The sequence below is a fragment of the Lelliottia jeotgali genome, from assembly GCF_977070485.1.
On the sequence record NZ_CDRVFO010000002.1, the window covers coordinates 279,456 to 336,567 of the forward strand.

Annotated in this window: 50 protein-coding genes (2 of these 50 only partly in view); 28 read left to right on the top strand and 22 right to left on the bottom strand. The window is 63.2% G+C overall.

The annotated features are described in order from the left end of the window. The 5 genes from ACW4TB_RS03765 to ACW4TB_RS03785 all read left to right on the top strand — a co-directional run. Positions 1-391: the 3' portion of a glutathione S-transferase family protein gene (locus ACW4TB_RS03765; protein WP_254467662.1), read on the top strand. 239 nt of this gene lie to the left of the window's left edge; only the last 391 of its 630 coding nucleotides appear in the window; its start codon lies beyond the left edge, outside the window; its stop codon occupies positions 389-391. 241 nt (positions 392-632) lie between these two features. Then, positions 633-1,898, top strand: coding sequence for a cytosine permease (gene codB, locus ACW4TB_RS03770; protein ID WP_012314097.1), 1,266 nt, complete (start codon positions 633-635; stop codon positions 1,896-1,898). Beyond that, complete coding sequence (locus ACW4TB_RS03775; protein WP_279933685.1) at positions 1,895-3,112, top strand: PucR family transcriptional regulator; 1,218 nt, start codon at positions 1,895-1,897, stop codon at positions 3,110-3,112. The genes codB and ACW4TB_RS03775 overlap by 4 nt, the downstream gene beginning before the upstream one ends. A gap of 4 nt (positions 3,113-3,116) precedes the next feature. Further along, entirely contained in the window at positions 3,117-4,358 is a 1,242-nt protein-coding gene (codA, locus tag ACW4TB_RS03780) for a cytosine deaminase (RefSeq protein WP_012314099.1), read from the top strand. Positions 4,359-4,456: 98 nt separating this feature from the next. Beyond that, entirely contained in the window at positions 4,457-5,191 is a 735-nt protein-coding gene (locus ACW4TB_RS03785) for a hypothetical protein (RefSeq protein WP_279933686.1), read from the top strand. 16 nt (positions 5,192-5,207) lie between these two features. On the opposite strand, the gene ACW4TB_RS03790 is transcribed toward ACW4TB_RS03785, so the two are convergent. After that, positions 5,208-5,750 (bottom strand): WYL domain-containing protein, encoded by a 543-nt coding sequence (locus tag ACW4TB_RS03790; protein WP_279933687.1) that lies wholly within the window; start codon positions 5,748-5,750, stop codon positions 5,208-5,210. A gap of 282 nt (positions 5,751-6,032) precedes the next feature. Next, a complete protein-coding gene (locus tag ACW4TB_RS03795; RefSeq protein WP_012314102.1) occupies positions 6,033-7,457 on the bottom strand; it encodes an aminotransferase-like domain-containing protein in 1,425 nt (474 codons plus the stop codon). A 325-nt stretch (positions 7,458-7,782) separates the two neighbouring features. Between ACW4TB_RS03795 and ACW4TB_RS03800 the strand changes: the two genes are divergently transcribed. Together ACW4TB_RS03800 and tam are read left to right on the top strand one after the other, a co-directional pair. Beyond that, a complete protein-coding gene (locus ACW4TB_RS03800) occupies positions 7,783-9,192 on the top strand; it encodes an amino acid permease (protein WP_012314103.1) in 1,410 nt (469 codons plus the stop codon). Positions 9,193-9,478: 286 nt separating this feature from the next. Further along, positions 9,479-10,255 carry a trans-aconitate 2-methyltransferase gene (tam, locus tag ACW4TB_RS03805; RefSeq protein WP_012314105.1) on the top strand — a complete coding sequence of 259 codons (777 nt, stop codon included), beginning with the start codon at positions 9,479-9,481 and terminating at the stop codon, positions 10,253-10,255. On the opposite strand, the gene ACW4TB_RS03810 is transcribed toward tam, so the two are convergent. After that, complete coding sequence (locus ACW4TB_RS03810) at positions 10,245-10,619, bottom strand: DUF2784 domain-containing protein (protein WP_279933688.1); 375 nt, start codon at positions 10,617-10,619, stop codon at positions 10,245-10,247. The genes tam and ACW4TB_RS03810 overlap by 11 nt on opposite strands. 101 nt (positions 10,620-10,720) lie before the next feature. Next, positions 10,721-11,590, bottom strand: coding sequence for a LysR substrate-binding domain-containing protein (locus tag ACW4TB_RS03815; protein ID WP_241805859.1), 870 nt, complete (start codon positions 11,588-11,590; stop codon positions 10,721-10,723). 240 nt (positions 11,591-11,830) lie between these two features. On the opposite strand from ACW4TB_RS03815, the gene ACW4TB_RS03820 reads away from it, so the two are divergent. From ACW4TB_RS03820 to ACW4TB_RS03840, 5 genes are all read left to right on the top strand, one after another. Further along, on the top strand, positions 11,831-13,147 hold the full coding sequence (locus ACW4TB_RS03820; RefSeq protein WP_279933689.1) for an MFS transporter: 1,317 nt from the start codon (positions 11,831-11,833) through the stop codon (positions 13,145-13,147). A 14-nt stretch (positions 13,148-13,161) separates the two neighbouring features. Next, a complete protein-coding gene (locus ACW4TB_RS03825) occupies positions 13,162-14,553 on the top strand; it encodes an FAD-dependent oxidoreductase (RefSeq protein ID WP_254467669.1) in 1,392 nt (463 codons plus the stop codon). Positions 14,554-14,648: 95 nt separating this feature from the next. Then, positions 14,649-15,359, top strand: coding sequence for a YebC/PmpR family DNA-binding transcriptional regulator (locus tag ACW4TB_RS03830; RefSeq protein WP_455828229.1), 711 nt, complete (start codon positions 14,649-14,651; stop codon positions 15,357-15,359). 136 nt (positions 15,360-15,495) lie between these two features. Beyond that, positions 15,496-16,440, top strand: coding sequence for a LysR family transcriptional regulator (locus ACW4TB_RS03835; protein ID WP_012314111.1), 945 nt, complete (start codon positions 15,496-15,498; stop codon positions 16,438-16,440). Positions 16,441-16,641: 201 nt separating this feature from the next. Continuing rightward, on the top strand, positions 16,642-18,054 hold the full coding sequence (locus tag ACW4TB_RS03840) for a DOPA decarboxylase (protein WP_012314112.1): 1,413 nt from the start codon (positions 16,642-16,644) through the stop codon (positions 18,052-18,054). 35 nt (positions 18,055-18,089) lie between these two features. Here the strand turns inward: ACW4TB_RS03840 and ACW4TB_RS03845 are convergent, their stop codons facing one another. After that, the gene (locus tag ACW4TB_RS03845) at positions 18,090-19,463 is read right to left on the bottom strand and encodes an MFS transporter (RefSeq protein WP_012314113.1); all 1,374 of its coding nucleotides are present in this window, start codon (positions 19,461-19,463) and stop codon (positions 18,090-18,092) included. 493 nt (positions 19,464-19,956) lie between these two features. Between ACW4TB_RS03845 and quiC the strand changes: the two genes are divergently transcribed. Together quiC and ACW4TB_RS03855 are read left to right on the top strand one after the other, a co-directional pair. Then, entirely contained in the window at positions 19,957-21,864 is a 1,908-nt protein-coding gene (gene quiC / locus ACW4TB_RS03850; protein ID WP_279932881.1) for a 3-dehydroshikimate dehydratase QuiC, read from the top strand. Between the two features lie 172 nt (positions 21,865-22,036). Continuing rightward, complete coding sequence (locus ACW4TB_RS03855) at positions 22,037-22,708, top strand: TetR/AcrR family transcriptional regulator (RefSeq protein ID WP_012314115.1); 672 nt, start codon at positions 22,037-22,039, stop codon at positions 22,706-22,708. 7 nt (positions 22,709-22,715) lie between these two features. Here ACW4TB_RS03855 and ACW4TB_RS03860 read toward each other — a convergent pair whose 3' ends face one another. Next, positions 22,716-23,849: a GlxA family transcriptional regulator gene (locus ACW4TB_RS03860; protein ID WP_455842886.1), complete on the bottom strand. Its 1,134-nt coding sequence runs from the start codon at positions 23,847-23,849 to the stop codon at positions 22,716-22,718. 13 nt (positions 23,850-23,862) lie between these two features. Here ACW4TB_RS03860 and ACW4TB_RS03865 point away from each other — a divergent pair, with 13 nt between their 5' ends. The 4 genes from ACW4TB_RS03865 to ACW4TB_RS03880 all read left to right on the top strand — a co-directional run bounded on the left by ACW4TB_RS03865 (position 23,863) and on the right by ACW4TB_RS03880 (position 27,459). Then, on the top strand, positions 23,863-24,342 hold the full coding sequence (locus ACW4TB_RS03865) for a hypothetical protein (protein ID WP_012314117.1): 480 nt from the start codon (positions 23,863-23,865) through the stop codon (positions 24,340-24,342). 53 nt (positions 24,343-24,395) lie between these two features. Next, positions 24,396-24,608 carry a PLDc N-terminal domain-containing protein gene (locus ACW4TB_RS03870; RefSeq protein WP_012314118.1) on the top strand — a complete coding sequence of 71 codons (213 nt, stop codon included), beginning with the start codon at positions 24,396-24,398 and terminating at the stop codon, positions 24,606-24,608. Positions 24,609-24,728: 120 nt separating this feature from the next. Then, on the top strand, positions 24,729-25,223 hold the full coding sequence (locus tag ACW4TB_RS03875) for a GNAT family N-acetyltransferase (protein WP_254467671.1): 495 nt from the start codon (positions 24,729-24,731) through the stop codon (positions 25,221-25,223). A gap of 136 nt (positions 25,224-25,359) precedes the next feature. After that, the gene (locus ACW4TB_RS03880) at positions 25,360-27,459 is read left to right on the top strand and encodes a sensor domain-containing protein (protein WP_279932886.1); all 2,100 of its coding nucleotides are present in this window, start codon (positions 25,360-25,362) and stop codon (positions 27,457-27,459) included. A 26-nt stretch (positions 27,460-27,485) separates the two neighbouring features. Here ACW4TB_RS03880 and ACW4TB_RS03885 read toward each other — a convergent pair whose 3' ends face one another. Continuing rightward, a complete protein-coding gene (locus ACW4TB_RS03885) occupies positions 27,486-28,310 on the bottom strand; it encodes an aldo/keto reductase (RefSeq protein WP_012314121.1) in 825 nt (274 codons plus the stop codon). A 228-nt stretch (positions 28,311-28,538) separates the two neighbouring features. On the opposite strand from ACW4TB_RS03885, the gene ACW4TB_RS03890 reads away from it, so the two are divergent. Then, the gene (locus ACW4TB_RS03890; protein WP_012314122.1) at positions 28,539-29,417 is read left to right on the top strand and encodes a DMT family transporter; all 879 of its coding nucleotides are present in this window, start codon (positions 28,539-28,541) and stop codon (positions 29,415-29,417) included. Positions 29,418-29,435: 18 nt separating this feature from the next. Here the strand turns inward: ACW4TB_RS03890 and ACW4TB_RS03895 are convergent, their stop codons facing one another. Then, positions 29,436-30,338 (bottom strand): LysR family transcriptional regulator, encoded by a 903-nt coding sequence (locus tag ACW4TB_RS03895; RefSeq protein WP_012314123.1) that lies wholly within the window; start codon positions 30,336-30,338, stop codon positions 29,436-29,438. 381 nt (positions 30,339-30,719) lie between these two features. Between ACW4TB_RS03895 and katG the strand changes: the two genes are divergently transcribed. The 3 genes from katG to ACW4TB_RS03910 all read left to right on the top strand — a co-directional run bounded on the left by katG (position 30,720) and on the right by ACW4TB_RS03910 (position 35,877). Next, entirely contained in the window at positions 30,720-32,978 is a 2,259-nt protein-coding gene (gene katG / locus ACW4TB_RS03900) for a catalase/peroxidase HPI (RefSeq protein ID WP_012314124.1), read from the top strand. A 238-nt stretch (positions 32,979-33,216) separates the two neighbouring features. Continuing rightward, entirely contained in the window at positions 33,217-34,428 is a 1,212-nt protein-coding gene (locus ACW4TB_RS03905) for a M24 family metallopeptidase (protein ID WP_012314125.1), read from the top strand. A 114-nt stretch (positions 34,429-34,542) separates the two neighbouring features. Next, complete coding sequence (locus ACW4TB_RS03910; protein WP_174141469.1) at positions 34,543-35,877, top strand: MFS transporter; 1,335 nt, start codon at positions 34,543-34,545, stop codon at positions 35,875-35,877. Between the two features lie 4 nt (positions 35,878-35,881). On the opposite strand, the gene ACW4TB_RS03915 is transcribed toward ACW4TB_RS03910, so the two are convergent. Then, positions 35,882-36,874 (bottom strand): GlxA family transcriptional regulator, encoded by a 993-nt coding sequence (locus tag ACW4TB_RS03915; RefSeq protein WP_279933046.1) that lies wholly within the window; start codon positions 36,872-36,874, stop codon positions 35,882-35,884. 156 nt (positions 36,875-37,030) lie between these two features. On the opposite strand from ACW4TB_RS03915, the gene pssA reads away from it, so the two are divergent. Beyond that, positions 37,031-38,359, top strand: a complete 1,329-nt coding sequence (gene pssA, locus ACW4TB_RS03920; protein ID WP_254467674.1) for a CDP-diacylglycerol--serine O-phosphatidyltransferase — start codon at positions 37,031-37,033, stop codon at positions 38,357-38,359. 103 nt (positions 38,360-38,462) lie between these two features. After that, positions 38,463-39,608 carry a GGDEF domain-containing protein gene (locus ACW4TB_RS03925; protein WP_042111384.1) on the top strand — a complete coding sequence of 382 codons (1,146 nt, stop codon included), beginning with the start codon at positions 38,463-38,465 and terminating at the stop codon, positions 39,606-39,608. A 103-nt stretch (positions 39,609-39,711) separates the two neighbouring features. On the opposite strand, the gene ppnN is transcribed toward ACW4TB_RS03925, so the two are convergent. Continuing rightward, a complete protein-coding gene (gene ppnN / locus ACW4TB_RS03930) occupies positions 39,712-41,085 on the bottom strand; it encodes a nucleotide 5'-monophosphate nucleosidase PpnN (protein WP_012314130.1) in 1,374 nt (457 codons plus the stop codon). 50 nt (positions 41,086-41,135) lie between these two features. Continuing rightward, entirely contained in the window at positions 41,136-42,197 is a 1,062-nt protein-coding gene (locus ACW4TB_RS03935; RefSeq protein WP_279933050.1) for a YeiH family protein, read from the bottom strand. A gap of 110 nt (positions 42,198-42,307) precedes the next feature. On the opposite strand from ACW4TB_RS03935, the gene ACW4TB_RS03940 reads away from it, so the two are divergent. Beyond that, positions 42,308-43,177 carry a LysR substrate-binding domain-containing protein gene (locus ACW4TB_RS03940; RefSeq protein ID WP_012314132.1) on the top strand — a complete coding sequence of 290 codons (870 nt, stop codon included), beginning with the start codon at positions 42,308-42,310 and terminating at the stop codon, positions 43,175-43,177. A 125-nt stretch (positions 43,178-43,302) separates the two neighbouring features. On the opposite strand, the gene ACW4TB_RS03945 is transcribed toward ACW4TB_RS03940, so the two are convergent. The 3 genes from ACW4TB_RS03945 to ACW4TB_RS03955 form a co-directional block, all read right to left on the bottom strand. Continuing rightward, positions 43,303-43,593, bottom strand: a complete 291-nt coding sequence (locus ACW4TB_RS03945) for a hypothetical protein (RefSeq protein WP_012314133.1) — start codon at positions 43,591-43,593, stop codon at positions 43,303-43,305. Positions 43,594-43,773: 180 nt separating this feature from the next. Continuing rightward, complete coding sequence (pncB, locus tag ACW4TB_RS03950; protein WP_012314134.1) at positions 43,774-44,973, bottom strand: nicotinate phosphoribosyltransferase; 1,200 nt, start codon at positions 44,971-44,973, stop codon at positions 43,774-43,776. After that, positions 44,970-45,620, bottom strand: coding sequence for an isochorismatase family protein (locus ACW4TB_RS03955; protein WP_279933054.1), 651 nt, complete (start codon positions 45,618-45,620; stop codon positions 44,970-44,972). The genes pncB and ACW4TB_RS03955 overlap by 4 nt, the downstream gene beginning before the upstream one ends. Positions 45,621-45,758: 138 nt before the next feature. Between ACW4TB_RS03955 and ACW4TB_RS03960 the strand changes: the two genes are divergently transcribed. Next, positions 45,759-46,463, top strand: a complete 705-nt coding sequence (locus ACW4TB_RS03960) for an NUDIX hydrolase (RefSeq protein ID WP_279933056.1) — start codon at positions 45,759-45,761, stop codon at positions 46,461-46,463. A gap of 237 nt (positions 46,464-46,700) precedes the next feature. Here ACW4TB_RS03960 and ACW4TB_RS03965 read toward each other — a convergent pair whose 3' ends face one another. Continuing rightward, positions 46,701-48,113, bottom strand: a complete 1,413-nt coding sequence (locus tag ACW4TB_RS03965) for a purine-cytosine permease family protein (RefSeq protein WP_012314137.1) — start codon at positions 48,111-48,113, stop codon at positions 46,701-46,703. A 287-nt stretch (positions 48,114-48,400) separates the two neighbouring features. After that, entirely contained in the window at positions 48,401-48,853 is a 453-nt protein-coding gene (locus ACW4TB_RS03970; protein WP_012314138.1) for an Lrp/AsnC family transcriptional regulator, read from the bottom strand. A gap of 109 nt (positions 48,854-48,962) precedes the next feature. Here ACW4TB_RS03970 and ACW4TB_RS03975 point away from each other — a divergent pair, with 109 nt between their 5' ends. After that, a complete protein-coding gene (locus ACW4TB_RS03975) occupies positions 48,963-49,577 on the top strand; it encodes a LysE family translocator (RefSeq protein WP_012314139.1) in 615 nt (204 codons plus the stop codon). A 117-nt stretch (positions 49,578-49,694) separates the two neighbouring features. Beyond that, positions 49,695-51,860, top strand: coding sequence for a response regulator (locus tag ACW4TB_RS03980; protein WP_254467728.1), 2,166 nt, complete (start codon positions 49,695-49,697; stop codon positions 51,858-51,860). A gap of 6 nt (positions 51,861-51,866) precedes the next feature. On the opposite strand, the gene ACW4TB_RS03985 is transcribed toward ACW4TB_RS03980, so the two are convergent. From ACW4TB_RS03985 to ACW4TB_RS04010, 6 genes are all read right to left on the bottom strand, one after another. After that, positions 51,867-54,050: an ATP-binding protein gene (locus ACW4TB_RS03985; protein ID WP_455828230.1), complete on the bottom strand. Its 2,184-nt coding sequence runs from the start codon at positions 54,048-54,050 to the stop codon at positions 51,867-51,869. Positions 54,051-54,155: 105 nt separating this feature from the next. Next, positions 54,156-54,719, bottom strand: a complete 564-nt coding sequence (locus tag ACW4TB_RS03990; RefSeq protein WP_279933060.1) for an NUDIX hydrolase — start codon at positions 54,717-54,719, stop codon at positions 54,156-54,158. A gap of 2 nt (positions 54,720-54,721) precedes the next feature. Beyond that, a complete protein-coding gene (locus tag ACW4TB_RS03995) occupies positions 54,722-55,486 on the bottom strand; it encodes a GntR family transcriptional regulator (RefSeq protein ID WP_012314143.1) in 765 nt (254 codons plus the stop codon). 88 nt (positions 55,487-55,574) lie between these two features. Continuing rightward, positions 55,575-55,964: a carboxymuconolactone decarboxylase family protein gene (locus ACW4TB_RS04000; RefSeq protein WP_012314144.1), complete on the bottom strand. Its 390-nt coding sequence runs from the start codon at positions 55,962-55,964 to the stop codon at positions 55,575-55,577. Positions 55,965-56,063: 99 nt separating this feature from the next. Next, the gene (locus tag ACW4TB_RS04005; protein ID WP_012314145.1) at positions 56,064-56,549 is read right to left on the bottom strand and encodes a flavin reductase family protein; all 486 of its coding nucleotides are present in this window, start codon (positions 56,547-56,549) and stop codon (positions 56,064-56,066) included. 13 nt (positions 56,550-56,562) lie between these two features. Further along, positions 56,563-57,112, bottom strand: the end of a protein-coding gene (locus ACW4TB_RS04010; RefSeq protein WP_012314146.1) for an aldehyde dehydrogenase. 932 nt of this gene lie beyond the right edge of the window; the window shows 550 of its 1,482 coding nt (coding positions 933-1,482); the start codon falls outside the window, past its right edge — the gene reads right to left on this strand; the stop codon is at positions 56,563-56,565.

Genomic DNA, 57,112 nt, shown 5'->3' on the forward strand with positions numbered 1-57,112 from the left:
CGGCCAGTTCGGCCCGCGCGATGACAACGAAAAGCGCGAAATCTGGCGCTGGATGCTGTTCGACAACCACAAGTTCACTGCCTATTACGCGGCGCTGCGGTTCATCTTCTGCCTGAAGAACTCCGGCGAAACACCAGTAACCCAGTTTCTTCGCGAGCGCGCCACGGCTGCTTACCGGGTGGTCGATGCGCACCTGGCGAAAACGCCCTATATGGTCGGTGGGCGCCTGACCATCGCTGACCTGTCGCTGGCGGGCTATGTGTTCATGCCGGAAGATACCGGCATCCCGTTGGCACAATTCACCCATATTGAAGCGTGGAAAGCGCGTATCCAGGCGCTGCCGGGCTGGAAGCATCCCTATGAACTGATGCCACGCGCAGCGTCGGTCTGACCGGACGCTTCGTACTTGAGGGGCGGCCGGGTGAAAACTACCCAGCCGCGTCCCGCTTTGGTGCGCGGCGGCCTCAAATTGAGGCAACCGGCACATAAAAAACCATCAAGAACGGGCCATGCTGTGCAACCTGCACACTATTTGTCATGCCGTGCGCCTGCTATTTCGCCGTACATCGGCCAGCAAAAAGCGGCCCGTATATTGCTCTGGCTGCTCCAACCTAAACCCGGAGCACCTGACAATGAGTTCCCCCTCCGAATTCCCGCTTTGCGAGGCGCCGCAGCACGCCCGCAAGGGCCTTTTGCCAATCGCCATGGTCCTGTTCAGTTTCACTTTCTTCACCGGCACGATGTTCGCCGGGGGCAAGCTGGGCATGGCCTTCGGGTTCATCGACATGCTCTGGATCGCCACCCTCGGCAACACGCTGCTGGCCCTTTACGCCGCCGCGCTGGCGTTCATCGCTTCGCGCAGCGGGCTCAACACTGTACTGATGGGGCGCTTCTGCTTCGGCGAGGCCGGCAGCCGGCTGTCGGACTTCCTGCTCGGCTTCGCCGAACTGGGCTGGTATGCGTGGGGCACGGCCACTGTGGCGATCGTGCTGGTCAAACTGCTTGGGCTTGCCGAGGGCTTCACCGTGCCGTTGATGGTGCTGTTCGGGTTGGGCTTCAGCATCACGGCAATGGTCGGTTTCAAGGGGCTGGACCTGCTGTCGCGGGTATCGGTACCGCTGATGTTCGTCCTGTTGATCGTTTCCATGGTAATCGCCACCCGTGACGTGGGTGGCCTGCAGCAACTGGCGGCACTGGTACCGCATGAAACCATGACTTTTTCGGCGGCGGTGACCATGGTCTTCGGCACTTTTGCCAGCGGCGCCACCCAAGCCACCAACTGGACGCGCCTGTCCCGCAGCGGGCGGGTGGCGGTGACGGCCAGTGTGGTGGCATTTCTGCTCGGCAACGGGCTGATGGTCGTGGCCGGCGCCTGGTGCGCGATGGTCTATCAGCAGGCCGACATCGTCGAAGTGATGATGCTGCAAGGGCTTTCGTTCGCAGCGGTGGTCATGCTCTGCCTCAACCTGTGGACCATCCAGGGGCCAACCATCTACAACGTTGCCGCCGCAGCGTGTCACCTGGTGCGCAGCGAACGCCGGCGCACGGCAACGCTGGTGGCGGCAGGGGTAGGCATCGTGTTGGCGATCGGTGGCATGTACGAGTTGCTGATTCCCTTCCTGGTATTGCTGGGTTCGATCATCCCGCCGGTGGGTGGGGTGATCATGGCCGACTTCTGGTACCGCCACCGTGGCAAGTATCCGGCCCTGGCCACGGTCAGCCTGCCGCGCTACAACCTGCTGGGGCTGTTCGCCTATGGGGTCGGTGCGCTGGCGGCCTATGCCTCGCCCTGGGTGGCGCCATTGGTGGGCATCGGTGCCTCGGCGCTGTGCTACATCGTGCTGCTTGAGCTCGGCGGCCGACGCCGGGCACTGGGCCAGGCGCGGGTCGAGCCGTGAGCCTGGCCCTGGAAGAGATCCTGCAGCTGCCCGGCCTGCACGAGATGAGCGTGCGGGCTGGTGCACGCAACCTGCAGCGGCGGGTGCGCTGGCCCTACGTGGCGGAGAACGAGGGCATCGCCGAATGGGTGATGGGCGGTGAGCTGGTGTTCGTCACCGGCATCAACCACCCACGCGGCGAGGGCAACCTGTTGAGCCTGGTCGAAGACGGCGATGCGGTGGGTATCGCCGGCATGGTGATCCTCACAGGCGGTACCTTCATCCAGTGTATTCCGGCCGCGGTAATAGAGCGCGCCGAGCAGTTGGGGTTGCCACTGATCGAACAGCCCTATGCCCTGAAGATGGTGGTGGTCACACACCTGATCGGTACTGCACTGGTACAGATGGCCCAGGTGCGCCGCTCGCGCAACGATATCCTCGGGCAACTGCTGACCGGTGACTATCCGAGCCTGGCCATCGCCCGGCAGCGGGCCGCGCACCTGCAGCTCGACCTGGACGGGCCGCGGCGTTTGGTGGCGTTGCGCTTGTCGGCGGTCGACGGGCTGTTCGAGCGGCATGGCCTGGCCATAGGCGAACGCCTGTGGCAGGACACTCGCCAAACCCTGGAAGACCAGCTTGAGGCCTGGTGCCGGGCCCGGGCCGGCGCGGTCACGGCGCAACTGGCCGGTGACCTGTTCGTGTTGCTGCTGCCCGATACGACGGACTTGCGTGCAGCCCTGGCCGGCCTGCACCGGCAGTTGGCCGCGCAGGCTTGTGAGATGGGGCTGTTCATGGGCCTGTCGAGCCTCGCCGGGGACTGTGGCCATTACCGTCAGGCCCTCAACCAGGCGCGCCAGGCCCTGGAGGTTGCGCAAAACCTGCGCCCGGCCACCGGCCTGTGCGACTTCAGCGAGCTCGGTGTATTGCGCCTGTTGCAGGGTATCGTCGACCGTTCGCTGATCGATGACTTCGTCGCCCAGACCCTCGGCCCGCTGCGCACCCCCGGGCGCAAACAGCCCAACGCATTGCTGCACACCCTCGACGCGCTGCTCAAGGAGAACGGCAATGGCCTCAAGGCCGGGCAGCGCCTGGGTTTGCACCGCAACACCATCAACCAACGGATGCAACGCATCGAACAACTGAGCGGGCAGTCCCTGGACGACCCGCTTTTCCGTATGAACGCTGCGGTCGCTATGCTGATATGGCGCATGACCGAAGCCCAAGGCAAGGAGTAACTCCATGAACATCATCAACGCACGACTGCGCGGCAAGCCCGGCCTGATGCGCATCGAACTGGACGGCGAGCGTATCGCCGCCATTGTGCCCCAGGCCAATGCCGTCATGCCCTCCAGCCCAGACGACCTGGACGCCCAACAGAACCTGGTGGTGCCCCCCTTCGTCGAACCGCACATTCACCTCGATGCCACTTTGACCGCCGGTGAGCCGAACTGGAACATGAGCGGCACGCTGTTCGAGGGTATCGAGCGCTGGGCCGAGCGCAAGGCAATCACAACCCACGACGACATCAAGACTCGGGCCAAGAAGACCATCGGCATGCTCGTCGACCATGGCATCCAGCATGTGCGTACCCATGTGGATGTGACCGATCCAAAGCTCACCGCGCTCAAGGCGATGGTCGAGGTGCGTGAGGAGGTGCGCGGGCTGATCGACCTGCAGATCGTCGCGTTCCCGCAGGAAGGCATCGAGTCGTACGCCAACGGCCGTGCGTTGATGACCGAGGCGGTAGCGATGGGCGCCGACGTGGTCGGCGGCATTCCACACTTCGAGAACACCCGCGACCAGGGCGTGTCGTCAGTGAAATTCCTCATGGAGCTGGCCGAGCGCACGGGCTGCCTGGTGGACGTGCATTGCGACGAAACCGACGACCCGCAGTCGCGCTTCCTCGAGGTGCTGGCCGAAGAAGCGCGGGTGCGCGGGATGGGGGCACGGGTGACCGCGAGCCACACCACGGCCATGGGCTCGTATGACAATGCCTACTGTTCCAAACTGTTCCGCCTGTTGAAAATGTCGGGCATCAATTTCGTTTCGTGCCCGACCGAGAGCATCCACCTGCAGGGGCGCTTCGACAGCTACCCTAAACGCCGCGGCCTGACGCGTGTGGCCGAGATCGACAGGGCAGGGATGAATGTGTGCTTTGGCCAGGACTCGATCGTTGACCCTTGGTACCCGCTGGGCAATGGCAACATCCTGCGCATCCTCGAGGCAGGGTTGCACATCTGCCACATGCTGGGCTACGAAGACCTGCAACGTTGCCTGGACCTGATCACCGACAACAGTGCGCGCACACTCAACCTAGGCGAGCGCTACGGCATCGAAGTGGGGCGCCCGGCGAATTTGTTGTTGCTGTCGGCGCCGGACGACTATGAGATGGTGCGCAGCCAAGGCCATGCGCTGGTGTCGATACGGCATGGCAAGGTGCTGATGCGCCGGACGCAGGCGCAGGTCGAACGGTTTGCCTGAAGCGGTACGGGGTCACTGAGTGCTTGCCTGGTGACGTTGAACTTGGCACCCTTTGTGGCCGCTGAGCCGTCCATGCCGTGACAGAAGGAAACCTACCGTTGAGTTGGGACAAAATCGGGAAACTGCTCGTAGCCCTGTTGCTTGGCCTGATGGTCTGGCTGGTGGCCTACGTGGTGCTCAAGGACAATGCCCGCCTCGAAGCTTCCCTGACCTATTCCTACCTCACCTACCCAAGCCAGTTCAGCGAGCGCATCAGCAAGACCAATGAACAGCTCAAGTACGAGCGGCTGCAACCACGCATCGCCAGCATCGGCCAGGGGGCCTTGAGCCAGGATCAGGTCGACAGGCTGATCGACCTGGCCCAGGCACCCTACGCCCAATTGTTCGCCAAACCGTTCGAGGCCGGGTTGGTGGATCACCGTACCGGCTTGCTCATAGAGCTGCGCAACACCGGTCACACCGAGGTGCGCGAGGTCAAGGTGCGCCTGCCGGCCAAGGGTTTGGTGCAAGTGCGCGACGGCTCAGGCAACGACACCCTCTACGAGGCCTCCACGCCCATGGTCGAGATCCCTGTCATCGAGCAAGGCCGGGCGTGCAAGGTGTGGGTCTACTTCGATGCCGACTACTCGCAGATCCGCCAAGGTGGTATCAGCATCAGCCATGCCGACGGTGTGGCGGATGTGCAGGTGTATCGAGAATTCATCGGTTTTCCGGCGCTGGTGGCGCGCTATAGCCGGGAGCTGATGGTGCTGCTCGGTGTGCTGGTGCTCAGCGTGCTGGGCCTGGGCTACACCTGCCTCGTGCGGTCACGCAAGCCTATATTGCCCTCCTGATGGCGTCACCTGGCGCTTAGTGGCCGCCGTCGTGCAGGGCCAGGCTTTGGCGCAACTGCTCGATCACGGCTGTGCGCAATGCCTCTGGCGCCTGTACACGTATGGAGCCCGCCTGGGACAGCAGCCAGCCCATCAACGCGCGGCTGTCGTCGACGGTGGCATCCAGGGTCGCCCCGCCGTTGCCGTGCGGGGCCAGGCGCATGTCATCTGACAAGGGCTGGTCCTCCAGGCGCCGTGCGAGGGCGTCATCCACCCAGGCGCGCAATTCGATCTGCCGGGCAGGGCAGAGCGCATCGGGCTGCAGTTGCTGAGCCTCACCGAGGCTGCGGCCTGGCTGCCAGTACCAGCCGTAGGGCATGCCCTTGTTGTTGCAGCGTAAATGGAACAGCGACGCAAGCTCATTGAGGTCACGTTCCACCGTGCGTTTGCTGGTCTTGTAGCCGACCTTGGCCAGTGCGGCCTGCAACTGTGTGGAGCTCATGCCCGGGTGGCGGTCGGGCAGCAATTTGAGCAGTTGCCACTGGCGGGCGATCGTGTGGCGGGTAGAGTTGCTGGGCAAAGGGCTCGTCCTTGAAGTTCAGGCGTGGTGCGCGCCTGAATGATGGCAATTGGCTATTGCGCGAGCATACCCGTTCAGTGAATAGGATCCAAGTTCAGCAGGATGAGTGGCCTGTGCCTTGTTTCATGCCTGCAGTGCCTGGATGAACAGCGCTTCTGCGCGGCTCAGGCGCTACAGGGCTGCTACGCACCCCATCGCAGGCAAGCCAGCTCCCACAGGTGGGCGCAGTTCCTGAGGTTTGCGTGGTCCCTGTGTGTGGCTTATTCCAATACCCCAGCGCCCCTAGAACCCACCCCGGCGCACATGCTTCACCAACACCTTCTCCAGCAACTCCCACATCGCAGGGTCGGTACTGAACGCCACGTTGAACCGCATCCACCCGGTCGGTTTGGCATCGACCATGAACAACTGCCCGGGCCCGAGCATGATGCCTTTCTCCAGCGCATCATCCAGTAGCGCTGCGCTGTCCGGGATGGCCGGGTGGCGGGTCCAGATGTACATGCCTTCGTCCGACTCGATGAACAGTTCGAAACCCAGCCGGTGCAGGTGCCGGCCAACTTCCTGATGGGCCTCGGCCAGGCGCTGGCGCAGGCGCTTGAGGTGCTTGCGCCAGCGGCCGTCGATGATCGCGGCATACACCACACGCTCCATAACCTGCGAGGTGGTCAGGCCCGAGCGCATCTTAAGGTGCAGCAGCTTTTGCGACAGCTGTGGGTTGGCCAGCAGGTAGCCGACCCGCACGTTGGGCGAAATGCTCTTGGAGTAGCTGCCCACGTACACCACCTGCTGCAGGTGGTCGAGGCTGGCCAGGCACGGCTGCGGCTCGGCGACCATGTCGGCGTACAGGTTGTTTTCCACCAGGCGAAAGCCGTGCTGGCTGGCCAGTTGCAGCAAGCGGTGCAGCTGCGCCAGCGGGGTGCGCGAGCAGGTCGGGCTGTGCAGGTGCGGCTGAGTGAAGAAAGCAGTCGGGCGGTGGTGCGCCAACAGCTGTTCGAGGTGGTTGAGGTCGTAGCCATTGGGGGTGCGCGGCACGCCGATCAAAGTGGCGCCCTGGGTACGCAGGATGCTCATCAGGTTGGGGTAGCCGGGGTCGTCCACCAGCACCACGTCACCCGGGCGCACAAGCGTGCGCACGGCAAGGTCCAGAGCCTGGCTGGCACCGTGGGTAAGCATCAGCTGGGCGGTGTTGGCGACGATCGACAGTTCCTGCTGCAGGTTCTGCGCGGTCAGCGCGCGCAATTCCGGCAGGCCCATCGGGTCGCCATAGCCGGACAGCTCCAGCGGGCTGCCGGCAACCTGGCGCAGGCCGCGGCGCAGGCCTTCTTCGTACATCCAGTCGTTGGGCAGCCAGCCGCAGCCCGGTTTGAATGGCAACTGGCGGGTCTCGAAGATCTGCTGCAGGTACCATTCGGAGTTGAACGATGGTCGACTGGCGTCGGCCTCGGCGCTGTGGTTGTCCAGCAATTCAGCCGCCGCACGGTTGACGAAGAACCCGGCATTGCCCTTGCTCACCAACAGCCCCTGGGCGACCAGGCGGTCGTACGCCTCGACCACAGTGAAGGTGCTCACCGAATAGGTCGCGGCAAACGCGCGGATCGACGGGACCTTGGCACCTGGCTTGAGGGTCTGGTTGTCGATCAGCTCACGCAGCCCGTCGATGATCTGGTTGACCAACGGCGTCGAGGAGTCTGGGTGTAATTCAAGCATTCGGGGGCCTTGAGGGTGCGTAACGGCAGGCGCCTGCAGGGTGTATTGCATCGGCGACCTGTACAGTGCAGTGCGACTTTCATGCCACTGTGCATGGCTCTATGTGTCGGACATTTTTACATTAGGTGTCAGATAGCGCCACATAAAGCATGTTCAGTTCGCTCCAGGGGCAAACCCTGGGGCGCGTCAGCAGGCCGCCATGGAAGGCCTGCGTGTGTAACAGCACACCTCCTGCCCGCATTAGCACTGATGTACAGGTGAGGCCGATGACCATCGCGGTCTTACAGTTTTCCTTGGATAAAAAGAAGCACGGGGTACACAACTGATGGACGCAACATCCACAACCACCACCGCGAACAGCGGGCATGAGAGCAAACTCAGTGCCTCGCTGAAGTCGCGCCACCTGACGATGATGTCGATCGCCGGGGTTATCGGCGGCGCCTTGTTCGTCGGCTCCGGCAGCGTGATCCACAGCGCCGGCCCGGCTGCTGTCCTGGCCTACCTGGCAGGCGGCATCCTGGTGGTACTGATCATGCGCATGCTGGGTGAAATGGCGACTTCTTCGCCCGACACCGGTTCGTTTTCCACCTACGCCGACCGCGCCATCGGCCGTTGGGCCGGTTTCACCATCGGCTGGCTGTACTGGTGGTACTGGGTCATCCTCATGGCCTGGGAAGCTTATGTGGCGGGCAAGATCCTGCATGGTTTCTTCCCTGATGTGAGCGTCAACGTGTTCGTGCTGGCCACGACCCTGGTGCTGATCACCGTCAACTTCTTCAACGTCAAGCACTACGGCGAGTTCGAGTTCTGGTTCGCGTTGATCAAGGTGATCGCGATCGTCTGTTTCCTGATCGTGTGTACCGCTGCGGTGATGAACATTTGGCAGTTCGGTGAAGTGCGCGGCATCACCCACCTGACCGCCGAAGGCTTCATGCCCAATGGCATCACCACGGTGATCGGTGCGTTGCTTGGTGTGATGTTCGCCTTCCTCGGTGCCGAAATCGTCACCATCGCCGCGTCCGAAGCCAAGGACCCGGCCACTCAGATCGTCAAGGCCACCAACTCTGTGGTGTGGCGTGTATGCCTGTTCTATGTCGGCTCGATCTTCCTGATCGTCTGCCTGGTGCCGTGGAACGACCCGCACCTGGGCGTTTCCGGTTATGGCGCCTATCGCCGCACCTTGGAACTGCTGGGTGTGCCGTATGCCGAGCTGTTGATGAACTTCGTGGTGCTGACGTCGGTGAGCAGCTGCCTGATCTCGGGCCACTACACCGCTTCGCGCATGCTGTTCTCGCTGGCACAGCGTGGCGATGCGCCGTCGTTCTTCAAGACGACACGCGCCGGTACCGGCGTACCGGTGAACGCGATTATCGGTTCGTGCGCCGTGGCCGTGGTGTGCGCGCTGATCAACTTCAGCGAGACCCTGCGCCCGAAAGACGTGCTCGATACGCTGATGAACACCACCGGCATGATCGCTTTGCTGGTGTACCTGGTGATTGCCTTCTCGCAGCTGCGCATGCGCCGCAAGCTGATCGCCGAGGGCAAGGAAGTACGCCTGAAGATGTGGCTGTTCCCGTGGCTGACCTACCTGGTGATCGCCTTCATCGTCGCCGCACTGGTAACCATGGCCTTCATGCCTGACTACCAGATCCTGGTGATCTCCACCGGCATTGCTGCGGCCATCGTGGTGGCCATGGGGGTGGTGCACCAGATGCGCAGCGCCCGCAAGCACTAAGCGCTAGTGGTTGTCCGAAGCGGCCGGCTCCCTCGTGGACCCGGCCGTTTCGCGTTGATGGGCAGGAGGTTTGTCCTCCGGCATGTGAAAGCGCCCGTTCATCCACGGTGAGCCGAGGAGGGCGGCGGCGGTGATCAGGGCCAGAAGGGCCAGGGCCAGGAATGTTTTCATAGGCATGCGCATAAGGGGACTGACTTCGAGGATGAGCTAACAGTTCCCGCGACAGGGCCCGTACAGGCGACAGATGGCTTATGCTGAGCACATTGCCCGCCCTAAGGAGCCCCTCATGGCTTGGTCCGCCACCCAGTATTCCCTGTTCGAAGACGAACGCACCCGTGCGGTGCGCGACCTGCTTGCCGCGGTGCCTCCACGCCCGGTGCGCCACGCTACCGACCTGGGTTGCGGCCCTGGTAATTCCACCGAAATACTGCTGCAGCGCCACCCCGATGCCCAGGTGACTGCCCTGGACAGCGATCCGGACATGATCGACAAGGCGCGTGCACGCCAGCGCCTGCGCATCCCCAGGGTGCGTTGCGAAATTGCCGATATCGCCCACTGGACCGCCCCCGAACCACAGGACCTGATCCTGGCCAACGCTTCGCTGCAATGGGTGCCCGACCACGGTTCGCTCTACCCGCACCTGGTGCGCCAGCTGAGTGAAGGTGCAAGCCTGGCCGTGCAAACCCCGGACAACCTCGACGAGCCGGCCCACCGCCAGTTGCGCGAGATCGCCGGCCGCGGCCCCTGGGCCGAAAAATTCGCCGACCTGAGCTTGCCGCCCCGGCATAACGCGGCGTTCTACTACGACCTGCTCAGCCCGCTGTGTACGCGGGTGGATGTGTGGCGCACGACCTACCATCACCCGTTGCCCGGTGGCGCCGAGGCCGTGGTGGAGTGGTTCAAGGGGTCGGCCCTGCGGCCTTATCTGGCCAGGCTGGACGAGCAGGAGCAGGCGAGCTTCCTGCAGATGTACCTGCAGGCCATGCAGCACGACTATCCGGCTGCCACCGACGGCAAGGTGCTACTGCCGTTCCCGCGGCTGTTTGTGATTGCTACGCGGTAGGTGATTGGCGCCAGCGCCAGATCACGTAGCCATAGATCACGAGGTTGACCAGCAGCACGACGCCGCCTAGCAGCCACTGGATCTGCGGCGTCAACCCGGCGGGGTAGATCAGCGGCCAGATGTAGTGCTCGACGAAGCCGCCGTGGTAGCCGGCACCACCTGCGGCGAAGCGCATGCGGTTCTCCCAGCCGGTCAGCGGGCATTCCAGGTGCAGCCCCTCAACCGCCAGGCCCCAGGCCAGGGCGGGCAGGTGGATAGACAGGGCTGGGCGCCATCTGAGCACCAGCAGGCCACCGAACAGCACCAGCAGGATGAAGGCCAGATGGAGCAGGACCAGGGTGTCGGCGGCTAGACGGAAAAACATGAGGTGCACATTTAGAGAGGAATGTATACCCAGCATAGTTATCAAGGCTCAGCGCAAAACCAGTGGGAGCCGGCTTGCCGGCGATAGGGCCCGGATGGCCGCTACAAGCTTTCCTGCACCACCTGCAGGAACGTCGCGACCACCCGCCGCGTACGCTGCTCGCTCAAACACACCAGTGTCTCGGTGAGGTGCCGCTGGCAATCGACAATGGGCAGCGCACACACCCGCGCATCGGCGCCGAACTCGGCGGCCGACACTACCCCCACGCCAATCCCCACCACCACCGCCTCGCGTGCTGCCTCCCGGCCCTCAACCTGAATAGCGGGACGGATCCGCAGGCCGGCGCGCTGCATTTCTTCCTCCAGCGTCTGCCGGGTCACCGAGCCGGGCTCGCGTAGCACCAGCGGCGTGTCGTCCAGGTCCGCCAGGCTGATCGAGCCACGGCTGGCCCATGGGTGGTTGTGCGAGACGAACGCCACCATCGGGTCGCGGCGCAGCGGCACGCAGTGCAGTCGCTCATCGTCGACATCGCGCCCTAGCAGTGCCAGGTCGGCCTGGTAGCTGAACAGGCGGGCCAGGGATTCATCGGTGTTGCCGGTCTCGACCTTGACCTGGATGCCCGGGTAGCGCTGGCAGAAGCGTGCGATCTGCGGCAGCACATGCACTGGCGCATCCACCGCCAGCACCAGGCTGCCGGTGTGCAGGGCGCGGGAGTCCTGCAGCAGTTCGTGGGCTTCGGCCTCACAGGCGAACAGGCGCTTGCTGATGCCCAGCAGGCGTTCGCCCAGGTCGGTCAACTGCACCGAACGCTTGTTGCGGTGGAACAGCAAAACCCCGAAGCGCTCTTCGAGCTTGCGCACCTGGTCGGACACGGCCGGCTGGGTCAGAAACAGCTTTTCTGCCGCCCGGGTGAAGCTGCCGTGCACGGCCACTGCATGGAAAGCCTTGAGTTGAGCGTGGGACACCGACATGTCGACTCCAGTAACAAGCTGAGCTTATGTGTGAAATACGATAAATCGATTTTATTTATCAGTCACCACCTGTTTCCATACTGACCAACCCAGCGCTGCCACAAGCGGCCGCCGGGCATGGCGCGCACCCCTGCGCCATCTGACCAGATGACGAGCCACGTCATGCAGTGCGCAACACAAAAACAAGACAGGCGTTTATTCACATTCTGCCGGCACACTTGAGCAAGAGGTCAGACGCACATGAATCATTCCCTAGCCGCGTTGAAACGCTGGCGCATCCAGATTTTCGCTATCACCTGGCTGGCCTACGCCGCCTTCTACTTCACCCGCAAGGCCTTCTCGGTGGCCAAGCTCGGCATTGGTGAAGACCCGACTTTCATGCTCGACAAGGCCTCCATGGCCAACCTCGACGCCATCTACCTGGCCGCCTATGCCGTGGGCCAGTTCACCTGGGGCATGCTTGCCGACCGCTTCGGCCCGCGTGTGGTGGTGCTCGGTGGCTTGTTGATCTCGGCGGCAGCAGCAGTGGTGATGGGCAGTTACGCGACCTTCCCGATCTTCGCCACCTGCATGCTGATCCAGGGCCTGGCGCAGTCCACCGGCTGGGCCGGGCTGTGCAAGAACATCGGCAGCTTCTTCCCCGCCGTGCAGCGCGGCCGGGTACTGGGGTTGTGGAGCTCGTGCTATGCATTTGGCGGCCTGGTCGCCTCGCCGTTCGCCGGCTGGTGGGCCTATACCCTGATCGGCACCTGGCAGGCGGCATTCTTCTCCACTGCCGCGGTGGTGGCGGCGGTGGCGGTGTTGTTCTTCTTCCTGCAGCGCAACAAACCCGAGGATGTGGGCTTGCCGACGGTCGAGCCCGAGCCGCAGAGCATGGCCCCGGCCGGCAGCCTGTGCAGTGTGTGGGCGCCGCTGCGCGAGATCCTGCGCAACCGCACGGTACTGACCCTGGGCCTGGCGTACTTTCTTCTAAAACCGGCGCGCTACGCGATCTTGCTATGGGGGCCGGTGATCGTCTTCGAGCAGATGCCCTCGGTCGGCAAGGTAGGTGCTGCGATCATCCCCACGGCCTTTGAACTGGCCGGGCTGCTGGGCCCGATCATCATCGGCCTGGCCTCGGACAAGCTGTTTGGCGCCCGGCGCATGCCGGCCTGTGTGATCAGCCTGGTGCTGCTGACCGTGGCCCTGGCGGCGTTCATGGCAGCCATGCACAGCGGCAGCATCGTCATGGTGGTTGGTCTGCTGTTCTTCATGGGCCTGACCCTGTACGGGCCAGACTCGATGATCAGCGGCGCGGCGGCCATCGACTTCGGCACCGCCAAGGCCGGTGCCACGGCAGCCGGTTTCGTCAATGGCTGCGGTTCGGTGGGCGCGGTGCTCGGCGGCCTGTTGCCCGGCTACTTCGACAGCGTCACGGTGTTCATCGTGTTCGCCGGTTGCGCACTGTTCTCGGCCCTGGTGCTGCTGCCCCACTGGAACAGCCGCCCGGCCAGCGCAGCCCAGGCCAATGATGTGGCGCCCAACACCAGCATGGCGATCAAGCCACTGCGTACCTAAAGGAAAGCGAGCGAATGAGACCCTTCTGGCTGCAACAGGCCCTGGATCGTGAACTGGACGCGGTATGCCCGCCACTGCAAGGCGATGCCCGCTGCGACGTGTGCATCGTCGGCGGCGGCTACACGGGCCTCTGGACCGCGCTGATGCTCAAGGAGGCGGTGCCGGCGCTGGACGTGCTGCTGATCGAGGCTGACATCTGCGGTGCGGGCGCCAGTGGGCGCAACGGTGGTTGCGCGCTGTCCTGGTCGGCCAAGTACTTCACCCTCGAGCGGCTGTTCGGGGTGGCCGAAGCGGTGCGCCTGGTAAGCGAGTCAGAGCGCAGCATCGGTGCCATTGGCGCGTTTTGCGCGGCCAATGGCATCGATTGCGACTACCGCCTGGACGGCACACTGTACACCGCTACCAACCAGGCCCAGGTGGGTGCAACCGATGCCGTGATCGCTGCGCTGGAGCACAAGGGGATCAATTCATTCGAGCGTTTGCCGCTGGACGAGGTACAGCGCCTGGCCGGTTCGGCGCGGCACCTGGAGGGCTGGTTTTCGCCGGCCGCCGCCACCGTCCAGCCTGGCCGGTTGGTGCGCGGCCTGCGGCGCGTGGCGTTGCAGCGCGGCGTGCGAATTCACGAAGGCACGGCCATGACCGGCCTGGAGCACGGCGCCCCGGCGCAGGTGCGCACGGCCCACGGCACGGTGCGTGCCGACCGCGTGGTGCTCGGCCTCAATGCCTGGATGGCGCGTGCCTTCCCGCAGTTCGAACGCAGCGTGGCTATCGTTTCGAGTGACATGGTGATCACCGAGCCGTGCCCCGAGCTGCTGCACGAGATCGGCCTGAACAACGGCATCAGCGTGCTGGACTCGCGGATCTTCGTGCATTACTACCACAACACCTCCGATGGCCGGCTGATGCTTGGCAAGGGTGGCAACACCTTCGCCTATGGCGGGCGCATGCTGCCGGTATTCGATCAACCTTCGCCGTACCGGCCGCTGCTGCGTGAGAGCCTGGCCGATTTCTTCCCTGCCTTGGCCCAGGTGCCCTTGGCGGCCAGCTGGAACGGCCCCTCGGACCGCTCGGTGACCGGGCTGCCGTTCTTTGGGCGGTTGGACGGGCAGGGCAACGTGTTCTATGGCTTCGGATATTCTGGCAGCGGGGTAGGGCCGTGCCACATGGGCGGGCAGATCCTCTCGTCGCTGGCGCTGGGGCTGGACAACCCCTGGACCCGCTCGCCACTGGTCAAGGGCCCGTTGGGGCTGTTCCCGCCGGAGCCGATCCGTTACCTGGGGTCGCTGATGGTACGCAATGCAATCCGGCGTAAGGAGCGCGCCGAAGACAGGGGGCTGCGGCCACGCCATCTGGACGTGCGGCTGGCCCGGTTCGCGGCGGCGGCGGGCAAGGCTGACAAAGCGTGAGATTTCTTGTCGAACACTGGCCCGAGGGCGTATAAACTGCTCCCACTTTTTGGCCGGTCGCTTCCTGAACCGGCCGCTGAAACAAGAGAGTCGACATGGGCGCACAGTGGAAAGCCAAGCATAGAGAAACAGCTGCCAATGCCAAGGGCAAGATCATGGGCAAGCTGTCCAAGGAAATCCAGATCGCGGCCAGGTCGGGCGCCGATCCCGACATGAACCCACGCCTGCGCCTGGCCATCGTGCAAGCCAAGAAGGCTTCCATGACCCGCGAGACCCTGGACCGGGCAATCCGTAAGGGCGCGGGCCTGGACGGTGATGCCGTGCAGTACCAGGCGGTGACTTACGAAGGTTTCGCGCCGCACCAGGTGCCACTGATCGTCGAGTGCCTGACCGACAACGTCAACCGCACCGTCGCGCAGATTCGCGTGCTGTTCCGCAAGGGTCAGCTGGGTGCCAGTGGTTCGGTGGCCTGGGACTTCAACCATGTGGGCCTGATCGAAGCCATGCCCGAAGGCGATGCCGACCCTGAAATGGCCGCCATCGAAGCCGGAGCCCAGGACTTTGAAGACGGTGAAGAAGAGGGCTCGACCCTGTTCATCACTGACACCACCGACCTGGATGCAGTGCAGAAAGCCCTGCCCGAGCACGGTTTCACCGTTTCCTCGGCCAAGATCGGCTACACCCCGAAGAACCCGGTGAGCGCTGCCAGCCTCAGTGCCGAGGCACTGGCTGAAGTCGAGGCGTTCCTCGAAGCGATCGACGAGAATGATGACGTACAGAACGTCTACGTTGGCCTGACCGAGTAAAAGCCGGGGCCGCTTTGCGGCCCAATCCCCGGCAAGCCGGCTCCCACAGGTACACTGCAGCGCCATGGCTCTGTGAGGTACTTGTGAGGGCCGGCTTGCCGGCGATTGGGCCTGTGTCCAGCCTGGGGAAGCCTGTATGAACCCAACCTTCGCCTCCCTCAGCCTCGCCCACCTGCGCACCCTCGACTGCCTCCTGCAGCTGAAAAACCTCAGCCACGCCGCCGAGCGCCTTGGCGTCAGCCAGTCGGCGTTGAGCCGCCAGCTGGCACACCTGCGTGAAGCCTTCGACGACCCATTGCTGGTGCGCCAGGGCCGTGGCTACGTGCTCAGCGAATACGGCCAAGCCTTGGTCGAGCCGCTGCGCCAGGTGCTTGAAGAACTCCAGGCTCTGCGCCAGCCCGCCGCGTTCGATCCGGCCCGTTGCGAACGGCGCTTCTGCCTGGCCGCGTCCGACTATGTTGCAGAGCACATGCTGCCGCTGCTGGTGGCGGCGCTGGAGCAGGAAGCACCGGGTGTAAGCATCGACTACCGCACCTGGCAGGCCGGGCAATATGCTTTGCTCGCCAGCGGCGAGATCGACCTTGCGACCACGCTGTTCGACGAGTCGCCGGCCAACCTTCACGGTCGCCTGCTTGGCGAGGACCGTGCGGTGTGCCTGATGCGCCGGGACCATCCGCTGACGGCCTGCGAAGTGCTGAGCCAGGACGACTATCTGGCCTTCAAGCACGTGCGCATCTCTGGTGGTGGCGACAAGGACAGCTTCATTGACCGCCACCTGCGCACCCAAGGTCTGCAGCGGCGCATCAGCCTGGAGGTGCCGTTCTTTTCGGCCACCGTGCAGGTCGTTGGCAACAGCCAGGCGCTGGCGACGGTGCCCGAGCATATTGCCCGCCAACTGTGCCGGCTGCATGGCCTGGCCTGGCGGCCGCTGGGGTTTGTGGAGCATACCCAGCGCTACTGGGTGGTGTGGCACCAGCGCCTGCAGGCGTCGGCCGAGCACCGCTGGTTGCGCAACCGGGTCTTCGAGCTGTGGCGCCAATCACAGTTCGGCGTGCAGGGTGGGCATGCGGCTTTGCCATAGCAGGTATGCGCCAAGCGGGGTTATTGGTGTGGCGGCAGGCGCCTAGACTGGGGCCCTTGTGCTGTTGGTGATGCCCCCCATCGCCGGCAAGCCGGCTGCCACAGCTGCCCAGAGCCTTCAAGCCCAGTGCAGTACCTGTGGGAGCCGGCTTGCCGGCGATGGGGCCGGGCCTGACAGCTGACAACCCACAGGAGACCGCGCGTGACCCCAGAACAATTCCGCCAGTACGGCCATCAATTGATCGACCTGATCGCCGATTACCGCCAGACGGTCGGTGAACGCCCGGTGATGGCTCAGGTCGAGCCCGGCTATCTCAAAGCTGCCTTGCCTGCCGGCGCCCCGCAACAGGGCGAGCCCTTCGAAGCGATCCTCGATGACGTCAACACGCTGGTGATGCCTGGCCTGTCGCATTGGCAACACCCCGATTTTTATGGCTACTTCCCGTCCAATGGCACTCTTTCGTCGGTGCTCGGCGACTTTCTCAGCACGGGCCTGGGTGTGCTGGGCCTGTCATGGCAATCGAGCCCGGCGCTCAGCGAGCTGGAGGAAACTACCCTCGACTGGGTGCGCCAGTTGCTGGGCCTGTCGGAGCAGTGGAGCGGCGTGATTCAGGACACAGCGTCTACCAGCACTCTGGTCGCGCTGATCTGTGCCCGTGAGCGTGCCACCGATTACGCCCTGGTGCGTGGCGGCCTGCAAGCCGAAGCCAAACCGCTGATCGTCTATGTCAGTGCCCACGCCCACAGTTCGGTAGACAAGGCCGCGCTGCTGGCCGGCTTCGGCCGCGCCAACATCCGCCTGATCGCTACCGACGAGCAGTTCGCCATGCGCCCCGAAGCCTTGTTGGCGGCTATCGAACAGGACCTGGCCGACGGTAACTTGCCCTGCGCTGTGGTTGCTACCACCGGCACCACGGCCACCACGGCGCTGGACCCTTTGCGCCAGATTGGCGAAATCGCCCAGGCCCAGGGGTTATGGCTGCACGTCGATTCAGCCATGGCCGGCTCCGCGATGATCCTGCCCGAATGCCGCTGGATGTGGGACGGCATCGAGCTGGCTGATTCTGTGGTGGTCAACGCGCATAAGTGGTTGGGGGTGGCGTTCGACTGTTCTATCTACTACGTGCGTGACCCGCAGCACCTGATCCGGGTGATGAGCACCAACCCAAGCTACCTGCAGTCAGCGGTCGATGGCGAGGTGAAGAACCTGCGCGACTGGGGCATCCCGCTGGGGCGCCGGTTCCGGGCATTGAAGCTATGGTTCATGTTGCGCAGCGAGGGGGTCGAGGCGTTGCAGCAGCGCTTGCGGCGCGACCTGGACAATGCCCGTTGGCTGGCGGGGCAGATCGAGGCGGCAGGGGAGTGGGTGCTGTTGGCGCCGGTACAGTTGCAGACCTTGTGCATTGTGCACCGGCCTGCGGGGCTGGAAGGGGAGGCGCTGGATGCGCATACCAAGGCATGGGCTGAGCGGCTCAATGCCTCGGGTGAGGCCTATGTTACGCCGGCGACCTTGAACGGGCGCTGGATGGTGCGGGTTTCGGTGGGGGCGCTGCCCACTGAGCGCGAGCATGTCGAGCAGTTGTGGCAGCGCTTGCAGGCAGTGGTAAACGGCTGAAATGCAAGGGGCCGCAGAGCGGCCCCTTGCGTCTATCAGTGGCTCACCGTCTGCAGGTTGCCCTTGCGGCTGGCCTCGTAGGCATCCTTGTCCATCGGCTTGGCCTGCGGGTTACCCAGGTCTTCCATCGCCAGGCGATGGGTTTCCGGCGCGATATACGCTGCCAGGGCACATACGCAGGTAATGAAGAACGCCAGGCCGCCAATCACCAGCGGAATGTTATCCGAACCCGGTGGCGCCACCAGTGCGAACAAGGCCGGCAGCATGGCGGTCAGCATGGTGCCGATGTTCTGTGCAATGGCCATGGCCGATACGCGGTAGCGGGTGTTGAACAGCTCAGGGAAGAAGCTTGGGAACACCGCGTTGTAGCCTTGGTAAACCATGCCCCACATGAGGATCGAGGTAGCGAAGGCCAGCGGCACGTTCTGGATGCTGATTGCATACAGGTATGCGAAGGCCAGCAGGCCCGAGCCCAGGCAACCGGCGATCATGGTCGGGCGACGGCCGATCTTGTCGGAAAGATTGCCCACGAACGGGATGACCAGCACTGCAACGATGTTGCCCACCACTGGGATCCACAGGTACACGCTCTTGTCGAAGCCGATGCCGTAGGCCGGCTGTACCGCGTAGGCCGCGCCGAAGATGGTGGCAACTACCGGGATCACGTTCATCAAGGCCATGAACATCACCAGCACCATGTGCTTCCAGCTGTGGCGGAAGGCCTCGCTGATTGGCGACTTGGCAACCTTGTCCTGTTTCTCTTCTTTCACAAAGGCCGGGGTTTCGTGCACTTCCTTACGGATGATGAAGCCTGCGATCAGCACGATGGCGCTCATCAGGAACGGAATGCGCCAGCCCCAGTCGTTGAACGCCTCGCTGGGCATGAAGTAGGCCAGTGGCAGGAATACCGCCGCCGCCATTACCTGGCCGGCCTGAACGCCCTGCAAGGTGAAGCTGGCGAAGTAGCCGCGCCGCCCGAACGGTGCGTGCTCCATGATCATCGAACTGGCCCCGGAGATTTCACCGGCCACGGCAAAGCCTTGGACCAGGCGCAGCAGCACCAGCAAGGCCGGGGCGAGCATGCCGATATCGTGGTAGGTAGGCAGCAGGCCCACGGCCATGGTCGAAATGCCCATGAGGAACATGCACAGAAGCAGCACGTTTTTGCGCCCGCGGGTATCACCCCAGTGGCCGAGCACGAAAGCGCCAACCGGACGGGCCAGGTAACCCACGCCGTAGGTGGCCAGCGAGGCGATGATCGCCATCTTGGGGTCGGTGTTGGGGAAGAAGATCTGCGGGAAGATCAGTGCCGCAGCCTGGGCATAGATGAAAAAGTCGTAGTACTCGAGTGCCGAGCCTATCCATCCGCTGGCGGTCGCTTTCTTGGCTTGAGAGCTGGAGTGAGCCATCGTTGTCTCCGTTGTTTTTGTTGGTCGCCGCACAGCCGGTGCCGTCAGGCGGCAAGCCAGGGGGTGTGCGATCGCTATCGGGAGTATTTGGGTGCTTAAAGGGCCGACGATCGCGGGCCAAGTCTGTTTGGAGACAACGATCGAGCAGGTGCGGGTTGCAAGGCGAGGGAGTTTTGCATAGGTCGATACCCGTTTTATTGAACTTATTATGTCGTGGCGCTGGGCTTGTGAGCGCAGGTTGTGCCGAACGGCCACTGGGCAGAAAGTGGTGGTCGGTGTGCCTGCGTCTGGTCTCATGGTTGCGCAGGGATGGCAGTGAATCAATTCGCCAAAACGGGTTTTGTGCGGTAATCGAACGCAAAACTAACCGTTCCGTACAAAGTGATTGCTGCCATGACTTTACCTGCGAATAATTCATCATGCCAAGAAGTCTGATGGTGTGTTGCTTAGCCCCAGCTTCCAGCCCAGTAGCCCCATAACAAGGAATTCCAACATGCAGCGTTCGATAGCCACCGTGTCCTTGAGCGGCACACTGCCGGAAAAGCTCGAAGCCATCGCCGCCGCCGGTTTCGACGGCGTCGAGATCTTCGAGAATGATCTTCTCTACTATGCCGGCAGCCCCCGCGAAGTGCGGCAGATGTGCGCTGACCTCGGTATCGCCATCACCCTGTTCCAGCCGTTCCGCGATTTTGAAGGCTGCCGCCGCGACCGCCTGCAGAAGAACATCGACCGCGCCGAGCGCAAGTTCGACCTGATGCAAGAGCTGGGCACCGACCTGGTGCTGGTGTGCAGCAACGTGCAGGCCGACGCCCTGGGCGAAGAACAACTGCTGGTGGACGACCTGCGCCTGCTCGCTGAGCACGCCGGCCAACGCGGCATGCGCATCGGCTACGAAGCCTTGGCATGGGGGCGTCACGTCAACACCTATCAGCAAGTGTGGAACCTGGTGCGCCAGGCCGACCACCCGGCGCTGGGCGTTATCCTCGACAGCTTCCACACCCTGTCGCTCAAAGGTGACCCTGCCGCGATCCGCGATATCCCCGGCGACAAGATCTTCTTCGTGCAGATGGCCGACGCACCGATCCTGGCCATGGATGTGCTGGAGTGGAGTCGCCACTTCCGCTGTTTCCCTGGGCAGGGCGAAATGGACCTGGCCGGCTTCCTCGCGCCGATCCTGGCCACCGGTTATCGTGGCCCGTTGTCGCTGGAAATCTTCAACGACGGCTTCCGCGCTGCACCACCGCGCCAGAACGCCGCCGATGGCCTGCGTTCGCTGTTGTACCTGGAAGAACAGACCCGCCTGCGCCTGCAGCACGAGGGCACCGCCATCGAGCCGGGTGTGCTGTTCGCACCGCCTGCCGCGAGTACCTACGACGGTGTGGAATTCCTGGAATTTGCCGTCGACGAAGCGGTCGGCGCGCGTCTGGGCAGCTGGCTCAAGCGCCTGGGCTTTGCCGACGCCGGCAAGCACCGCAGCAAGGATGTACGCCTGCTACGCCAGAACGACATCAACATCGTGCTCAACGCCGAGCCCTACTCCTTTGGCCACAACTTCTTCGAGGCCCACGGCCCATCGTTGTGCGCCACCGCGCTGCGGGTCAAGGACGAGCACGCGGCGCTGCAGCGCGCCACCGACTTCCGCGGCCAGCCGTTCCGCGGGCTGGTCGGCCCCAACGAATGTGAGGTGCCTGCAGTACGCGCCCCGGATGGCAGCCTGATCTACCTGGTGGAGCAGGGCAAGGAAGGCCCGTCGCTGTACGACACCGACTTCCGCCTGGACCAGAGCGCCAGCAGCACCGGTGGCCTGCAGCGCATCGACCACATGGCCCTGGCCTTGCCAGCCGAGTCGCTGGACAGCTGGGTGCTGTTCTACAAGAGCCTGTTCGACTTTGCCGCAGATGATGAAGTGGTATTGCCCGACCCGTACGGCCTGGTCAAAAGCCGTGCCCTGCGCAGCCAGTGCGGCAGCCTGCGCCTGCCGCTGAACATCTCGGAGAACCGCAACACCGCCATCGCTCATGCGCTGTCGAGCTATCGCGGGTCGGGTGTTCACCATATCGCCTTCGATTGTGCCGACATCTTCAAGGAAGTGGCCCGAGCGAAGGAAGCCGGTGTGCCGTTGCTGGAGATTCCGCTCAATTATTACGACGATCTGGCGGCTCGTTTCGATTTCGACGACGAGTTCCTCAGCGAGCTGGCGTACTACAACGTGCTGTATGACCGCGACGCTCAGGGTGGCGAGCTGTTCCACGTATACACCGAGGCGTTCGAGGACCGGTTCTTCTTTGAAATCATCCAGCGCAAGGGGGGGTATGCCGGGTACGGTGCGGCCAACGTTCCTGTGCGGTTGGCGGCGATGGCCAAGCGGCGCAGCGGAGCGGCGCGCAAGCCGGTGTTGTAACCGCCCGGGGTTCACGGCCTGTGAGATCGGGCGCTGCCTGTGCAGCGCTTGATCATGGGCCTCAGGCTGGGCCCACGCCAATCCTGCCCACCCGATCAACAGCGCGCTTCCTTCCAACCCTCCACTCACGGATAATCCCGTCCAAATCCCAATAAATACCCCGTGAGCAGCTATGAGCAATCCCGTTGCCCCCCTCGGCCAGCCCGAGATCGAAGGGACACGCAAGTCGCGCAAGAACAACCCTGAAAAAACCCGCGAGGACATCCTCCAGGCCGCCATCAACGAGTTTGTCCAGCAAGGCCTGGCAGGCGCGCGGGTGGATGCCATCGCCGAGCGCACAGCCACGTCCAAGCGCATGATCTACTACTACTTCGGCAGCAAGGAGCAGCTGTACGTCGAGTGCCTGGTCAAATTGTACGGCGACATCCGCAAGACCGAGCACCGCCTGGACCTGGAGTCGCTGCCGGCCGAGCAGGCCATCCAGCGCCTGACCGAGTTCACCTTCGACCATCACGACCGCAACGTCGATTTCGTGCGCATGGTCTGCACCGAAAACATCCACTACGGCGAGTACGTGAAGAAAACCCCGGCCATCCGCGAGATGAGCAGCCTGGTGCTGCAGGCGCTGGGCCGCACGCTGGAGCGGGGCGTGCAAGAGGGGGTGTTCCGCCCGGGCATCGAGGTCATCGACCTGCACATGCTGATGAGCGCGTTCTGCTTCTATCGGGTCTCGAACCGCCACACCTTCGGCGACATCTTCCAGATCGACCTGCTCGATGAGCAGGTCAAACTGCGCCACAAGGCCATGATCTGCGAAGCAGTGATGCGTTACATCCAGGCCTGAGTGCCGTTCACTCGCCCAGCCGTTGCTCACGTGACGGCGGGTAGCCGAAATAGGCCGCGTAGCACTTGCTGAAGTGCGACACCGAAACAAAGCCGCAGGCCACCGCAACCTCCATCACCGACAGGTCGGAGTACTGCAGCAGGCGGCGGCTCTTGGTGATGCGCAGTTCCATGTAATAGCGCCGTGGCGAGGTGCCCAGCTGGGCCTGGAACAGGCGGTCGATCTGCCGCCGGGAGCGGCCGCTGTAGGCCGCCAACTGGTCGAGGCTGAGGGTTTCCTCGAGGTTGTTCTCCATCAGCTCGACGATGGTGCGCAGGTGCAGGCTCATCGACTTTTTCGCCCCCGGCCCGACCTGGCGGTGGCGTGCACCGGAGAACGACAGGATTTCCTCGACGCCTTCTGCCAGGCCGTCACCGTAAAGGCGGCGGACCAGGCCGAGCATCAGTTCCATGGCACCATTGGGGCTGGCGGCGCTGAGCCGGTCACGGTCCAGGGTGAAGCTGGCCGGGGTAATGCGTGTCTGCGGGCTGCGCTCGGACAGGCTGGCGCGCTGCTCGGGGTGGATGCTGCAGCCATAGTCATCCAGTACCCCGGCGCGGCCAAGGAACCAGGCGCCGTTCCATAGCCCGCCCAGGGCCTTGCCGTGGGCGGCGCAGTCACCCAGCAGGCGGTCCAGCTCGGGGTACTTGAGCGGTGTGCGCAAGCCGCCGCAGATGATCAGCAGGTCAAGTGCTTTCAGCTCGCTGGCAACAAGGTCAGTGGCCACCAGCTCCAGGCCCAGGTCGCTCAGCACTCGGTCGCCGTCCAGCGACAGCGGGGTAAAGCTGAAGCTGTCGGCGCGCAGCAGGTTGGCGGTGACCAGTACGTCCATGGCCACAGTGAAGCTGGCCATGGAGAAGTGTTTGAGCAGGACGAAGTCGACGCGATAGGGCGCCTGGGCGCTGCCCGCGGTGGACTTGAGCCGCAGCATGTTGGTGGTGCTGGTCTTCTTGCTGAACTGGCGTGGGGTGGGCACTCTGGACTCCGCTTCCTGGCTGGCCTGCAGAGTGTGGCGGGTGACCTGTGGAAAGACAATCGCCAGGGTGGGCATGTGGTATTGGAGGTCGTATTGAGGCAACTGGGCTATGCTGGCGCCTCCCACCTGGAGAACCTCGATGAAATACGCCGTCGCCCTGTTGTTCAGCCTCCTGCCGCTGGTGGCAAACGCCCTGCAAACCGGGGAAAAGCTCGCACCGTGGACGCTGCTCGATCAGCATGACCAGCCCTATACCCTGGACGCCGGCACGCATGTGCTGCTCGTGGCCCGCGACATGGACGGCGCCAAGCTGGTGAAGGCGGCTCTGGCTGAACAGCCCAAGGGCTACCTGGAGTCGCGCGATGCGGTGTTTGTGGCGGATATCCAGCGCATGCCTGCGCTGATCAGCAAGCTCTTCGCCATCCCGGCCATGCGTGATTACAACTACCGGGTGATGCTCGACCGTGAAGGGCAGGTTGCCAGCCGCTATCCTGGTCAGGAAGGCAAGGTGTTGTGGTTGCAGCTTGAGCAGGGAGCGTTGGTCAGCCAGCAGGAGTTCGCTGATGCGCCGGCGTTGAAGGCTGCGCTGGAGAAGGCGCAGGCAAGTAAATCCGAATGAACCCTTGCCGCTGGCAGTAACCCAACCCTTTACATGCCAACGGGAGAGTGCTCATGGAAATCGGAACGATCTGGATCATTGTCGCGGCCTTGGTCATCTTGCTGGAGATCTTCGCCATCTGGCATATCATCGGCAGCGAACGGCGCGCGGAGCGCAAGATGCTGTGGATCGTCTTCGTCGTCTACGCCCCGTTCCCTGGGTTGCTGTTCTGGGCCTGGCGAGGGCCGCGGGCCGTGAAGGGCAGGGCGGTACTGCAGGAAAAGTGAGGGGCACGGCATCAGGTGCGGGGCGCCTGATGCCGTTCGTGGCGTGAGTTGAGCCATAATCTGGGGGCCGGTACTTTCTACATGAAAGTCTTCGAACCACTCCTTTGCCCCGAGCCCCCCATGCTGCCCATCGAACTGCTCACCACTACTCCCGACCAGGCCGACCTGATCCGTAATCTTTATCAGTTCTATGCCTACGAGTCCTCTGACTGGGAGCAGGAAGACGTTGAGGTAAACGGGCGCTTCTACATTCACGAAGAGCATCTGCAGCGCTATTGGCTTGCAGAAGGTTGGAGCGCCAACCTGGTACTGGTGGATGGTTTCATTGCCGGTTTCGTGCTGGTCGAGCGCAGCGAGCTGCCTGGCATCAACGCCAGTGAACTGGCCGACCTGTTTATCCTCAAGCGCTACCGCCGCCAAGGTATTGGCCGTGCGGTCGCGCTGCAGGTGCTGACTGGTGCCGGAGACTGGCTGCTACGCTGCTATGCGCCAGACCCCGCCGCTGTTGCCTTCTGCAAAGCCGTCGTGGCCGAATTGCCCCGGCCGGTGCAGCAAATCGTGCTGGGTGATGATCCGGACCTGCTGACCTACAAGGTTACGTCCGCTTACCACTGAGCGGCGCCGGCAAAAAACTGTGATCCACTTCACAAAATCCATTCAAGCGGCATAATGCCATTACCTTGTATTCAAGACCCGGCCGCTCTGGCCTGGGGTTCCTTTTCGTGCGCGTTGCAGGTTCAGGGAAATTTTCATGTCGCTAGTCGCAAGCCCCGACGTCATGTACCGGCTGTTGATCCAGAGCGTGGTGGACTATGCCATCTACCTGCTCACCCCCGACGGTATCGTCGCCAACTGGAACCCGGGCGCCCAGCGGGCCAAGGGTTACCTTGCCGACGAGATTATCGGCAAGCACTACTCGCTGTTCTACAGCGAAGCCGAGCGCGTCGCCGGCCTGCCCGAGCAGAACCTTGCGCAGGCGCGCGACACTGGCCGCTTCGAAGAAATCGGCGCACGCCTGCGCAAGGACGGCTCGACCTTTCATGCCCACGTGGTGATCGAGGCGGTGCGCGATGACAACGGCCATCTGATCGGCTTCGCCAAGGTCACCCGTGACATTTCCGAGCGGCGCCAACAGGAGCTGGAATTGTTGCAGGCCAAGGAGCTGGCTGAACAGTACAGCCAGGAGATGACCAAGCTTTCGCAGTTCCTTGATTCTGTGATCGCCAACATTCCCGCCAGCGTTATCGTCCAGGACCTGGAAAGCCAGCGTATCCTGCTGGCCAACCAGCAGGCCGAACGCCTGTTCGGTGGGCGCGGCCGCAGCACGATCGGCCGGTTGCCGGGTGAGTGCCTGGCACCGGCTGCGGCCGATTACCTGGAACAGCAACTCGCCCGCGGCGCACGCAACCCAAAGGGTTATGCCGCTGAAACCTGCGTCGATACCGCCTGTGGTCCGCGGACCCTGCGCAGCCGCGCATTGCTCAGCCAGAACCGCGAGGGCCAGGCCGACTATGTGCTGTTCGTGGCAGAAGACGCCACCGAGGAACTGGCCGCCCACGCCCAGATCCATCACATGGCGCACCACGACGCGCTGACCGGGTTGCCCAACCGCACACTGTTCAACGAGCGGCTCAAGCAGGCACTGGTGCGCGGCCATCAGAACGACAAGCTGACCGCAGCGCTGTGCCTGGACCTGGACAACTTCAAGAACATCAACGATTCCCTCGGCCATGCCTTCGGCGACAAGCTGCTGCGCGCACTGGGCAAGCGCCTGCGCCGTGAGCTGCGCGAGCAAGACACCCTGGCCCGCTTGGGCGGCGATGAGTTCGCCGTGGTGCTGACTGGCCTGGACGGCCGCGAGGCTGCCTGCAATACGGCGAAGCGCCTGATTGAAGCGATTTGCCCGCCGTTCCAGATCGAAGGCCACCAGTTCACGGTGGGCGTGAGCATCGGCATCGCCATTGCCCCCGATGACAATGAACAGGCCGAACAGCTGCTCGGTTACGCCGATATGGCCCTCTACGAAGCCAAGCGCAATGGGCGTAACCGCTACGAGTGCTTCCACGTCGAACTGGATGTCGCCGCCCGCCAGCGCCGCCTGGTCGAAACAGACCTGCGCACTGCGCTGCACCTTGGGCAGTTGCACCTGCATTACCAGCCGATAGTGGATCAGCAGACCAGCAGCGTGACTGGCTACGAGGCGCTGTTGCGCTGGGAGCACCCGACCCGCGGCATGGTGATGCCCATGGACTTCATTCCCATTGCCGAGGAGACCGGGCTGATCCACGAACTCGGCACCCGTGCGCTGAACCTGGCGTGCCAGGAGGCGGCCAGTTGGGACAGTGAGCAGACGGTGTCGGTCAATCTATCACCGGTGCAGTTCAAGAACGCCAACCTGGTCCATACCGTGGCCCTGGCCCTGGCCGACTCGGGCCTGGCGCCCCAACGCCTGGAGCTGGAAATCACCGAATCGGTACTGCTGGGCAACAGCGAGGAGAACGTGCGTACCTTGCGCGCCCTGAAAGACCTGGGGGTGTCGATTTCGCTGGATGACTTCGGCACCGGGTATTCGTCGCTCGGTTACCTGCGCTCGTTCCCGTTCGACCGGATCAAGATCGACAAGTCGTTCGTGCATGACATGTGCGACAGCCGCGAGGCGATGTCCATCGTCCGGGCGATCACCGAACTGTCCAACAGCCTGATGATCAAGACCACGGCTGAGGGTGTGGAGTCCGAGGAGCAGATGCAGCGGCTGGCGGCGGAAGGGTGCTCGCACTTCCAGGGTTATCTGTATGGGCGCCCGGTGCCGGCGGGGGAGCGGTTGAAGCAGGTGGCTGTGGCGGTGAGTTGAAAGGGCCGCAAAGCGGCCCTTGGCATTCAGCTGTTCCAGTCCGGCGCAAAGTCCGGGCTCACCACCCGCTGATCCTTGGGCAACCCGGCAATCAGCGCCCGATCCTGAGCATCCAGGCGCACATCCAGCGCCGCCAGGTTGCTCAGCTGGTTCTCGCGGCTGCTGGCCTTGGGGATCACCGCCACGCCGTCCTGGTCCAGCAACCACTTGAGCGCCACCTGGCTCGGCAACACGCCATGCTTGCGGGCGATGTCCTGGATCACCGGCTGCGCCGCCGCCCGCCCGCGGGCCAGCGGGGTATACGCCGTGAGTAGCAGGTCGTGCTGGCGGGCGTAGTCGAGCAGCGGTTGCTGGCTGAGCAGCACGTGGTATTCCACCTGGATCGCCGCCAGCGGCGCGTCCAGCGCTTCGATCACCTGGCGCAGCAGGCCGAGCGGGAAGTTGGCCACGCCGATGCTGCGTACCTTGCCCTCGTCACGCAGGGCCACCAGCGTCTCGATGCTGCGGGCCAGGTCCCATTCCTTGCCGGGCCAGTGAATATGGAACAGGTCGACCTGCTCCGTGCCCAGGGCACGCAGGCTGTTCTCCAGGGACTGGCGCATGGCCTCGGGCGCCAGGCGGTCCCACCAGACCTTGGTGGTCAGGTGAATCTGTTCGCGTGGCACGCTGCTGTCGCGCAACGCCTGGCCAACAGCGGCTTCGTTGTCGTAGGCAGTGGCGGTATCGATGTGCCGGTAACCCAGCTCCAGTGCCTGGTGCACTGCTCGCGTGCACTCGGCGCCAGTCATCGGCCAGGTGCCCAGGCCAATGCTGGGCAGGTCGAGGCCGTTGCGGGTGGTGAGCCTATGCATGAAAACTCCTTGTTCGGGTTCGAGGGTCCAGGCTCGATGGTGCGCGTTTCGCCTGCCTGGGACCATGAGCAGGGGCCAGAAAGTGGTCGATCAGCGAACGGAAAACACATTGCCCTGCATGAGCGTGTCAATTGACCTTCCTCAAGTCGTCGTATCTCTTCTAGAATCCCTGCAGTCGCACTGCCTTCACCTGGCGTTGCATGTCGCAGCGCCGCCATCGAGAACGCCATGAGTTCCAGCACACCGCTGTCCGGAGTCAACCACCCCCTGCGCGGCATCGCCCTGGTGGTGGTGGCCACGTTCCTGTTCGCCAGCCACGATGCCTTGTCCAAATTCCTCGGTGGGCTGTACCCGATCATCATGGTGGTGTGGGCCCGCTACCTGGTGCATACCCTGCTGATGGCCGGCATCTTCCTGCCCAAATCCGGCCTGAATGTGCTGCGCACCCGGCGCCCGGTGCTGCAGACCTTGCGCGCCCTGAGCCTGCTCAGCACCAGCCTGCTGTTCACCACCGGCTTGCAGTACCTGCCGCTGGCCGAGGCGACCTCGGTCAACTTCCTGGCCCCGGTGCTGGTCACTGCGCTGTCGGCGCCGCTGCTCAAGGAGCGGGTCACACCCGGGCAATGGGTGGCGGTGGTGCTGGGCTTCATCGGCGTGCTGGTGGTGGTGCACCCCGGTGGCGCGATGTTCACCCCGGCGATCCTGTACCCCTTCGGCTCGGCACTGGGCTTTTGCTTCTACCAGTTGCTCACACGCATACTCGCCGCCCATGACAGCCCCACCACCAGCAACTTCTACGCCGGGCTGTGCAACACGCTGGTGATGAGTGCGTTGGTGCCGTTTTTCTGGGAGCTACCGCGCTGGGACCACGCGCTGCTGATGCTGGCACTGGGTGGTTTCGGCATGAGTGCGCACCTGCTGCTGACCCAGGCTTTCCGCCACGCCGCGCCGGCTCTGCTGGCGCCGTTCAGTTATTGCCAGATCGTGTTTGCCGGCTTGCTGGGGTTGCTGATCTACGGGCAGGTGCCCGATAGCACCACCTTGCTGGGCATCGCCATCATCTGCCTGAGTGGGCTTGGGGCAGCCTGGATGCAACGCCGCAAGTGAAAAGGTGTCATGCCTGCGCTACCTGGCCATGAACTGCAGAATCCGTTCGCGCAACCAGCGTTCGGCCGGGTCATTGTCTTGCGCGCCGCTCCATACCATCGACAGTTCCGCCTCGGTGATGTCGAACGGCGCCGGGTCGGCGCGCAGGCTGCCATCGTCAGCCAGGGCGCAGGCGGCGTAGTCCGGCACGGTTGCGATCAGTTCGGTATTGCGCAGCAGCGCGCGCAGGCTGCCGAACTGTGGCACGGCCAGCACTACCTTGCGGCAACGGCCGATGCGCGCCAGATCAAGGTCGATGTTGCCACTCATGTCTCCTGAAAACGACACCATCACATGCGGCCTGGCGCAGTATTCGTCCAGGGTCAGCGGGCCTGGGCGACCGTCGGCGCGCAATACGCGCACGCCGATGTCACGCAGCTTGCGGCGCTTGGCCGTGGCCGGCAGGTCGGTGGTATAGCTGACGCCCACCGAGATCTCGCCGCTGGCCAGCAGGCCAGGCATCAGCAGGAAGTTGGTACGGCGCACCACCACGCTGATGTTCGGTGCTTCTTCGCGCAGGGCTTGCAGCAGGGCCGGGAACAGGCCGAATTCGGCGTCATCTGAGAGCCCCAAGCGGAATACGTTGCAGCTGTTGGTCGGGTCGAACTCCCGGGCGCGGCTGATCGCTGAAGAGATCACGTCCATGGCCGGCCCCAGCTCGGCGAAGATCTGCATGGCCCGGGGAGTTGGCTCCATGACCCGGCCGCTGCGGATCAGTAGTGGGTCATCGAACAGTTCGCGCAGGCGGGCCAAGGCGGCGCTGACGGTGGACTGGGTGATGAACAGCTTTTCGCCGACGCGGGTCAGGTTACGCTCGATCATCAGGGCTTCAAAAAGCACCAGCAGGTTCATGTCGACGCGGCGCAGGTCGTTGCGGTTCATGGGGCTTGGCTCACGCAGGAAATTGGGTGGTTGGCGGTGTATTGAAGCACGGCACGGGCCCTTGCGCCTTGTAAGGATGTGCCGGTAGGGGAGACATACTGAATACCTGACAGAGCCAACCTATCACCCTCCAATAGCCACTCTATTAGAAGTCTGCCCAAGCTCGACTAGTCTTGACCGTGGCCCTGCGAATTCCCCTGCGGGCGGCGTCAGAGCACCTGGGTGCAAGACCCTGCCGCCACGCCGTGACAGCTTCGCAAGCCCCTGTCGGAACGTGACCGACCTGACCTGATGAGGGGTAGGCATGAGCCCATGTGCTCGGCTCAAAGAACACCTGGCATAGACCGGAAATCTGGATAACCGACCCAAAGGTAACAGCAGATGTCGAACGAATCGAAATGCCCGTTCCATCAAACCGCAGGTGGCGGCACCACCAACCGAGACTGGTGGCCTGACCAGCTCAACCTCAGGATTCTCCACCAACATGGCACCAAGTCCGACCCGATGGACCCGGACTTCGACTACGCCAAGGCGTTCAAGAGCCTCGACTTCCAGGCGCTCAAGCAAGACCTGACCGCCTTGATGACCGACTCCCAGGACTGGTGGCCGGCCGACTTCGGCCACTATGGCCCATTGTTCATCCGCATGGCCTGGCACAGCGCCGGCACCTACCGCATCGGTGACGGCCGCGGCGGCGCCGGCTCTGGTCAGCAGCGTTTCGCGCCGCTCAACAGCTGGCCCGACAACGTCAGCCTGGACAAGGCCCGGCGCCTGCTGTGGCCGATCAAGCAGAAGTACGGCAACAAGATTTCCTGGGCCGACCTGATCGTGCTCACCGGCAACGTCGCCCTGGAATCGATGGGCTTCAAGACCTTCGGCTTCTCCGGCGGCCGCGCGGATGTGTGGGAGCCGGACGAAGACGTGTACTGGGGCTCGGAAAAGGTCTGGCTCGGCGGCGACACCCGCTATGGCAAGGACCAGGTCAAGGCCCAGGCGCCCGGGCAGGGGGACCTGGTGGCCGAACCCGCCAAGCACGGTGAAGAGCAGAACCGCGACCTGTCGGCCGAGCGCAACTTGGAAAACCCGCTGGCCGCCGTGCAGATGGGCCTGATCTACGTCAACCCGGAAGGCCCGGAAGGCAACCCCGACCCGGTGGCTTCGGGCAAGGATATCCGCGAAACCTTCGGCCGCATGGCCATGAACGATGAAGAAACCGTTGCGTTGATCGCCGGCGGCCACGCCTTCGGCAAAACCCACGGCGCAGGGCCGGCCGACAACGTCGGCGCCGAACCGGAAGCTGCCGGCCTTGAACTGCAAGGCTTGGGCTGGGCCAACAAATTTGGCACCGGCAAGGGTGGTGACACCATCACCAGTGGCCTGGAAGTGACCTGGACCTCGACGCCGACCCAGTGGAGCAACGAGTACCTCAACAACCTGTTCAACTTTGAGTGGGAACTGACCAAGAGCCCGGCCGGTGCCCACCAGTGGCAGCCCAAGGAGGGCAAAGGCGCTGGCACCGTGCCGGATGCCCATGACCCGAGCAAACGCCACGCACCGTCCATGCTCACCTCGGACCTGGCCCTGCGTTTCGACCCGATCTACGAGCCGATTGCCCGGCGCTTCAAGGACAATCCCGACCAGCTGGCAGACGCCTTTGCCCGCGCCTGGTACAAGCTGATCCACCGCGACATGGGCCCGCTGGCACGTTACCTCGGGCCAGAAATGCCCAATGAGGAACTGTTGTGGCAAGACCCATTGCCCAAGGCCGATCAGCCGTTGCCAAGCGAGCAAGACATAGCCGCGCTCAAGACCAAGGTCCTGGCGTCAGGGTTGAGTGTCGGTGAGCTGGTATCCACCGCCTGGGCAGCCGCCTCGACGTTCCGTGGTTCCGACAAGCGCGGCGGCGCCAATGGTGCACGCCTGCGCCTGGCGCCGCAGAAGGACTGGCCAGCCAATCAGGGCACGGGCAAAGTGCTGGCGGCACTGGAGCAGATCCAGGGTGAATTCAACAACGGTGGCAAGCACATCTCTCTGGCCGACCTGATTGTGCTGGCCGGTACCGCCGCGGTGGAAAAGGCCGCCAAGGATGCCGGCTACGCTGGCAACGTGCAATTCCGCCCGGGCCGTGTCGACGCCTCCCAGGAACAGACCGATGTCGAGTCGTTCGCTGTGCTCGAGCCACTGGCTGACGGTTTCCGCAATTTCACCAAGGCGCGCTACAGCGTCAAGGCCGAGAAACTGCTGCTGGATAAAGCCCAGTTGCTGACCCTCACCGCGCCGGAACTGACCGTGCTGATCGGCGGCCTGCGGGTGCTGGGCGCCAACCATGGCGGCAGCAAGCACGGCGTGTTCACCGACCAGCCTGGCACCCTGAGCAATGACTTTTTCCGCAACCTGCTGGACATGGGTGTGGAGTGGAAGGCCACCTCGGGCGACAACGAAAGCTTCGAAGGCCGCGACCGCAAGACCGGGCAAGTGAAGTGGACAGGCACCCGTGTGGACCTGGTGTTCGGCTCGCATGCGCAGTTGCGGGCGCTGAGCGAGGTGTATGGCAGCAGCGATGGCAAGGACAAGTTCGTCAAGGACTTCGTTGCAGCTTGGGTGAAGGTGATGGAGCTGGATCGTTTTGATTTGAAATAAAGGTAATGACTGGGGCTGCTTTGCAGCCCAATCGCCGGCAAGCCGGCCCCCGCAGTCACACCACAAAGCCAGAAGGCGGTGGAGTGCTTGTGGGGGCCGGCTTGTTTGCAATGGGGCAGTGGCCATCGCGCCAATTCCAGGTCGGATAGGTACAAAAGCGTCCTCGTTCGTTCTGCTGCAATGCATCTCAGGCGGCCGGCCTGAAACAGCGTGCTCACAACGACAAGGAACACCGACCATGCAAATGCCCCAGACCCTGAAGATCCGCAACGGCAACAAGGTCAAACCGACTTTTTCCGCACAGGAATATGCCGCCCGCCATGCCCGGCTGCGGGCCTATATGGCCGAGCAGGATATCGAGGCGGCGATCTTCACCTCGTACCACAACGTCAACTACTACAGCGACTTCCTCTACTGTTCGTTTGGCCGCCCTTATGCACTGGTGGTGACCCACGACAAGGTGGTGTCGATCAGCGCCAACATCGACGGTGGCCAACCTTGGCGTCGCACGGTCGGCACCGACAACATCGTCTATACCGACTGGCAGCGCGACAACTATTTTGTGGCCATCCAGCAGGCGCTACCGCTGGCGTCGCGTATCGGCGTTGAGTACGACCACCTCAACCTGCAGAACCATGCCAAGCTCGCTGCCTGCTACCCAAGGGCCGAGCTGCTGGACATCGGTGCGCCCTGCATGCGCATGCGCATGATCAAGTCCGCCGAAGAACAGGCGCTCATTCGCCATGGTGCGCGGGTGGCTGACATTGGCGGTGCGGCGGTGGTCGAGGCGCTGCAGGACCAGGTGCCGGAATATGAAGTGGCACTGCATGCCACCCAGGCGATGATCCGCGAGATCGCCCGCAGTTTCCCCGACAGCGAGTTGATGGACACCTGGACCTGGTTCCAGTCCGGGCTCAACACTGACGGTGCGCACAACCCGGTGACCAGCCGCAAGGTAAACCCGGGCGACATTCTCAGCCTCAACTGCTTCCCCATGATCGCCGGCTACTACACCGCACTGGAGCGTACGTTGTTCCTGGGCCACTGCCCGGACGAGCATTTGCGCCTGTGGCAAGCCAACGTCGAAGTGCACGAGGCAGGGCTCAAGCTGGTGCGCCCGGGCATGCGCTGCTGCGATATCGCCCGCGAGCTGAACGAGATCTTCCTGCGCCATGACCTGCTGCAGTACCGCACCTTCGGCTATGGCCACTCGTTCGGCACACTCAGCCACTACTACGGCCGTGAGGCAGGGCTGGAGCTGCGCGAGGATATCGATACGGTGCTGGAACCGGGCATGGTGGTATCGATCGAGCCGATGATCATGCTGCCCGAAGGGCTGCCGGGGGCAGGGGGCTACCGCGAGCATGACATCCTGATCGTCAATGAAACGGGTGCCGAGAACATCACCAAGTTCCCGTATGGACCGGAGCGCAACATCATTCGCAAATGATGACAGGTGCCGGCCTCTGCGCGAATGAAGAGGCCGGCACAAACAACACAATAACAACTAACTGTATGACCTTCAGACCCTGCCTCCAATTAGAAGAACCAGAGGGTATCCGTCATGTCCAGCACCACCCTGAATGCTCCCACCCTCGCCGGTGCCACCCAAGGCGCCGAACGCCAGGCCCTGCGCAAGGCCGCCCGCGCCAGTTTCATGGGCAACTTCGTCGAATGGTTCGATTACGCGGCCTACGGCTACCTGGCGACCATCATCGCCGCCACCTTCTTTCCGCAAACCGACAAGACCAGCGGCTTGCTGGCGACGTTCGCGGTATTCGCCCTGTCCTTCCTCGTACGCCCGCTGGGTGGGGTGGTGTGGGGCCATTTTGGCGATCGTCATGGCCGGCGCAATGCTTTGTCACTGTCGATCCTGATCATGTCGATTTCGACCTTCTGCATTGGCCTGCTGCCGGGGTATGCGCAGATCGGCCTGTGGGCGCCGTGCCTATTGTTGCTGATCCGCCTCGTGCAGGGCTTTTCCGCTTCGGGCGAGTATGCCGGCGCTGCGGCATTTCTCGCCGAGTATGCACCGCCTGGCCGAAGGGGGCTGTACACCAGCATCGTGCCGGCCAGCACTGCGGCCGGGCTGTTGTTTGGTGCGGCATTCGTTGCGGCCTTGCATGAACTGCTCAGCACTGAAGACCTGCACAGCTGGGGCTGGCGCCTGCCATTTTTGCTGGCGGCGCCGTTTGGCCTGGTGGGACGTTATATCCGCATGAGCCTGCAGGACACACCCAAGTTCCTGGAGATGGAACAGCGGCTGGAAAGCAAGGCCTGCATGACGCCGGCGCCGATCCGCGAACTGCTGAGCCGGCACCGCCGCAGCCTGGCCATCGGTATCGGGGTTACCTGCCTCAATGCTGTGGCGTTCTACCTGCTGCTCAGCTACATGCCCACTTACCTGTCGAATGAAATGGGCATGAGCGAGCGTGACTCGTTCATCGCCTCGACGGTTTCCCTGGCCACCTACATCGGCCTGATCTTCCTGATGGGACGCCTGTCTGACCACTTTGGCCGCAAGACCATGCTGGTGGTTGCTTCGCTGCTGTTCCTGGGGTTGACCGTGCCGCTGTTCAAGCTGCTCGATGGTCAGCCCCTGCTGGTGGTCCTGGCGATCCAGATCTTCTTCGGGGCGATGCTGGCGATGAACGACGGCACCTTGCCTTGCCTGCTTGCGGAAATCTTCCCCACCCGCGTCCGTTTCAGTGGCTTTGCCTTGAGCTTCAACCTGGCCAACGCCTTGTTTGGCGGGACGGCACCGTTCATCGCCACCTGGTTGATTCATGTGACTGGTAGCAAACTGGCGCCGGCCGGGTACCTGCTGGCGGCGGCGCTGGTGGCGCTGGTGGCCATGTTGATGTGCCGGGAAACGGCCCATGACGAACTGAAAGACTGAGGTATCAGTGCAACGATGCCTGCCGCCGTTCCCCCAGCGGCGACAGGCCAAAGAAGCGGCTGTAGCTCTTGGAAAAATGCGCCGGCGAACTGAACCCGCATGCCAGCGCCACCTCCCGCACTTGCACGTCGCTGCGCAACAGCAATTCCCGCGCCCGCGACAGCCGCAACTCCAGGTAATACTGGCTGGGCGTGCGCTGCAAATACTTGTGGAACAGCCGCTCTAGCTGGCGCACGGTCACCTCGTTGAGGCTGGCCAGTTCCTCCAGCGCCAGCGGCTCCTCCAGGTTGGCCTCCATGATCGCCACCACTTGGCTAAGCTTGGGCTGGGCACTGCCCAGCAAGGTGCGCAACGGCACGCGCTGTCGCTCGCGCTCGCCGCGCACCCGGTCGCACAGCAGCAACTCGGCCGCCTTGGCGGCGATGTCTTGGCCACCGGCTTCGCGGGCGACCAGTTGCAGCATCATGTCCATCGCCGCAACGCCACCGGAGCAGGTGTAACGGTCGCGGTCCAGTTCGAAAAGCTGGCTGGAAATGACGATCCCGGGGAAATGCTCCTGCAGGGCTTCGATGTCCTCCCAGTGGATGGTGCAACGATAGCCTTTGAGCAGGTCGGCTTTGGCCAGCAGGTAGCTGCCGGTACAGATGCCGCCTAGCGGAACGTGCTGGCGGGCCAGTTGGCGCAGCCAGTCGATCAGGGGCCGGCTACCTCGGCTGCGGTCGATCGGGTTGGCCCCGACCACGAACAGGGCATCCAGCGGCGGGGCCTCGGCGATGGCATGGTCAGGCAGGATACGCATGCCATTACTGGCCATCACCGGCGCTTCGCTGGCAGCGAGCAATACGGTGCGGTAGAGGGGGCGGCGGGCTGCCAGGTTGGCCATGCGCAAGGTTTCCACCGCCGACGCCAGGCCGATGGTGGTGAAGTTGGGCAGCACCAGAAAACCGAAGGTCTTGGCTGGGCAAGGCGAGACGATTGCAGAAACGGGGTGGACCATTGCGATCTTCCTGTGCAAGCTGAGGCGTGATTCGTCGGGGGCAGTGAAAAACAGGCCTCGCATGTTTCTTGTTGTTATGGGTCGTTGCCCGGTCGATCTTACACCCCGGCGTGATGGCCAGGAATGGACCTGAATGCAGACAGAAGGTGAAGCTACTTGAACCCCGAATCCATGCTGGCCGCGCTGCCAGGTTTCGCCATCGCGCCGCAGGCCATCGAGGTTCTGCCCGATGCCGCGGCCTATCGCACCCGCTTGCTTGAGCGCATCGGCGCTGCGACCCGGCGCATTGTCATCGTCGCCTTGTACTTGCAGGAGGACGAGGCCGGGCAGGAAGTGCTGGATGCCCTGTACCAGGCCAAGGCGGCGCGGCCGGGCCTGGAGATCGTCATCGTGGTCGACTGGTTTCGCGCACGCCGTGGCCTGCTGGGCGCCGGGCGTCAGCCGGGCAATGCCGCCTGGTACCAGGCCCAGCGTCAGCTGCGTGGGTTGGACGTGGTTATTCATGGCGTGCCAGTGCAAACCCGTGAGTTGTTCGGCGTGCTGCACCTCAAGGGCAGCGTGATCGACGACTGCGTGATCTATACCGGCGCCAGCCTGAACAACGTCTACCTGCACCGTTTCGACCGTTATCGCCTGGACCGTTACCACCTGTTCCAGTCGCCTGAGCTGGCCGATGCCATGGTCGCCCTGGTGCGGCGGCTGCTGCACCACACTGCAACGCCGCGCCTGGACCTGCCGGCGCCACCGACCAACCGCAGCCTGCGCGGCGATATTCGCCGCTTGCGTGCACGGCTGCGGCGCATGGCGTATGACGCACCGGCTGCCGTTGCAGGGCAGGGCCTGCGGGTGGTGCCGTTGCTCGGCGTTGGCCGTGGCAACCCGCTTAACCGCGCGGTGTGCGCGTTGCTGGCTGCGGCGCGGTCACAGATCATCATCAGCACGCCTTATTTCAACCCGCCCCGAGTGGTGATGCGCGAGATCGACCACGCCCTGGACCGCGGCGTGCGGGTGGAACTGATTGTCGGCCACCGTACGGCCAATGATTTCTATATCGCGCCCGGTGAGCCGTTCAGCGCCAGTGGCGCGTTGCCCTATCTGTATGAAGACAACCTGCGCGCCTTTGCCCGGCGCCGCCATGCCAGCATTGTCAGCGGCCAACTGGTGGTTCGGATCTGGAACGACCCTGGGCATACCTTTCATGCCAAAGGCGTCTGGGTCGATCAGCGTTACTCGTTGCTGACAGGCAACAACCTCAATCCGCGCGGGTTCAACCTGGACCTGGAGAACGGGCTGCTGATCGACGACCCGCAGGGCGAATGGACGGTGCCGCGGGAAGTGGAACTGGAGGGCATTCGCCGGTTTGCACCGAAGATCGGCTCGGCCCAAGAATTGGGCGTCAAGGCGGAGCACCCCAAAGAAGTGCGCAGGTTCTTGCGCCGCTTGCGTTTCAGTCGCCTGGAGCCGTTGATCAAGCGGGTGTTGTGAGCCGTTTTTACCTCTCTGAAAAGTCATGGCAAACGAATACAATCAGCCGTTTTCCACGTTAACCAGACAGGCCAAAACTTTCATGGCGCTTGATCCACCCACGATGCTTACCATCACCATCGCCCTGGCTGCCGCCGCAGCCTTGTACCTGGCGATCGAGTGGCGCAGCGTCCGCGAACCCTCGCTGCTGTTCTGGAGCGCGGGTTTCGCCACCATCACCATCGGCTCGACCTTGGCCCTGTTGCGCGGGATCGGCCTGCTGTTGATCGGTATCTGGTTCGCCAACGGCTTGCTGGTGGTGGCGCATGCGTTCTTCCTGCTGGGGGTGCTGCGCTTTACCCAGGCCCGCCTGTCGCGGGGCTGGCTGCTGATCGTCGTCGCCTGGTTTGCCTTGCTGCTGCTGCCCGTGGGGCCTGAGTGGTCGAAGGTCATGCTGATGGTCAACTCGCTGCTGGTGGCGCTGCTCACGCTCAAGGCCAGCCTGCTGTTGCGCCCGCACGGCAAATCGTTGAGCGTGGGGGCGGTGCAGTTGCGTTATGTGCTGCTCATCCATGGCCTGTTCTATGTGGTCAAGGCTGTCATCGCGGTGACGCCTGGCACGCTGATCGACCTGGCGACCTTCGGCGGCCTGATCATTCAGGTGTCGCTGGTTGAGGGAACCATGGCGATCATGCTGATCGCCCTGTCGATGACCGGTACCGTGCGTTATCGCCGTGAAGAGCGGATCGCCCGGCTGGCTGCTCGCGATCCGTTGACGGCGTTGTACAACCGCCGGGCGCTGGAAGTCCGCGCCACGCCCCTGTTCAAAGACGTGAGCCCGGCCCGGCCTGGGGCGCTGCTGCTGATAGACATCGACAACTTCAAGCTGGTCAATGACCTGCATGGCCACGCGGCTGGCGACCGGCTGTTGGTCACGCTCAGCGAGATGATCCGTGCGGTGTTGCCGGAGCGGTCACTGGCGGCACGGCTGGGCGGGGATGAGTTCGTCATCCTGCTCAGCGATGCCAGCAGTGAGCGGGTGGTGGAACTGGGTGGCGTTTTGCGTAGCCAGTTCCAGCAATTTGCCGAGCAGGCAATGCCGACCCCGCAGGCCGTGACCCTGAGTATTGGCGCCAACCTTTTCGACCATCCGCCGGCGAGCCTGGCGGCGTTGATCGAGCAGGGTGATGTGGCGCTGTATCAGTCCAAGCGTGGCGGGCGTAACAGTATTCGCCTGGTTGACCGCAGCGAGATGAACCCGGTCAGGTAGCGCTTCAACCGGCCCTCACAGGTACCCCGCTGCTCTCAAGCTCAGCGCAAACCCAGTGGGAGCCGGCTTGCCGGCGATGGGCCGCAGTGCGGCCCTGTTGTCTTCAGGTCACAACCTGATAACAAGGCACATACTCCGCGCCACCCGGCAGTTTCATCCGGTGCTGGTCGACAAACGCCTGCAGCAGACGCCCCAGCGGCTCCAGTACCGCACTGTCCCCGCGGATCTGATAAGGCCCGTGCTCCTCGATCAGGCGGATGCCCTTGTCCTTGACGTTGCCGGCAACGATGCCGGAAAACGCCCGGCGCAGGTTGGCGGCCAGTTCATGCGGCGGCAGGTCACGGCGCAGGGCAAGTTCCGCCATGTTGGCGTGGGTCGGGTCGAACGGATGCTGGAAGCCGCCGTCGATCTTCAACAGCCAGTTGAAGTGGAACGCGTCGTTGCGCTCACGGCGGAACTGCTTGACCTCCTTGAGCCCTTCGACCATCTGCCGCGCTACCTCGGCCGGGTCATCGATGATGATCTGGTAGTGGCGCTGGGCTGCCTCACCCAGGGTGGCGCCAACGAAGGCATGCAATTGCAGCAGGAACGGCTCGGCACTGCGCGGCCCGGTCAGCACCACCGGGAAAGGCAGCTCTTGGTTGTCCGGGTGCATCAGGATGCCGAGCAGGTAGAGGAACTCCTCGGCAGTACCGGCGCCACCTGGGAAGATGATGATGCCGTGGCCGACACGTACGAAGGCTTCCAGGCGCTTCTCGATGTCCGGCAGAATCACCAGTTCGTTGACGATCGGGTTGGGCGCCTCGGCGGCAATGATGCCCGGTTCGGTCAAGCCCAGGTAACGGCTGCCGTGCATGCGTTGCTTGGCATGGGCGATGGTGGCGCCTTTCATCGGCCCCTTCATCACGCCCGGGCCGCATCCGGTACAGATGTCCAGCTTGCGCAGGCCCAGTTCGTGGCCGACCTTCTTGGTGTACTGGTATTCCTCGCTGCTGATCGAATGGCCGCCCCAGCACACCACCATTTTCGGCTCGACGCCCGGGCGCAGGGTGCGTGCGTTGCGCAGCAGGTGGAAGACGTAGTCGGTGATGCCCTGGGAGCTTTCCAGGTCGATGCGCTGGCTGGCCAGTTCGCTTTCGGTGTAGACGATATCGCGCAGGGCGCTGAACAGCATCTCGCGGGTGCTGGCGATCATTTCACCATCGACGAAGGCATCGGCCGGTGCATTGAGCAGCTCCAGGCGCACGCCGCGGTCTTGCTGGTGGATGCGTACCTCGAAGTCCTTGTAGGCCTCAAGGATGGTCTTGGCATTGTCGACATGGGCGCCGGTGTTGAGGATGGCCAGGGCGCACTGGCGGAACAGGGTGTAGAGGCTACCGGTGCCGGCTTCACTCAGTTGCTGGACTTCACGTTGCGACAGCGTCTCCAGGCTGCCTTTGGGGCTGACGGATGCATTGATGACATGGCGTTGGGGCATCTAAGTCTTTCCTGTGCAGGTAAAACATCCTTCTTTGACAACACCATAAGTCATGCGAAGAGCTTTTGCACACCCAGCGTAATCGCCAGCCCGCCACCGAGCAGCCACAGGTTGAGAATCGCCCCTGTCACCAGCGCCCGCGGGCCGGCCTGGCGGATCTGGCTCAAGCGTGTCTCCATGCCCAGTGCGGTCATGGCCATGGTCAGGGCGAAGGTGTCCAGGCCGTTGACCGCTTGGGTCACGCTGCCTGGCAATACCTGCAGCGAGTTCACCAATACCAGCGCGAGGAAGCCGAAGGCGAACCATGGCATGGCGATGCGGCCGTTGCCTTGTGCCTGACCCGGCAGCCGGGTACGGCTGATCCAGACACCCACCACCAGCAGTACCGGCACCAACAGCATCACCCGGGTCATCTTGACGATGGTAGCGATGTGCGTGGCCTCGGGGCTGACATTGCTTGCTGCGCCCACCACCTGAGCAACCTCATGAACGGTGCCGCCCAGGAACAGGCCGGCACCCAGGGTATCGAGGTGCAGCCAGCCGCTGTTGATCAGTAGCGGGTACAGGAACATCGACAGGGTGCCGAACAGCACCACGCTGCCCACTGCCATGGCACTCTTGTGCGGTGCGCTGCGCAGCGCCGATTCGAAGGCCAGCACTGCTGCGGCGCCGCAAATGGCGCTGCCGGCTGCTGTCAACAAGGCGGTATCGCGGTCCAGTTTGAGCAGCTTCATGCCACACCACAGGCCGATCAGCAGGGTGCTGACCACCACCAGCAGCGAGACCGTGAGGCCAGACCAGCCGACTTCGGCGATTTCCTGCAGGCTGACACGCAGGCCGAAAAAGGCTACCGCGATGCGCAGTAGCCCGCGGGCAGAGAAATTGATGCCCGCCGCCCAACTGGCCGGCACGCCATCACGCAGGGCGTTGCCGTAAAGGGCTCCGGCGACGATGCCGACGATGAGCGGGCTGATGCCCAGGTTGGCGATAACGGGCACGGCCGCCAGTTGGGTGACGGCGAACGCGAACAATGCGACGAACAGGATGCCGTTGAGCCGCCCTCGGGTAGAGAGGGTAGGGGCAAAGGCAGGGTTGGACGGTACCGTGGCCATGTGAGTCCTCCGGACGGTGAATCGACAGGGCCTACTTTAATTTGGTTATAAGCTTATAAAAAATCGTAATTCAGAATGGCAAATATCCGCTTAGCTGATATTTTGAATTCATGACCCCGGAACAACTGATAACGTTCGCCACCGTTGCCGAGCATGGCAACATCAGCCATGCGGCGTTGGCCTTGCATCTGTCGCAGCCGGCTGTCTCCGGCCAGCTCAAGCTGCTGCAGGACGCATTCGGCGAGCCCCTTTACCAGCGTGCCGGCCGCGGAGTGCGGCTTACTGCGGCCGGCGAGCAGCTGTTGGCCCATGCCGAACGCCTGCGCGAAACCTTTCGCCAGGCCCAGGCACTGCGCGACGCCATGCGCGGGCTGGAGCGCGGCACCTTGCGCATCGGTGCCAGCACTACGCCCGCCAGCTACCTGCTGCCTTACCTGATCGCCGACTTCCATGCGCAATACCCCGAGGTGCAGGTGAGCACCTTGCACGGCAATACCGCAGAGATCGTCTCGGCGCTGGGCAGTGTGGACATCGCCCTGATCGAAGGCCCGCCCGGGCAGGAATTGCCGCTGGGCACGGGTGTCACACCGTGGCGTGAGGACGAAATCGTCGCCATCGTGCCAAGCGCTCACCCGTTGGCCAATCAGGCGGGTCAGACGCTGGAAGCCTTGGGCAGCTATCCCTTGGTACTGCGTGAAAGCGGCTCCGGGGTTCGGCAGATCGTTGAACGGGCATTTGCGCGCAGTGGCGTGGCCATGCGCGTAGCGTTGGAAATTGCCGGCGTCGAAGGGGTGAAGGAGGCCGTGCGGGCGGGGATGGGCATTGGCTTCGTTTCGGCGATGTCGATCAGGCATGAAGGGGGCGCACTGCAGCGATTGCACATCGCCCCGCAGCCGTTGGTCAGGCACTTTTCCATTCTGCTGCCGCATGCGGCCACGCCCTCGCGGGCGGCGGCGCGGTTCATGGCATTGTGTACATGACACCCATGTCCGGCAGGGTAAGCGAGATTACTAGCGTCAGCAGTCAGGTCGCGCCGGCGCTGACGCAGAGGTCGCACGCCAGATGTTAACGGCCAGGGTGTTCCATCAACCCTGGCCATAGGAGATCAGCGATCGTCCTTGTTCATGCCGCTGTCTTCTTCGTCATCGAGTTGAGGGTCGGAATCCATGCCTTGTTCGACATCGGTACCGGCACGGCTCCCGGAGCCATGGCCACCCGTTGCGCCTTGTTGTGCACCACCCCCTGAGCGTTGCGGGTCGTTCTCCCACTTGTCTTCTGGCATCTGGCCGCCTTGATGCCCTGTGTCCCAAGGTTTTTGCGGGTCGTTAGAGACCTGGTCCGGGTTGTGCTGGGGAGTGCCGCCTTGTTGTCCACTTTTGCCTTGATCGTTAGCCATGATCTTGCACCTCGTGAATTCACACAGAAAAGGCTGTGTTTAATTCCGACGCCAGGTGCAAGGCACTCGCTCCCTCTACTTTTGTATTACCGGACGGGGTGCGCGAATGAATGTGAAGGCAGATGTATTGCGTCGTAAAAGCCGCTTGGCCAATAGGCCGGGCGGTGTATATGACAGTGATCAAGCCACTTTGAATACATGTTTAAGGTACGCCACGAAGTTCTCATCGCGGCACTGGGTCTTGCCTGGGCTGTCACTGATCTTGGCCACCGGCGCGCCGTTGCAGGCCGTCATCTTGATCACCATGTTCATGGGCTTGACGCCGGGAATATCGCAGGTGAGGTTGGTGCCGATGCCAAAACTCACATTGATGCGCCCGTGCAAGGCGCGGTACAGCCCAAGCGTCTTGGCGAAGTCCAGGCCATCGGAAAAGATCAGCGTTTTGCTCTGCGGGTCGATGCCCAGTTTCTGGTAGTGGGCGATGGCCTTTTCGGCCCATGCCAGCGGGTCGCCCGAGTCGTGGCGCAGGCCATCGAACAGCTTGGCAAAGTACAGGTCGAAATCGCCCATGAACGCGTCCATGGTGATGCAGTCGGTCAGCGCGATGCCCAGCAACCCACGGTATTCGCGTACCCAGCACTCAAGCGCGGCAGCCTGGCTGTCGACCAGGCGCGGGCCGAGTTGCTGGTGGGCCATGAACCATTCGTGGGCCATGGTACCGATGGGCTTGAGCTCGTATTCGCGGGCCAGGTGCACGTTGCTGGTGCCGACGAAGCGCCCCGGGAAATCGCGTTTGAGGGTATGTACCACGGTTTCCTGTACACGGTACGAAAAGCGCCGCCGGGTACCGAAATCAGCCAGCTGCAAGCCCGCCAGCTCGTCGGCACTGGCGTGGGCCTTGAGCCAGTCCAGTTTCTGGTACAGCCGCTCGCCCACCTGTTCCATCACCACTTCGCGATGGCGGTAGCGGTTGCGTACCTCGCTGATGATCGCCAGCAACGGGATCTCGTAAAGAATCACGTGCAGCCACGGCCCGCGCACACGGATTGCCAGTTGCCCGGCATCATCCAGGCCGACCTGGACATAGCGCAGGTTGAAGCGGAACAGGCTTAGGAAGCGGATGAAGTCCGGCTTGATGAACGGGATTTTCTCCAGATACGCCAGTTGGTCGTGGGTGACTGTGACGTCTGCCAGTTGCTCCACCTGATAGCGAATTTCAGCCAGGTAAGGCGAGAGGTCCTCGCCGTTACGGCAGCGAAACTCCCATTCCACCTCGGCGTTGGGGTAGTTGTGCAGCACCGCCTGCATCATGGTGATCTTGTAGAAGTCGGTGTCGAGCAGGTTCTGGATGATTCGTGGGCCGAAAACGCTTTCGCTCATGGGCGGTCTTCCTTGATCAGAGAGAGCTGGTGGTCGAGCGCGGCCTCGTCGCCGCAGAGGATGGCGCCCTCGGCGGCCAGTGCGCCGCACGCTGCGATGGCGCCTTCCTGGGTCAGGGCGCGGCAGGCAGGCAAGTAAAGGAGTACCTGGAAGCCCGCCTGGCGCAACTGCCGGGCGGTGGTTTTAACGCAGTAGTCCAGGGCCAGGCCACCGACGATCACCGCGCCCACCTGCTGCACCTTGAGGTATTCGATGACGCCCGTGGAGCGGCGCTCGGCCAGGTCGTGGTAGCAGGCACCGTAGGGGTGCAGGTCGGGTTCGACGCCTTTCCACACGAAGTAGTCGTAATCGATGGGGGCGGGCAGGCCTGGCAGCAGTTCGAAGCCCGGCGTGCCCGGCACGCAGTGGCTGACCCAGGTCAGGTCGGCATTGGCCAGCGTCAGCGGTTGCAGCATTTGCCCAGGTTCTGTGACCACCCACGCGGCATTGGCCGGGTGCGCGTCCTTGCTGCCCAGGCGCAGGTCGGCGCGCAGGGCCATGGTGTTGAGGTCGGCGGCGATTTCATTGCCTTCGGGCACCGGCAATTCCTGTGGGGCATTGGCGGTGAAGCCGTTTTGCGCGTCGACATCGAAACTGGCGATTTTCATGGGGCTCTCCTCGCTGGCCTGGCCATATAATTCACCTGGTGATATAAGTGTGTCAAGCACACGTCTTGCAGTTATCGATGCTTGCCCAAGTTAAGCGCTCTGGTGGAATATTACGTCATTGAGCAGTGGAGCCTTTTAGTGAGTACAGCCGAAGTCCTGGCCAGCGTCGATATCGTCGCCCTGCGCCTGGCCCCCGAAGCCCAGCATCTGCAAGTGTTGTTGCATCGCCGCGAGCGCGAGCCCCATGCCGCTCAGTGGGCTCTGCCCGGCGTGCTCGTCAATGGCCGCATCCCGGACACCAGCCTGGAGGCTGCTGCCGAGCGCGCGCTAGGCGAGAAGGCCCGGGTGCTGCCGCGTTACCTGGAGCAGGTAGGCACCGAAGGCAATGCCTTCCGCGACCCGCGCGGCTGGTCGTTGAGCACCTATTACCTGGCCTTGCTTGACCCTCGGCAGCAGGTTGAGGGTGACCAGTTGGCCTTTTTTGACCTAGACAGTGTGTTGGGCCGCAAGGTCCTCCTTCCGTTCGATCACAACCTGCTGGTGGAGCGCGCTCGCGAGCGGCTGGCGAGCAAGACGGTGTACAGCAGCCTGCCGCTGAACCTGCTGGCCGAGAAGTTCACGGTGCTCGATGCATTGGGGGCGGTGCAGGCGTGCCTGGGCCAGGCCGTGAACAACACCTCGCTGCGCAAGCGCCTGGAGCGCCTGCGTGAGCTGGGTTGGGTGCGTGATACGGGGGAGAAGAATCAGCCGCGGCTCGGCAGGCCACAGCAGTTGTATCAATATACGCCGCAGGGAGATCGGCCGTTCATGTTCGACCGTAGCTTACTGCCGGAAGGTGCTTGATCGCTCAAACTGTTCCGCGATTGTCCGTGGGGAGAAGCGGCCTGGTCTGACTGCCAGCGGGCAGCTTGCTGCACTTTGGGTAACTTAAAAAACTCTGCACAGTGTGACGCTAAAGTGATCGACCTTGTTCGAAAGTGCGCTCAGCATCACTGAGCGGTGGCTGGCGGAGCCCTGAGCCGATCAACCGCCTGTTCCCTGGTGATTGTCACTCTGGCCCCAGCCGAATCCGCTGCCTGATCAGCTTGCAGCCGCGAGCTTGGCACTGGTCTGGCGACGGCGATAGGCACTGTCGCGGCTCGCCAGCCACCAGTACAGCGGCGAAGTGATCAGCAGGCCCACCAGCCAGGACAGGTCGGCACCGTTGATGTGCTCGGAGATCGGCCCCACGTACAGCGGCGTGTTCATGAACGGAATCTGCACCACGATACCCACTGCATAGGCGGTCAGCGCCTGCGGGTTGTAGCGCCCGTAGATACCGCCATCGACCTTGAAGATCGACTGGATGTCGTAATCGCCCTTGTGAATCACATAGAAGTCGATCAGGTTGATCGCGGTCCACGGCACCAGCACCACCAGCAACACCAGCACCATGTCGACGAAGTGGCCGATGAAGTCCGCCGAGGCGAACACCGCCACCACGCAGCAGGCCGCCAGCACGATCAGCGACAGGACCGCACGGCTCTTGGCTGTGGGGATCCAGCGGTAGGCGAAGGTCTGGATCAGGGTGATGATCGACAGCACTGCGCCATAGAGGTTGAGGGCGTTGTGGCTGATCACGCTGAGCAGGAACAGCACCAGCATGATCGGGCCGAGGGTGCCGGTGGCGAGCTTGACCGCGTCCATGGTGTCCATGCCGGCGGGTATCGCCAGTACCGCCACGGCGCCAAAGATGAACGACAGGCTCGAGCCCAGTGCCGACCCCAGGTAGGTGGTCCAGAAGGTCGATGAGACCTTCACGTCAGCCGGCAGGTAACGCGAATAGTCCGACACGTAGGGAGCAAAGGCGATCTGCCACAGCGCCGCGAGCGACACGGTGGCCAGCCAGCCGGCTAGGTTGAAGCCGCCGCGGGTGAGGAAATCGTCGCTCTGCACGTGGCTGAAGATGTAGCCGAAACCGATCACGATGCCGATGCCCAGTACCCAGGTGCCGATACGGTTGAGCACGTGGATGAAGCGATAGCCGATGATGCCGATGATCCCCGAGCCCAGCGCGCCGATGACGATACCCACCGGTACCGGCACGCTGTCGACCACGCCATGCAGCGATTTGCCGGCCAGGACGATGTTGGAGGCGAAAAACCCGATGTACATCACGCCGGCGATCACCACCACCAGCAGTGCCCCGAGCGAGCCGAACTGGGCGCGGCTCTGGATCATCTGCGGGATGCCCATCTGCGGGCCCTGGGCCGAGTGCAGCGCCATCAGCACTCCGCCGACCAGGTGGCCAACCAGAATGGCGACGATGCCCCATAGCAGGTTCAGGTGAAACAGCTGCACGCCGAGCGCGCCGGTGACGATGGGCAGCGGCGCGATGTTGCCGCCGAACCACAGCGTGAACAGATCCCTTACCTTTCCATGGCGGTCTTGCGGGGGCACGTAGCCGATCGTGTGTTTTTCTATGAGGGGTGCCGAATTGGCTGCACTGGTCATGACTGACTCCAAGGCAAGGTGGGGCATCGGGTGCTGCCCGGGTGCGTGCCGGCGAAGGGCGACGCGTTCTTGTTGGAGCGATGATGCGGGGTGCGGGGGGAAGGAGAAATTAGTAAATATGTGCCCATAAACCTTAAAAAACCTAAGGCTGACAAAAGGTTAAGGGGCGAGAGGTAGCAAGGAGCGGGCCACCGGGCTGGGAGGCCCGGGTTTGGCAGGCTTGGGCAGGTACGGGTTCAAACGGGTGTGTGGTGTTGGTGCGAGCTGCCCGATTGAAGTGCATGCAGTTACATCGGCAGCATCCGGTCCTGAATCACCTCTTTCATCACCAGGGTCGAGCTCAAGCGCTTCACGTTGGGAATGCTGGTCAGCTGTTCGTCATACAGTTTCTGAAACGCCGGCAGGTCTTTTGCCACGACATGCAGCAGGTAATCCGGGTCGCCGAACAGCCGCTGCGCCTCGACGATCTGCGGTATTTCGCCCAGTGCCGCCTCGAAATCCGCGACCGGCTGACGGGTGACTTCGCGCAACGTGACGAACACCAGCGCGGCGAAGTTCAGCCCCAGGGCGCTTGGTGCCAGGCGAGCGTGGTAACCGAGGATGGCTCCCGAATCCTCCAGTGCCTTTAGCCGCCGATGGCAAGGCGACAGGCTCAGCCCCACGCGTTCAGCCAGTTCGGTAACCGACAAACGACCATCCTTCTGCAGTTCGGCAAGTATCTTGCGGTCTGTCCTGTCCACGGAGAAGAATCTTCCATCAATAAGGCTTGAAAGGGAAATATACGAAAGATAATCCCTCGATGGAATCCGTACGCTTTCCTCACTCCCAATCCAGTGAAGGAAGACTCAAGTGGCAATCAGTGTGCTGACGGCGTTCTGGGCCGTGTCATTGCTGTTCGTGATCACCCCCGGCGCAGACTGGGCTTACGCCATCTCGGCCGGCATGCGCGGGCGCTGGGTGATGCCTGCGGTGGCCGGCATGCTGTCCGGGCATTTTCTGGCAACCCTGATCGTTGCAGCTGGCGTGGGTAGCCTGGTTGCCGGGCATCCGCTGGCCTTATTGTTGCTGACCTTGGCTGGCTGCACCTATCTGCTCTGGCTGGGCGGCAACCTGTTACTGAGCCCGGCGGTGCCGCAAGGAGGGCCGGGTGATGCAGGCGATAGCGGCTCGCGCTGGGCGCTAAAAGGCTTTTGCGTGAGCGGGCTCAACCCCAAGGTGTTCCTGCTTTTCCTGGCCTTGCTGCCGCAATTCACCGACCCACAGTCGAGCTGGCCGGTGCCTGTGCAGATCCTGCTGCTGGGGTTGGTCCACCTGTGCAGTTCGCTGGTGATCTATCTGCTGGTCGGCTATGGCGCCAAAGCTGTCCTGAGTACCCGGCCGGAGGCGGCGAAGTGGGTCGGGCGGTTATCGGGAACGGCGATGATCCTGGTGGCGCTGGGGTTGATGATCGGGCAACTCGGCTGATGCTGCGCATGCTCGCCTGAGCGGGGGAGTAATTAACGGCGAATCCCTGGGAACGAACTGTTTATTGCACATCTCTTATCCTCAGATGGATGGCAATATGCCCGGGACATCCCAGACATGAAACCGCTTCAACGACACGAAACCCCCAATCCGCTACCACACTTCCTGCTCAATGGCGGTGCCATCGGCACACTGCTGCAGACGATGGACTGGAGCGACTCGCCGCTCGGCCCGCCTGAAGCATGGTCGCCCCACTTGCAGGCGGTGATGGCCACATTACTGCCGGCCCAGGCGCAGTTCGTGCTGTTCTGGGGTGAGGCTTTTGCTGCGCTTTACAATGACGCCTATGCGCCGACCATTGGCAGCAAGCATCCCCACGCATTGGGGCGTCCAGGCAAGGAATACTGGCGCGAACTGTGGCATGACCTCGAGCCGTTGCTGCGTGGCGTGCGTGAGACTGGCCAGACCTTCTCGGCCAAGGATCGCCCCTTTTATATAGAACGCCACGGATTGGGCGAGACGGTGTACTTCGATGTGTCTTATTCCGCGGTGCGTGAGGCCGATGGAAGTGTCGGCGGGGTGCTGTGCCTGGTCACCGAGACCACCGAGCGGGTGCGGCTCCAGCAGAATCAGGCGTTCTTGCTGGAGTTGGGCCGCACGTTGCCCGGGCTGGGTGAAGCAGACCGCATCGAAGCCTATGTGGTGAGCCGCCTGGCCGAGCACCTGGGGGCGGCGCAGGTCTGTTTTGGCGAAGATCAGGGCGACGGCGCAGGTTTCAAGGTCGCGCACGATTGGGCTGAGGGCGTGCCATCACTGGTCGGTCAACACCACTATGCGACTTACGGCGCATCGCTGCATGAGCAACTGGCGGCAGGGCAGGTGGTGCAGCAGGCGTATGACAGTGCAACGTCACCCCTGAGCGGTCTGTGCTCCACGTTGCATGTGCCGGTGCTGCGTGGCGGTCGTCTGGAGGCCATGCTTGGCGTGCACTTTCACAGCCCGCGCCAGTGCCTTGAAGAGGAATGCCAATTGGTGGAGGAAGCCGCCAAGCAGGGCTGGGCGGCCATCACACATGCCCGCGCAGAACGCGCCCTGCACCTGCTCAACGACAGCCTGGAGGAGCGCGTCACGGCGGCACTCGCCCAGCGTGAGGCGGCAATGCTGCAGTTGCACGAAGCGCACAAGCTGGAAATGATCGGACAGTTGACTGGCGGTATTGCCCATGACTTGAACAACATGCTCACGCCTATCATCGCCTCTTTCGAGCTGCTGCGCCGGCAGCCGCACTCCGAACGTGCCCCGCGCCTGATCGACGGGGGGCTGCAGGCTGCCGAGCGTGCGCGCAATCTGGTCGGGCGGTTGCTCAGCTTTGCCCGCCGACAAACTCTCAAACCACAGGCCGTGTCGCTGGCCGCTCTGGTAGAGGACATGCACGAGCTGCTGGCCCGATCACTGGGGCCGACAGTTGCCGTGCAGGTACAGATTGACCCAGCCCTGCCTGCAGTCCTCGTAGACCCCCATCAACTGGAACTGGCGCTGCTTAACCTTGCGGTCAACGCCCGCGACGCCATGGGCGACGGTGGCACCTTGAGGATCTGCGCAGGGCTTGAGGCCGAAGGTCCCCCAAGGCCTGCGGGCCTCACCGAAGGGACGCTGGTGTGGTTGCAGGTTCGCGACAGTGGCAGTGGCATGGACGAAGATCAGTTGCGTCGCTGCGTCGAACCGTTCTATTCCACCAAAGGCGTGGGCAAGGGCACTGGTCTTGGCCTGCCGATGGTCCAGGGACTGGCCGTACAGTCCGGTGGCGGCTTCCAGATACGCTCGCAGCAAGGGGGGGGTACCGTTGCCACGTTATGGCTGCCGAGCAGCGATGTGGCTGCGGTGTGTCGTGACAGCGAAATGGCCGAGGTGCCGCTTGCCGACGGTGCACTTCGGGTGCTGTTGGTGGACGACGAGGAGATCGTGCGCCATGCCACAGCGCTGCAGTTGCGTGAACTGGGTTATCAGGTGACCGAAGCCGCCAGTGCCGCTGCAGCATTGCAGCTGCTGGAGAAGGGCTGGTGGCCGGATGTGCTGGTGACCGATCATGTCATGGCTGATATGACCGGGGTGCGGTTTGCTCAACAGATGCGCGAGCGTCAGGCAGACCTGCCGGTGTTGATCATTACCGGCTACGCCAACCTGACACCGCGCGAACTCAAGGGCTTCGAGGTGTTGCGCAAGCCGTACCGGCGCGCAGAACTGGCGCAGAGTGTGGCGCGCTTGCTTACCGGCAGGCCTTGACGGCCATCAGGGCGCCAGCACCTTCCCAAGCAGCAGGCATACTTGCTCGGCGGAGTAGGGCTTGGCCAGGAATGTGAATCCCTCGTGGCCGCCTTCGGCAATCGCGTCGCTGTAGCCGGAGGTGAGTATCACAGGCAATTGCGGGCACTGGCGGCGTAGCTCGCGGGCCAGGGCCAGGCCGCCCATACCGGGCATGACCACATCGGAAAATACGGCATCGAAGTCGCCCGCCGCGCCGTTCAACTCCATCAAGGCTTCTTCCGCAGAGTTCACCCAGCTGATCCGGTAGCCGTGGTCTTCGAGGATCTGTGCAGTGAAAGTGCCAAGGTCCGGGTTGTCTTCTACAACCAGTATTCTTCGCCGCGCGCCACTCACCTGCGATTGGCTGAACTCTGCGGCTGCATTGGCCTGCTCGGCAGGCTGTTCCACCTGTGGCAGGTACAGGGTGAAGGTCGTCCCTTGGCCCTGGATGCTGGCTACCTCTACATCGCCCCCGGATTGCTTGGCGAAGCCGAACACCTGCGACAGTCCAAGCCCTGTGCCTTCGCCGGGCGCCTTGGTGGTGAAGAACGGGTCGAAGATACGGTCGAGCAACTCGGCGGCGATGCCGACACCGCTGTCCACCACCGAGATGGCGGCAAACGGCCCTGGGTGCTCTTGCTGTTCGCGCAGGCCAGGCATGCTTTGGTAGGGCAGCAGGCGCAGGTGCAAGGTGCCTTCGCCAGCCATGGCGTCACGGCCGTTGAGCATCAGGTTGATCACAGCGGTTTCCAGTTGGCTGAGGTCGGCGCGGATGTGGCATGGCGTTGACGGCAACTCCAGTGTTACCTGGATCCGCGCGCCCGTAGCGGTATCAAGCATGTCGGCCATGGCCTGCAGGCGCGATCGGGCTTCGAATACTTGGGGGCTCAATGCCTGACGGCGGGCGAAGGCCAGCAACTGGCCGGTCAGCTTGGCGCCTCGGTCGACAGTGTCGGTAATGGTCTTGAGGTAGCGTTCGCGACGGCTGTCTTCGAGGTTGGGGCGTTGCAGGAAGTGCAGTGACGAGCGAATGATGGTCAGCAGATTGTTGAAGTCATGGGCCACGCCACCGGTCAGCTGGCCTATGGCTTCGAGCTTCTGGGCCTGGCGCAGCACGGCTTCGGTGTGCAGCAATTGGGTAGTGCGTTCTTCGACACGGTGTTCCAGGGTGGCATTGAGTGACTCTAGCGCAGCCAGCGCCTCACGCATTTCGGCATGGGACTGGACCCGCTGGATATGTGCCCAGCAACGTTCCGTCACTTCCCCGATCAGCGCCTGTTCGTAGCCCGTCCATCGCCGTGGCATTTTATCGTGGATGGCCATCAGTGCGGTGAGTCGGCCCCCCTTGACCAGTGGCATGCAAATGGTGGCAGTGATGCCAATGGCCTGGAAGGTGGCGGCTTCTTCCCTGGCCAACTCACTCAGGTTGTCGTTGATCACCAGCGGCAGACCCTTGCGCAGTTGACTGACCGCCAGGCGGCCGAAGTCAGCCAGGCGATACTGGCCCAGCAGCCGCGGGGAGCCGGGTGCGACAGAGTCGCCGCAGATAGTGAAGCCATCTTGGTCGGCCTCCATTACGGCATAGGCGCAACTGGACAACTGCAGGTGCTCCAACAGCATGCCAGTGGTGATGGCCATTACTCGGTCCGAATCGGTGGCATTCGCCACAGCCCGGCCCAGGTCGTCAAGAAACGCCAGCCGCTGATTGGTGACCACGCTGGCGGTCGTTTCGGTGACCGTGTCGAGCATGCCGACCACTTCGCCGTTCTGGTCACGGATAGGGCTGTAGCAGAAGGTGAAGTAAGCGCGCTCCGGGCCGCCGTTGCGGTCGATGGTCAGCGGGAAGTCCTCGATATAGACGGCTTCGCCGCCCAAGGCGCGTTCGGCCATGGCCGCGATGTCGGTCCAGGCTTCCTGCCATACTTCGCAAAACGGCTTGCCCAGCGCTTGCGGTTTTTTGCCAAGGATTGGCAGGAATGCGTCGTTGTGCAGAGTGAGCAGGTCTTGCCCCCAGAGAATTGCCTGGGGAAAGCGCGAGGCCAGACACAGGGCCACGGTGGTCTTGAGTACGTCAGGCCAGGTCTCGATCGGGCCCAGGGAGGTAGTGGACCAATCGTGATTGCGAATGCGTTCAGCCATCAGCCCGCCGCCGTCTAGCCATTTAGCCATGTGTGCTCTGCCCATCCTTCTGCCGGGGATGATAAGGGTGCACCGAGAATAGCGGATTGGCGAGGGCTTTTTGCTGTCTGTCCCGGAGACTAGGCCGCAGCAGGCTCAACGAATGAAGTGCACCTTGCCTGTGTCGTCATTGCCCATGTAGATCCCGTACACCCCAGCCTGCCGCTCGAGGATGTAACGCTCGAGAATCTGCCGTATCGCCGGGTAGTAGATCTCTTCCCAAGGGATCTGGTCGGGTTCGAAGAACGTGTAGGTCAGCGTCTCGGGCCCATACTGCCCGGTCTCCTCGGTGGCGATCGCGCGAAAGATGATGTACACCTCGCTGATTTTCGGCACGCTGAAGATCGAGTAGGGCGAGACGATTTCGGCACGCACGCCGCTTTCCTCCCACACCTCACGCAGCGCTGCCTGCTCGGTGGTTTCGCCAGCCTCCATGAACCCGGCCGGCAACGTCCAGGTGCCTGGGCGGGGCGGGATCGCCCGCTGGCACAGCAGGTACTTGCCATCGCGCTCGATGATGCAGCCGGCGATGATTTTCGGGTTCACGTAGTGGACATAGCCGCACCCGGTACAGTGCAGGCGCTTGTGGGTGTCGCCTTCGGGAACGCCCCGGGCCAGTTCTGTGGTGCAGTGCGGGCAGTAGCGCGGGGCGTTGGGCATGGTCAGCGGCCTATGCGGGGTTCTATACGAGGTTCCTTGAGTGCCAAAGGCTCGACCATGTCGCGCACCTTGGTGTTGTCGTCCTGCTTCTGGCGCAGGTAGTCCAGCGCCACCTTGGCGGCGGCGCGCACATGATCGACCGAGGCCTGGTGGGCGACCAGCGGGTCGCCACTCTTGATGGCGTCGACGATCTTTTCCATTTCAAGGTTGCTGGCGCCACGGCGGTTTTGCTGCGACACCGAGGTGGCGCGCAGGTAGCTGATGCGCGCCTGCAACTGGCGCAGTTGCTGAGCTGCGACCTGATTTCCGGAGCCCTCGAGCAGCACCTCGTAGAAGCCTTGCACCGAGTCCAGCACCTGCTGCAACTCGCCTTCCTCGAGTGCTTCGCGGTTGACTTCCAGCGCCCGTTCCAGGGCCCGGATGTCCTTGGCTTTGGCATTGAGGGTGAACAGCTGCACGATAAGGCCTTCGAGTACACAGCGCAGCTCGTAGATATCGCGGGCGTCTTCCAGGGTGATGATGGCCACGCGTGGGCCCTTGGCATCGGCGAATTCCACCAGGCCTTCGGACTCCAGGTGACGCAGGGCTTCACGCACCGAGGTACGGCTGACCCCGAGGCGGTCACAGAGGTCGCGCTCGACCAGGCGATCGCCCGGGAGCAGGTGGAAATTCATGATCGCGCCGCGCAGCTTGTCGAGCACGATTTCACGCAGTGTTACGGGGTTGCGGTTGACCTTGAAGCTGTCGTCGAGTGGCTGGCGTTTCATCGGGTGCGCTCTTTATGAGGCTGTTTCGCCAACATCGCGGAACACCCCGAACCGAGGTGCTCCCTGCAGTGGTTCGAACAGCCCGTTGTTAACGGGTTGACTCCGCATCGGCTTCGGCGAACGCCTCGCGGGCCAGGCGGAAACTGTCCACCGCCGCGGGTACGCCGCAATAAATGCCGACCTGGAGCAGGATCTCGCGAATCTGTTCACGGCTCAGGCCATTACGCAAGGCGCCGCGAATATGCAGCTTGAGCTCGTGGGGCCGGTTGAGCGCGGAAATCATGGCCAAGTTTATCATGCTGCGCTCTTTGAGCGACAAGCCATCGCGGCCCCAGACGTGGCCCCAGCAGTACTCTGTAACCAGCTCCTGCAAAGGCTTGGTGAAGTCATCGGCGTTCTGGATCGAGCGGTTGACGTAGTCCTCGCCCAGCACCTGGGTCCGGATCTGCAGGCCTTTTTCGTACTTTTCGTTGCTCATTGCCTAGCTCCGAATCAAAAGAGGGGCCGCAACCAAGGGTGAGAGGGTCGCGCGGCCCCTGAAAAAAAGTATCGGGGCCGCAAAGCGGCCCCCAGGGCATCAGCCCAGCGGGGGCAGGGCGCCCAGTTTGCCTCTGTGATAGACCATCGGGGTCACCGGATCGGCGGGCAACACCAGGTTCTTCACCGCGCCGACGATGATCGCGTGATCGCCGCCATCGTACTCGCGCCACAGCTCGCACTCGATGATTGCCGTGGCCTTAGCCAGCAGCGGGTTGCCCAGCTCGCTCAGGTGCCACTCGATGCCCTTGGCCTTGTCCTTGCCCTTGCCGGCGAAGGCGTAGGCCTCGGCGGTCTGTTCGGCGGACAGCAGGTGGATCGCGAACTGCTTGCTGTCCCGCAGGATCGGGTAAGTGTCAGAGGCATAGTTGGGGCAGAACAGCACCAGCGCCGGGTCGATCGACAGCGCGCTGAACGCGCTGGCGGTGATGCCGACAATGCCGCCGTCGGCGTCCAGGGTGGTGACCACCGTGACCCCGGATGGGAAGGAGCCCATCACGTCTTTGTAGATGCCTGGTTCGATCATCGTGTATTACCTCTTAGCGCATCACAAACGGGTCGGGCATCGGCGCGGTGGACAGGTTGATCCACACGGTCTTCAGCTCGGTATAGGCCAGCACCGAATCGATGCCGCTTTCACGGCCGTAGCCGCTGTTCTTGAAGCCGCCGATCGGCGCCATGGCCGACACTGCGCGGTAAGTGTTCACCCATATGATCCCCGAACGCACGTCGCGGGCCAGGCGGTGGGCGCGGCCCAAGTCGCGCGTCCAGATGCCGGCCGCCAGGCCGAACTGCGAGTCGTTGGCGATGGCCAGGGCCTCCTCCTCGGTCTTGAAGCGGATGACCGCGGCGACCGGGCCGAACACCTCTTCCTGCATGATGGTCATCGAGTTGCTATCGCACTCGAACAGCGTCGGTTCGTAGAACCAGCCTTCGCCCTCGACTTCGGCACGTTTGCCGCCCATGTGCAGCTTCGCGCCTTCAGCCTTGGCCGCAGCAACCAGGCTTTCGACCACGGCCAACTGCTGGGCGGTGGCCATCGGGCCCATTTCGCTGGTGTCGTCCTGAGGGTTACCGATGCGGATGCGC

What these genes read in the sequence shown, in the direction of transcription:
- ACW4TB_RS03800 (WP_012314103.1), top strand. Translation starts at nt 7,783, where the DNA reads ATGGACGCAACATCCACAACCACCACCGCGAACAGCGGGCATGAGAGC.
- ACW4TB_RS03795 (WP_012314102.1), bottom strand. Translation starts at nt 7,457, where the DNA reads ATGCTTGAATTACACCCAGACTCCTCGACGCCGTTGGTCAACCAGATC.
- ACW4TB_RS03865 (WP_012314117.1), top strand. Translation starts at nt 23,863, where the DNA reads ATGAAATACGCCGTCGCCCTGTTGTTCAGCCTCCTGCCGCTGGTGGCA.
- ACW4TB_RS03905 (WP_012314125.1), top strand. Translation starts at nt 33,217, where the DNA reads ATGCAAATGCCCCAGACCCTGAAGATCCGCAACGGCAACAAGGTCAAA.
- ACW4TB_RS03935 (WP_279933050.1), bottom strand. Translation starts at nt 42,197, where the DNA reads ATGGCCACGGTACCGTCCAACCCTGCCTTTGCCCCTACCCTCTCTACC.
- ACW4TB_RS03945 (WP_012314133.1), bottom strand. Translation starts at nt 43,593, where the DNA reads ATGGCTAACGATCAAGGCAAAAGTGGACAACAAGGCGGCACTCCCCAG.
- ACW4TB_RS03895 (WP_012314123.1), bottom strand. Translation starts at nt 30,338, where the DNA reads ATGAACCGCAACGACCTGCGCCGCGTCGACATGAACCTGCTGGTGCTT.
- ACW4TB_RS03855 (WP_012314115.1), top strand. Translation starts at nt 22,037, where the DNA reads ATGAGCAATCCCGTTGCCCCCCTCGGCCAGCCCGAGATCGAAGGGACA.
- ACW4TB_RS03980 (WP_254467728.1), top strand. Translation starts at nt 49,695, where the DNA reads ATGAAACCGCTTCAACGACACGAAACCCCCAATCCGCTACCACACTTC.
- ACW4TB_RS03810 (WP_279933688.1), bottom strand. Translation starts at nt 10,619, where the DNA reads ATGTTTTTCCGTCTAGCCGCCGACACCCTGGTCCTGCTCCATCTGGCC.
- quiC (WP_279932881.1), top strand. Translation starts at nt 19,957, where the DNA reads ATGCAGCGTTCGATAGCCACCGTGTCCTTGAGCGGCACACTGCCGGAA.
- ACW4TB_RS03915 (WP_279933046.1), bottom strand. Translation starts at nt 36,874, where the DNA reads ATGGTCCACCCCGTTTCTGCAATCGTCTCGCCTTGCCCAGCCAAGACC.
- ACW4TB_RS04000 (WP_012314144.1), bottom strand. Translation starts at nt 55,964, where the DNA reads ATGAGCAACGAAAAGTACGAAAAAGGCCTGCAGATCCGGACCCAGGTG.
- ACW4TB_RS03815 (WP_241805859.1), bottom strand. Translation starts at nt 11,590, where the DNA reads ATGTCGGTGTCCCACGCTCAACTCAAGGCTTTCCATGCAGTGGCCGTG.
- ACW4TB_RS03955 (WP_279933054.1), bottom strand. Translation starts at nt 45,620, where the DNA reads ATGAAAATCGCCAGTTTCGATGTCGACGCGCAAAACGGCTTCACCGCC.
- ACW4TB_RS03880 (WP_279932886.1), top strand. Translation starts at nt 25,360, where the DNA reads ATGTCGCTAGTCGCAAGCCCCGACGTCATGTACCGGCTGTTGATCCAG.
- ACW4TB_RS03965 (WP_012314137.1), bottom strand. Translation starts at nt 48,113, where the DNA reads ATGACCAGTGCAGCCAATTCGGCACCCCTCATAGAAAAACACACGATC.
- ACW4TB_RS03940 (WP_012314132.1), top strand. Translation starts at nt 42,308, where the DNA reads ATGACCCCGGAACAACTGATAACGTTCGCCACCGTTGCCGAGCATGGC.
- ACW4TB_RS03830 (WP_455828229.1), top strand. Translation starts at nt 14,649, where the DNA reads ATGGGCGCACAGTGGAAAGCCAAGCATAGAGAAACAGCTGCCAATGCC.
- ACW4TB_RS03870 (WP_012314118.1), top strand. Translation starts at nt 24,396, where the DNA reads ATGGAAATCGGAACGATCTGGATCATTGTCGCGGCCTTGGTCATCTTG.
- katG (WP_012314124.1), top strand. Translation starts at nt 30,720, where the DNA reads ATGTCGAACGAATCGAAATGCCCGTTCCATCAAACCGCAGGTGGCGGC.
- ACW4TB_RS03910 (WP_174141469.1), top strand. Translation starts at nt 34,543, where the DNA reads ATGTCCAGCACCACCCTGAATGCTCCCACCCTCGCCGGTGCCACCCAA.
- ACW4TB_RS03995 (WP_012314143.1), bottom strand. Translation starts at nt 55,486, where the DNA reads ATGAAACGCCAGCCACTCGACGACAGCTTCAAGGTCAACCGCAACCCC.
- ACW4TB_RS03925 (WP_042111384.1), top strand. Translation starts at nt 38,463, where the DNA reads ATGCTTACCATCACCATCGCCCTGGCTGCCGCCGCAGCCTTGTACCTG.
- tam (WP_012314105.1), top strand. Translation starts at nt 9,479, where the DNA reads ATGGCTTGGTCCGCCACCCAGTATTCCCTGTTCGAAGACGAACGCACC.
- ACW4TB_RS03985 (WP_455828230.1), bottom strand. Translation starts at nt 54,050, where the DNA reads ATGGCTAAATGGCTAGACGGCGGCGGGCTGATGGCTGAACGCATTCGC.
- ACW4TB_RS03825 (WP_254467669.1), top strand. Translation starts at nt 13,162, where the DNA reads ATGAGACCCTTCTGGCTGCAACAGGCCCTGGATCGTGAACTGGACGCG.
- ACW4TB_RS03820 (WP_279933689.1), top strand. Translation starts at nt 11,831, where the DNA reads ATGAATCATTCCCTAGCCGCGTTGAAACGCTGGCGCATCCAGATTTTC.
- ACW4TB_RS03845 (WP_012314113.1), bottom strand. Translation starts at nt 19,463, where the DNA reads ATGGCTCACTCCAGCTCTCAAGCCAAGAAAGCGACCGCCAGCGGATGG.
- ppnN (WP_012314130.1), bottom strand. Translation starts at nt 41,085, where the DNA reads ATGCCCCAACGCCATGTCATCAATGCATCCGTCAGCCCCAAAGGCAGC.
- codB (WP_012314097.1), top strand. Translation starts at nt 633, where the DNA reads ATGAGTTCCCCCTCCGAATTCCCGCTTTGCGAGGCGCCGCAGCACGCC.
- ACW4TB_RS03990 (WP_279933060.1), bottom strand. Translation starts at nt 54,719, where the DNA reads ATGCCCAACGCCCCGCGCTACTGCCCGCACTGCACCACAGAACTGGCC.
- ACW4TB_RS04005 (WP_012314145.1), bottom strand. Translation starts at nt 56,549, where the DNA reads ATGATCGAACCAGGCATCTACAAAGACGTGATGGGCTCCTTCCCATCC.
- ACW4TB_RS03890 (WP_012314122.1), top strand. Translation starts at nt 28,539, where the DNA reads ATGAGTTCCAGCACACCGCTGTCCGGAGTCAACCACCCCCTGCGCGGC.
- ACW4TB_RS03835 (WP_012314111.1), top strand. Translation starts at nt 15,496, where the DNA reads ATGAACCCAACCTTCGCCTCCCTCAGCCTCGCCCACCTGCGCACCCTC.
- pncB (WP_012314134.1), bottom strand. Translation starts at nt 44,973, where the DNA reads ATGAGCGAAAGCGTTTTCGGCCCACGAATCATCCAGAACCTGCTCGAC.
- ACW4TB_RS03875 (WP_254467671.1), top strand. Translation starts at nt 24,729, where the DNA reads ATGCTGCCCATCGAACTGCTCACCACTACTCCCGACCAGGCCGACCTG.
- ACW4TB_RS03885 (WP_012314121.1), bottom strand. Translation starts at nt 28,310, where the DNA reads ATGCATAGGCTCACCACCCGCAACGGCCTCGACCTGCCCAGCATTGGC.
- codA (WP_012314099.1), top strand. Translation starts at nt 3,117, where the DNA reads ATGAACATCATCAACGCACGACTGCGCGGCAAGCCCGGCCTGATGCGC.